The sequence below is a fragment of the Hanstruepera ponticola genome (genome assembly GCF_012931685.1).
GTDB lineage: Bacteria > Bacteroidota > Bacteroidia > Flavobacteriales > Flavobacteriaceae > Hanstruepera > Hanstruepera ponticola.
The window spans coordinates 57,672-115,342 of record NZ_JABANC010000004.1 but is presented as its reverse complement, the minus strand read 5'-3'; the positions used below and the strand labels follow the sequence as shown (position 1 = coordinate 115,342).

At 33.7% G+C, this 57,671-nt stretch carries 56 protein-coding genes (2 of these 56 cut by a window edge); 26 read left to right on the top strand and 30 right to left on the bottom strand.

Going from position 1 to position 57,671, the window contains the following annotated elements; all coding sequences use genetic code 11:
- The 7 genes from HGK31_RS10995 to uvrA all read right to left on the bottom strand — a co-directional run.
- Nucleotides 1-1,292, bottom strand: the 5' portion of a protein-coding gene (locus HGK31_RS10995) for a class I SAM-dependent methyltransferase (protein ID WP_191859910.1). Its footprint begins 310 nt before the window's first position; 1,292 of the gene's 1,602 nt are visible here — the first part of the coding sequence; the start codon lies at nucleotides 1,290-1,292; its stop codon lies beyond the left edge, outside the window.
- Between the two features lie 82 nt (nucleotides 1,293-1,374).
- A complete protein-coding gene (locus tag HGK31_RS10990) occupies nucleotides 1,375-3,786 on the bottom strand; it encodes an alpha-ketoacid dehydrogenase subunit alpha/beta (RefSeq protein ID WP_191859908.1) in 2,412 nt (803 codons plus the stop codon).
- A gap of 172 nt (nucleotides 3,787-3,958) precedes the next feature.
- Entirely contained in the window at nucleotides 3,959-6,796 is a 2,838-nt protein-coding gene (locus HGK31_RS10985; RefSeq protein WP_191859906.1) for a gluzincin family metallopeptidase, read from the bottom strand.
- The gene (locus HGK31_RS10980; protein WP_191859904.1) at nucleotides 6,793-8,064 is read right to left on the bottom strand and encodes an endonuclease/exonuclease/phosphatase family protein; all 1,272 of its coding nucleotides are present in this window, start codon (nucleotides 8,062-8,064) and stop codon (nucleotides 6,793-6,795) included. The genes HGK31_RS10985 and HGK31_RS10980 overlap by 4 nt, the downstream gene beginning before the upstream one ends.
- Nucleotides 8,065-8,091: 27 nt before the next feature.
- Nucleotides 8,092-8,781 carry an LOG family protein gene (locus tag HGK31_RS10975; RefSeq protein ID WP_104736030.1) on the bottom strand — a complete coding sequence of 230 codons (690 nt, stop codon included), beginning with the start codon at nucleotides 8,779-8,781 and terminating at the stop codon, nucleotides 8,092-8,094.
- 166 nt (nucleotides 8,782-8,947) lie between these two features.
- Entirely contained in the window at nucleotides 8,948-9,118 is a 171-nt protein-coding gene (locus HGK31_RS10970) for a lmo0937 family membrane protein (RefSeq protein ID WP_104736029.1), read from the bottom strand.
- 55 nt (nucleotides 9,119-9,173) lie between these two features.
- Nucleotides 9,174-12,005, bottom strand: a complete 2,832-nt coding sequence (uvrA, locus tag HGK31_RS10965) for an excinuclease ABC subunit UvrA (RefSeq protein WP_191859902.1) — start codon at nucleotides 12,003-12,005, stop codon at nucleotides 9,174-9,176.
- Nucleotides 12,006-12,106: 101 nt separating this feature from the next.
- Between uvrA and HGK31_RS10960 the strand changes: the two genes are divergently transcribed.
- Complete coding sequence (locus tag HGK31_RS10960; RefSeq protein ID WP_191859901.1) at nucleotides 12,107-12,634, top strand: hypothetical protein; 528 nt, start codon at nucleotides 12,107-12,109, stop codon at nucleotides 12,632-12,634.
- Nucleotides 12,635-12,642: 8 nt separating this feature from the next.
- Here HGK31_RS10960 and HGK31_RS10955 read toward each other — a convergent pair whose 3' ends face one another.
- From HGK31_RS10955 to HGK31_RS10935, 5 genes are read right to left on the bottom strand one after another with little or no spacing between them, the layout of a single operon-like run.
- A complete protein-coding gene (locus tag HGK31_RS10955; protein ID WP_191859899.1) occupies nucleotides 12,643-13,359 on the bottom strand; it encodes a hypothetical protein in 717 nt (238 codons plus the stop codon).
- 4 nt (nucleotides 13,360-13,363) lie between these two features.
- Nucleotides 13,364-14,254 (bottom strand): ATP-grasp domain-containing protein, encoded by an 891-nt coding sequence (locus HGK31_RS10950; RefSeq protein ID WP_191859897.1) that lies wholly within the window; start codon nucleotides 14,252-14,254, stop codon nucleotides 13,364-13,366.
- A complete protein-coding gene (locus HGK31_RS10945; protein WP_191859896.1) occupies nucleotides 14,251-14,919 on the bottom strand; it encodes a DNA alkylation repair protein in 669 nt (222 codons plus the stop codon). The genes HGK31_RS10950 and HGK31_RS10945 overlap by 4 nt, the downstream gene beginning before the upstream one ends.
- 1 nt (nucleotide 14,920) lies before the next feature.
- Nucleotides 14,921-16,627 carry a gamma-glutamyltransferase gene (gene ggt, locus HGK31_RS10940; RefSeq protein ID WP_191859894.1) on the bottom strand — a complete coding sequence of 569 codons (1,707 nt, stop codon included), beginning with the start codon at nucleotides 16,625-16,627 and terminating at the stop codon, nucleotides 14,921-14,923.
- Nucleotides 16,624-17,232, bottom strand: coding sequence for an acyl carrier protein phosphodiesterase (locus HGK31_RS10935; protein ID WP_191859892.1), 609 nt, complete (start codon nucleotides 17,230-17,232; stop codon nucleotides 16,624-16,626). The genes ggt and HGK31_RS10935 overlap by 4 nt, the downstream gene beginning before the upstream one ends.
- A 71-nt stretch (nucleotides 17,233-17,303) precedes the next feature.
- Here HGK31_RS10935 and glmM point away from each other — a divergent pair, with 71 nt between their 5' ends.
- Both glmM and HGK31_RS10925 read left to right on the top strand, forming a co-directional pair.
- Complete coding sequence (gene glmM / locus HGK31_RS10930; RefSeq protein ID WP_191859890.1) at nucleotides 17,304-18,692, top strand: phosphoglucosamine mutase; 1,389 nt, start codon at nucleotides 17,304-17,306, stop codon at nucleotides 18,690-18,692.
- A 26-nt stretch (nucleotides 18,693-18,718) separates the two neighbouring features.
- The gene (locus HGK31_RS10925; protein WP_191859888.1) at nucleotides 18,719-20,224 is read left to right on the top strand and encodes an aminotransferase class V-fold PLP-dependent enzyme; all 1,506 of its coding nucleotides are present in this window, start codon (nucleotides 18,719-18,721) and stop codon (nucleotides 20,222-20,224) included.
- 1 nt (nucleotide 20,225) lies between these two features.
- Here the strand turns inward: HGK31_RS10925 and HGK31_RS10920 are convergent, their stop codons facing one another.
- A complete protein-coding gene (locus tag HGK31_RS10920) occupies nucleotides 20,226-21,116 on the bottom strand; it encodes a lysophospholipid acyltransferase family protein (protein WP_191859886.1) in 891 nt (296 codons plus the stop codon).
- A gap of 62 nt (nucleotides 21,117-21,178) precedes the next feature.
- Between HGK31_RS10920 and HGK31_RS10915 the strand changes: the two genes are divergently transcribed.
- A complete protein-coding gene (locus tag HGK31_RS10915; RefSeq protein WP_191859885.1) occupies nucleotides 21,179-21,829 on the top strand; it encodes a rhomboid family intramembrane serine protease in 651 nt (216 codons plus the stop codon).
- A gap of 51 nt (nucleotides 21,830-21,880) precedes the next feature.
- On the opposite strand, the gene HGK31_RS10910 is transcribed toward HGK31_RS10915, so the two are convergent.
- Nucleotides 21,881-23,008 (bottom strand): TlpA disulfide reductase family protein, encoded by a 1,128-nt coding sequence (locus tag HGK31_RS10910; protein WP_191859883.1) that lies wholly within the window; start codon nucleotides 23,006-23,008, stop codon nucleotides 21,881-21,883.
- A 109-nt stretch (nucleotides 23,009-23,117) separates the two neighbouring features.
- Here HGK31_RS10910 and mnmE point away from each other — a divergent pair, with 109 nt between their 5' ends.
- The 12 genes from mnmE (at nucleotide 23,118) to HGK31_RS10850 (ending at nucleotide 34,158) form a co-directional block, all read left to right on the top strand.
- Nucleotides 23,118-24,509: a tRNA uridine-5-carboxymethylaminomethyl(34) synthesis GTPase MnmE gene (mnmE, locus tag HGK31_RS10905; RefSeq protein WP_191860101.1), complete on the top strand. Its 1,392-nt coding sequence runs from the start codon at nucleotides 23,118-23,120 to the stop codon at nucleotides 24,507-24,509.
- Nucleotides 24,510-25,070 carry a 2'-5' RNA ligase family protein gene (locus HGK31_RS10900; RefSeq protein ID WP_191859881.1) on the top strand — a complete coding sequence of 187 codons (561 nt, stop codon included), beginning with the start codon at nucleotides 24,510-24,512 and terminating at the stop codon, nucleotides 25,068-25,070.
- 340 nt (nucleotides 25,071-25,410) lie between these two features.
- On the top strand, nucleotides 25,411-25,596 hold the full coding sequence (locus tag HGK31_RS10895) for a hypothetical protein (RefSeq protein ID WP_191859879.1): 186 nt from the start codon (nucleotides 25,411-25,413) through the stop codon (nucleotides 25,594-25,596).
- A gap of 737 nt (nucleotides 25,597-26,333) precedes the next feature.
- Nucleotides 26,334-27,134: a type IV toxin-antitoxin system AbiEi family antitoxin domain-containing protein gene (locus HGK31_RS10890; protein ID WP_191859877.1), complete on the top strand. Its 801-nt coding sequence runs from the start codon at nucleotides 26,334-26,336 to the stop codon at nucleotides 27,132-27,134.
- 163 nt (nucleotides 27,135-27,297) lie between these two features.
- Nucleotides 27,298-27,852 carry a nucleotidyl transferase AbiEii/AbiGii toxin family protein gene (locus tag HGK31_RS10885; protein WP_191859875.1) on the top strand — a complete coding sequence of 185 codons (555 nt, stop codon included), beginning with the start codon at nucleotides 27,298-27,300 and terminating at the stop codon, nucleotides 27,850-27,852.
- A 5-nt stretch (nucleotides 27,853-27,857) separates the two neighbouring features.
- On the top strand, nucleotides 27,858-28,145 hold the full coding sequence (locus HGK31_RS14720; RefSeq protein WP_191859873.1) for a nucleotidyl transferase AbiEii/AbiGii toxin family protein: 288 nt from the start codon (nucleotides 27,858-27,860) through the stop codon (nucleotides 28,143-28,145).
- Between the two features lie 140 nt (nucleotides 28,146-28,285).
- Complete coding sequence (locus HGK31_RS10875) at nucleotides 28,286-29,419, top strand: hypothetical protein (protein ID WP_191859871.1); 1,134 nt, start codon at nucleotides 28,286-28,288, stop codon at nucleotides 29,417-29,419.
- Between the two features lie 1,388 nt (nucleotides 29,420-30,807).
- The gene (locus tag HGK31_RS10870) at nucleotides 30,808-31,449 is read left to right on the top strand and encodes a hypothetical protein (protein ID WP_191859869.1); all 642 of its coding nucleotides are present in this window, start codon (nucleotides 30,808-30,810) and stop codon (nucleotides 31,447-31,449) included.
- Between the two features lie 364 nt (nucleotides 31,450-31,813).
- Entirely contained in the window at nucleotides 31,814-32,152 is a 339-nt protein-coding gene (locus HGK31_RS10865; RefSeq protein ID WP_191859866.1) for a DUF4870 domain-containing protein, read from the top strand.
- A 146-nt stretch (nucleotides 32,153-32,298) separates the two neighbouring features.
- Nucleotides 32,299-32,769 (top strand): hypothetical protein, encoded by a 471-nt coding sequence (locus tag HGK31_RS10860; RefSeq protein WP_191859864.1) that lies wholly within the window; start codon nucleotides 32,299-32,301, stop codon nucleotides 32,767-32,769.
- A gap of 32 nt (nucleotides 32,770-32,801) precedes the next feature.
- Nucleotides 32,802-33,245 carry a hypothetical protein gene (locus HGK31_RS10855; protein ID WP_191859862.1) on the top strand — a complete coding sequence of 148 codons (444 nt, stop codon included), beginning with the start codon at nucleotides 32,802-32,804 and terminating at the stop codon, nucleotides 33,243-33,245.
- Nucleotides 33,229-34,158 (top strand): mechanosensitive ion channel family protein, encoded by a 930-nt coding sequence (locus tag HGK31_RS10850; protein ID WP_223115339.1) that lies wholly within the window; start codon nucleotides 33,229-33,231, stop codon nucleotides 34,156-34,158. The genes HGK31_RS10855 and HGK31_RS10850 overlap by 17 nt, the downstream gene beginning before the upstream one ends.
- Before the next feature lie 85 nt (nucleotides 34,159-34,243).
- On the opposite strand, the gene dnaN is transcribed toward HGK31_RS10850, so the two are convergent.
- The 4 genes from dnaN to HGK31_RS10830 all read right to left on the bottom strand — a co-directional run bounded on the left by dnaN (nucleotide 34,244) and on the right by HGK31_RS10830 (nucleotide 39,050).
- Nucleotides 34,244-35,362, bottom strand: coding sequence for a DNA polymerase III subunit beta (dnaN, locus tag HGK31_RS10845; protein WP_104736002.1), 1,119 nt, complete (start codon nucleotides 35,360-35,362; stop codon nucleotides 34,244-34,246).
- A gap of 87 nt (nucleotides 35,363-35,449) precedes the next feature.
- Nucleotides 35,450-37,840, bottom strand: coding sequence for a gliding motility-associated ABC transporter substrate-binding protein GldG (gene gldG, locus HGK31_RS10840; protein ID WP_191859860.1), 2,391 nt, complete (start codon nucleotides 37,838-37,840; stop codon nucleotides 35,450-35,452).
- A 71-nt stretch (nucleotides 37,841-37,911) separates the two neighbouring features.
- Nucleotides 37,912-38,208: a putative quinol monooxygenase gene (locus HGK31_RS10835; RefSeq protein WP_104736000.1), complete on the bottom strand. Its 297-nt coding sequence runs from the start codon at nucleotides 38,206-38,208 to the stop codon at nucleotides 37,912-37,914.
- 5 nt (nucleotides 38,209-38,213) lie between these two features.
- Nucleotides 38,214-39,050: an SAM hydrolase/SAM-dependent halogenase family protein gene (locus HGK31_RS10830; protein WP_104735999.1), complete on the bottom strand. Its 837-nt coding sequence runs from the start codon at nucleotides 39,048-39,050 to the stop codon at nucleotides 38,214-38,216.
- A 111-nt stretch (nucleotides 39,051-39,161) separates the two neighbouring features.
- Between HGK31_RS10830 and HGK31_RS10825 the strand changes: the two genes are divergently transcribed.
- The gene (locus tag HGK31_RS10825) at nucleotides 39,162-40,115 is read left to right on the top strand and encodes a PhoH family protein (RefSeq protein WP_104735998.1); all 954 of its coding nucleotides are present in this window, start codon (nucleotides 39,162-39,164) and stop codon (nucleotides 40,113-40,115) included.
- Entirely contained in the window at nucleotides 40,115-41,065 is a 951-nt protein-coding gene (locus HGK31_RS10820; RefSeq protein ID WP_191859858.1) for a phosphoribosylaminoimidazolesuccinocarboxamide synthase, read from the top strand. The genes HGK31_RS10825 and HGK31_RS10820 overlap by 1 nt, the downstream gene beginning before the upstream one ends.
- On the opposite strand, the gene HGK31_RS10815 is transcribed toward HGK31_RS10820, so the two are convergent.
- Both HGK31_RS10815 and HGK31_RS10810 read right to left on the bottom strand, forming a co-directional pair.
- Nucleotides 41,066-41,431, bottom strand: coding sequence for a TfoX/Sxy family protein (locus tag HGK31_RS10815; RefSeq protein ID WP_104735996.1), 366 nt, complete (start codon nucleotides 41,429-41,431; stop codon nucleotides 41,066-41,068).
- Between the two features lie 17 nt (nucleotides 41,432-41,448).
- Nucleotides 41,449-41,820, bottom strand: coding sequence for a DUF2200 domain-containing protein (locus tag HGK31_RS10810; protein WP_104735995.1), 372 nt, complete (start codon nucleotides 41,818-41,820; stop codon nucleotides 41,449-41,451).
- Nucleotides 41,821-42,309: 489 nt separating this feature from the next.
- On the opposite strand from HGK31_RS10810, the gene HGK31_RS10805 reads away from it, so the two are divergent.
- The 4 genes from HGK31_RS10805 to HGK31_RS10790 all read left to right on the top strand — a co-directional run bounded on the left by HGK31_RS10805 (nucleotide 42,310) and on the right by HGK31_RS10790 (nucleotide 45,433).
- Nucleotides 42,310-43,071, top strand: a complete 762-nt coding sequence (locus HGK31_RS10805; RefSeq protein WP_104735994.1) for an NYN domain-containing protein — start codon at nucleotides 42,310-42,312, stop codon at nucleotides 43,069-43,071.
- A gap of 1 nt (nucleotide 43,072) precedes the next feature.
- Nucleotides 43,073-43,516, top strand: a complete 444-nt coding sequence (locus HGK31_RS10800) for a DinB family protein (RefSeq protein WP_104736152.1) — start codon at nucleotides 43,073-43,075, stop codon at nucleotides 43,514-43,516.
- A gap of 24 nt (nucleotides 43,517-43,540) precedes the next feature.
- Nucleotides 43,541-44,722 carry a C45 family autoproteolytic acyltransferase/hydolase gene (locus HGK31_RS10795; protein WP_191859856.1) on the top strand — a complete coding sequence of 394 codons (1,182 nt, stop codon included), beginning with the start codon at nucleotides 43,541-43,543 and terminating at the stop codon, nucleotides 44,720-44,722.
- A 78-nt stretch (nucleotides 44,723-44,800) separates the two neighbouring features.
- Nucleotides 44,801-45,433 carry a MarC family NAAT transporter gene (locus HGK31_RS10790; RefSeq protein WP_191859854.1) on the top strand — a complete coding sequence of 211 codons (633 nt, stop codon included), beginning with the start codon at nucleotides 44,801-44,803 and terminating at the stop codon, nucleotides 45,431-45,433.
- On the opposite strand, the gene HGK31_RS10785 is transcribed toward HGK31_RS10790, so the two are convergent.
- From HGK31_RS10785 to HGK31_RS10745, 9 genes are all read right to left on the bottom strand, one after another.
- The gene (locus HGK31_RS10785) at nucleotides 45,408-46,631 is read right to left on the bottom strand and encodes a multidrug effflux MFS transporter (protein WP_191859852.1); all 1,224 of its coding nucleotides are present in this window, start codon (nucleotides 46,629-46,631) and stop codon (nucleotides 45,408-45,410) included. The two genes, HGK31_RS10790 and HGK31_RS10785, sit on opposite strands and share 26 nt — an antisense overlap.
- A 115-nt stretch (nucleotides 46,632-46,746) precedes the next feature.
- On the bottom strand, nucleotides 46,747-47,304 hold the full coding sequence (locus HGK31_RS10780) for a DUF1579 domain-containing protein (protein ID WP_191859850.1): 558 nt from the start codon (nucleotides 47,302-47,304) through the stop codon (nucleotides 46,747-46,749).
- 38 nt (nucleotides 47,305-47,342) lie between these two features.
- Nucleotides 47,343-48,884, bottom strand: a complete 1,542-nt coding sequence (locus tag HGK31_RS10775; RefSeq protein WP_191859848.1) for an acyl-CoA carboxylase subunit beta — start codon at nucleotides 48,882-48,884, stop codon at nucleotides 47,343-47,345.
- Between the two features lie 166 nt (nucleotides 48,885-49,050).
- Complete coding sequence (locus HGK31_RS10770; protein WP_317169731.1) at nucleotides 49,051-49,467, bottom strand: GIY-YIG nuclease family protein; 417 nt, start codon at nucleotides 49,465-49,467, stop codon at nucleotides 49,051-49,053.
- Between the two features lie 90 nt (nucleotides 49,468-49,557).
- On the bottom strand, nucleotides 49,558-51,024 hold the full coding sequence (gene accC, locus HGK31_RS10765; protein WP_191859845.1) for an acetyl-CoA carboxylase biotin carboxylase subunit: 1,467 nt from the start codon (nucleotides 51,022-51,024) through the stop codon (nucleotides 49,558-49,560).
- 196 nt (nucleotides 51,025-51,220) lie between these two features.
- On the bottom strand, nucleotides 51,221-51,703 hold the full coding sequence (locus HGK31_RS10760; protein ID WP_191859843.1) for an acetyl-CoA carboxylase biotin carboxyl carrier protein subunit: 483 nt from the start codon (nucleotides 51,701-51,703) through the stop codon (nucleotides 51,221-51,223).
- Nucleotides 51,704-51,738: 35 nt separating this feature from the next.
- Entirely contained in the window at nucleotides 51,739-52,410 is a 672-nt protein-coding gene (locus HGK31_RS10755) for a PrsW family intramembrane metalloprotease (RefSeq protein WP_104735987.1), read from the bottom strand.
- Between the two features lie 27 nt (nucleotides 52,411-52,437).
- Nucleotides 52,438-52,989 (bottom strand): NUDIX hydrolase, encoded by a 552-nt coding sequence (locus HGK31_RS10750; RefSeq protein ID WP_191859841.1) that lies wholly within the window; start codon nucleotides 52,987-52,989, stop codon nucleotides 52,438-52,440.
- A 31-nt stretch (nucleotides 52,990-53,020) separates the two neighbouring features.
- Nucleotides 53,021-54,109: a M42 family metallopeptidase gene (locus tag HGK31_RS10745; protein WP_104735985.1), complete on the bottom strand. Its 1,089-nt coding sequence runs from the start codon at nucleotides 54,107-54,109 to the stop codon at nucleotides 53,021-53,023.
- Between the two features lie 113 nt (nucleotides 54,110-54,222).
- Here HGK31_RS10745 and HGK31_RS10740 point away from each other — a divergent pair, with 113 nt between their 5' ends.
- The 4 genes from HGK31_RS10740 to HGK31_RS10725 all read left to right on the top strand — a co-directional run bounded on the left by HGK31_RS10740 (nucleotide 54,223) and on the right by HGK31_RS10725 (nucleotide 57,246).
- Nucleotides 54,223-54,900 (top strand): DUF4294 domain-containing protein, encoded by a 678-nt coding sequence (locus HGK31_RS10740; RefSeq protein ID WP_191859839.1) that lies wholly within the window; start codon nucleotides 54,223-54,225, stop codon nucleotides 54,898-54,900.
- On the top strand, nucleotides 54,900-55,526 hold the full coding sequence (gene trhA / locus HGK31_RS10735) for a PAQR family membrane homeostasis protein TrhA (protein ID WP_191859837.1): 627 nt from the start codon (nucleotides 54,900-54,902) through the stop codon (nucleotides 55,524-55,526). Before HGK31_RS10740 ends, trhA begins: the two co-directional genes overlap by 1 nt.
- 508 nt (nucleotides 55,527-56,034) lie before the next feature.
- Nucleotides 56,035-56,571 (top strand): Crp/Fnr family transcriptional regulator, encoded by a 537-nt coding sequence (locus tag HGK31_RS10730; RefSeq protein ID WP_223115338.1) that lies wholly within the window; start codon nucleotides 56,035-56,037, stop codon nucleotides 56,569-56,571.
- A gap of 114 nt (nucleotides 56,572-56,685) precedes the next feature.
- The gene (locus HGK31_RS10725; protein WP_191859830.1) at nucleotides 56,686-57,246 is read left to right on the top strand and encodes a YceI family protein; all 561 of its coding nucleotides are present in this window, start codon (nucleotides 56,686-56,688) and stop codon (nucleotides 57,244-57,246) included.
- Nucleotides 57,247-57,298: 52 nt separating this feature from the next.
- Here the strand turns inward: HGK31_RS10725 and HGK31_RS10720 are convergent, their stop codons facing one another.
- Nucleotides 57,299-57,671, bottom strand: the 3' portion of a protein-coding gene (locus tag HGK31_RS10720) for a GNAT family N-acetyltransferase (protein WP_191859828.1). 197 nt of this gene lie beyond the right edge of the window; 373 of the gene's 570 nt are visible here — the last part of the coding sequence; the start codon falls outside the window, past its right edge; the stop codon is at nucleotides 57,299-57,301.

The following is a 57,671-nucleotide window of genomic DNA, read 5'->3' as shown; positions in this document are numbered from 1 at the left end:
CGTGCTCCTTGATATACATAAGCTCCGGACGATGTACTGGTGCGATCAGTAATATGAGTTGGTTTTTCCCAAATACGATTATGATCTAAAAATGTTCTAACATTCAATAAATCCTGAAGTTCAATATTGTAATCTTCTTTGAGGTCTTTGGCTAATAAATCAGGTCTGCCAATGTCACCCCAAATGACTTTTGCCCAAATATCAGCTTTTATTAAGTTGGCTCTTGTAACTTTTAATGCCGCCTTATTAAAATCAGCGCCAACCAATAAAAGTGGGTGTTCGTCAAGATATTTTCCACGTAGTGTCTGATGTTCAATAACATCAAAAATATGCTGAATAAAGGCACCATTTCCACAACCCATATCTAAAATACCTTTAGGCTGTTCGTCGATAGGTTTATTAAACAATTCAATAATAACCTGATCAATAACCTTGAAATAGGTTGAGTGTGCACCACCACTTCCCCAAACATTCATTTCACGATGTACGTGCTTTTCGGTTTCAGCAGGATCATTTGTTTTTAATATTAGTGGATTGCCAAAAATAAGTTCGTCTAATTTTACAAACGTTGGTAAATAAGAAACAGTAACACCATAAGCTGAAGCACGTTTGGCAAAAAACAAACCTTCATCTGAAAATTGATAGGTGTTCTTCTTTTTGACAAACCAACCTAAATGTGCAAAGAAATCTAATATTTTTTTAAAGCTTTCAGGGTCTTTATGATATTCTTCAGCCGTAAATGAAGCCTCCATGAAATACTTGTGAAACAAACCATTAACACCTAATAAAACGATAATAGGACCTACTATACAGCCTTCAATATGTTTTAGTATTTGGTGTTCAACAGAATCATTTTGAGTGTTTTTTAATCCAAATTGACTTTCATATTTTTTGAATATTCGCTCTAAAACAATAAAAGCATCAGCTCCAATACGTTCTTCTGGAAATTTTACAGAGTAATTAATTAGTTTTACAACGTCTTCATAAAGCGATGCTAGTTCAAAAGCGCTTTTACTTGAATCATTTGTTTCGTAAGATATTGTATTGGTTTTGTTGTCTAAATGTTGGATTAACCAACCTTGAGAACATAATATTCGCAGTGCTACGTTTAAATAGCCTTCATTAGCCTTAAAATTTTGTGTAAGTTTTTCTAAAGAAACCAACTTATTATTAAGAAGAAAATCTAAAACACCTTTTTTGTATAAAGAGTAAGCTGTTGTTGCTGTTGCAATACCATCTAGATGTCTAAAAATAATACCACGGAGTTGTTCTTTATCTGTTTTGGAAAGCATGACTTGTCGGTTAGATTATAAATATAAAAAAACCTTTCAACATATTGCTGAAAGGTTTGTGGTATCTAACAAATTGACTAGTTTATCTCAATTTTGGAAAATCACTTGGGTTAGCTTCATGCATGACTTGATAAACAGCTTCAAAAATGTCTTCAACTGATGGTTTTGAGAAATAATCCCCATCAGTTCCATAAGCTGGTCTGTGCTGTTGTGCTGCAAGTGTTTGTGGTTTGCTGTCTAAATGTTCGTATGCGTTTTGAGTATTTAAAATTTCATTCAAAATAAATGCTGAAGCACCTCCAGGAACATCTTCGTCAATAACCATTAAACGATTAGTTTTTGAAACACTTTTTACAATATCATGATTTAAATCAAAAGGCAATAAAGATTGTACATCAATGATTTCAGCATCAATACCAACCTCTTGCAATTCTTTAGCTGCTTGTTCAATAATGCGCAGCGTTGAGCCGTAAGAAACCAAAGTAATATCCTGACCTTCTCTAATGGTTTCAACAATACCTAGAGGTGTTTTAAATTCACCTAAATTGGTTGGCATTTTTTCTTTTAATCGATAGCCGTTTAAACATTCAACAATAAGACCTGGTTCATCACTTTCTAGAAGGGTGTTGTAAAATCCAGCTGCTTTTGTCATATTTCTTGGGACTAACACGTGTATTCCTCTAACCAAATTTATAATGCCTCCCATTTGTGAACCAGAATGCCAAATACCTTCTAATCTATGACCACGAGTTCTTATAATTAATGGAGCTTTTTGACGACCTTTGGTTCTATATTGTAAGGTTGCCAAATCGTCACTCATAATTTGCAACGCATATAATATGTAATCTAAATATTGAATTTCAGCTATTGGTCTTAATCCACGCATAGCCATACCAATACCTTGACCAAGAATGGTTGCTTCACGAATGCCTACGTCAGAAACACGTAACTCACCATACTTCTCCTGCATACCTTCAAGTCCTTGATTGACATCACCAATATGACCAGCATCTTCCCCAAAAACTAATGTTTCAGGATATTTGCTAAATATGGCATCGAAATTATCACGAATTACCAATCTGGCATCAACCTCTTCGGCGTTGTTGTCGTAAGTTGGTTTAACTTCAGAAATATTTAAAGCTGAATTATTAGATTCAGAATATAAATGTGAACTGTATTTAGGTTGAATTGTCGCTGTGTAAGTGTTTATCCAATTTACCAAATTACTTTTGGCATTTGAGGTTTCACTAATTACATAACGTAAAGCCTTTCTTGCAGTTGAAAGAATTTCTTTTCTAATAGGTTCTTTAATTCCTGCTAAATCATTTGATAGCTTTTCAATAAAAACTTTATTTGAACTGGAATTTGCAACTTCTTTTAAGATAGAAACTAACTCGTTTTGTTCATTTTTTAATGGTTTTGTAAAAGCTGTCCAAGCTGCTTTTTTCCCATTACTAACTTGTTTTTTTATGTCTTTTTCAATGGCATTTAATTCGTCATCTGTGGCAATGCTATTAGCAATCATCCACTCACGTAATTTAGCATTGCAATCGTATTCTGCTTCCCAAGCCAATCTGTTTTCATCTTTATAACGTTCATGGGAACCAGACGTAGAATGCCCTTGTGGTTGCGTTAACTCACGTACATGAATTAATACTGGAACATGTTCCTCACGAGCAATTTGAGATGCTTTTTGATAGGTCTCAATTAAGGCAGCATAATCCCAGCCCTTAACGCGTAATATTTCATAACCCTTTTGGTTATCATCACGTTGAAATCCTTTTAATATTTCAGATATATTCTCTTTTGTAGTTTGATGTCTGGCATGAACAGATATACCATATTCATCATCCCAAACACTCATAACCATCGGAACTTGTAATACACCAGCCGCATTTATGGTTTCAAAAAACAAACCTTCACTAGTACTGGCATTACCAATAGTTCCCCATGCAACCTCGTTTCCATTTACAGAAAAGTTAGTAGTATCAATGCCCTTTACATGTCTGTATATTTTTGAAGCTTGAGCTAAACCTAATAGACGAGGCATTTGACCAGCTGTTGGTGAAATATCGGCACTTGAGTTTTTTTGAGCTGTTAAATCTTTCCAGTTACCGTTTTCATCTAAACTATGCGTAGCAAAGTGTCCACCCATTTGACGACCTGCTGACATGGGTTCTTCGCTTAAATCTGTATTGGCATATAATCCTGCAAAAAACTGTTCAATTGACAATTCGCCAATGGCCATCATAAACGTTTGGTCACGATAATAACCCGAACGAAAATCACCATTTTCAAAAGCTTTTGCCAAGGCTAATTGAGGCACTTCTTTTCCATCTCCAAAAATTCCAAACTTGGCTTTTCCCGTAAGAACTTCCCGTCTGCCCAAGAGACTACATTCTCTGGAGGTAACAGCAATTTTATAATCATTTAAAACTTCTGTTTTAAAATCTTCAAAAGACAGGTCTTTTTTTGTTTCAGGATTTGTTTGCATAGAGTTCATGGTATTTTTGCAAAGATAGCTAATAATGAGAAGATTTGCAATGCTGAAAACTGTTATAAAATTGAAAATAACTCAATAAAAAGCTGATAAAATTCAGATTTATTCAATAAAATTAAAAATTCGGCAATTTCATTAAGAATAATGTATTGATAGAAAATATTTTTTAATACCAACGTCTTGAGAATAGACCTAATAGGGTTTTAAAATCTAAAGTAACTATAAAACGAATTTTTTGATCATAATTTGGCTGCGCAATTTCCCAGCCTAAATTTGAATAAACGGGAAAGAAGATTTCAAAGTAATCTTCAACCAAAATAAACCGAAGACCAGAATCATAGACAAATTCGGCATTTGCTCCATGATTTTTAACAAATCCAACATCACCATATGCCATGATATACTTCCAAATAGTGGTACTACCGTTTAGGGTGGTTATCCACTGATTGGCAAAGCCAGGATTTAATTGTGATTTAAAACCACCTTCAGCTACAATCAACTGTTGGCTAAATAATCCAGCACTCTCCGAACGACCATAATAATTATAATCAAACAAATAATCTGTTGGTCTGTCTAGAGCAAAACTAAAATAATCAGAATCTTGATATGTTTTGTTATACAGAAAAGCTCCGGCAAACAATCTTAAATGATATCTTCTGTTTTTTGCAGTCAGTTTTCTATATTCATAGTTCAAAGCTACTTTTCCAAATTTCTTGGCTATTTGTAAGTCTGCGAACCAAGCAGAGAAATCTATTAAATCTTTATCTACGTGATTAAATCGCGCATTGAAGACACTATAATTTGGCTCTAGAGTTTCAGATGTTAAAACAGCATTTGGATCTTCGTCTCTATTAATATCAATATAGCGTAAGGATAAGTAGTTACGCATGTTAGACCTTAAGTTATCATTATCTCTGAATTGAAATTGAACACCAGGTGTGAATTTTGTTACAAATAAATCATCAGCATAGCTTTGGTAGCCAGCACCTATGCCATATCTAATTAAAAATAGGCTTTGAGAGTTGTCAATATATTGATTGTAATCTAAAGAAACTCCTCCTGTTAATGATTTTGATTTTAAACCATATTGAGGTGATATTTTATAATTAAAGGCCTTTTTTAATACAGTTTTATTATATGCTTTTACACCCAGTACAATACCGTCATAAATGTTATTGAATTCTACAATTGGCATGAGGAACAATTGATTGTATTTTGGGTCCTCAATATCCTTAATCAAACGTATTTGTAAAGGTCTATTAAATAGAGCATTTGTTAAATCTTTGGTGTTGTTTCTTAAGTTGAACTCAGGGACAATCTGATCCTGATTTAAAACTAGTTTAGTGTAACCATTATCAGGAATAACAACAACGATTGAATCTTTTATAGGATCAATCCAAATTTTAGATTTAACCTCATCATCAATCATAGAGAATAACGATATTGGCACAACAGCCTCATTTCGATTTTTAATGGTTACTTTGATTGAATCATTGGCTTTTACAACTTCTGAAATGGTGTAGTCAATAACTTTATCTGTTTGTAGATAATCTGTAAAAAACCAATCAATGTTTTTATCTGTTTTAGATTTTAAAAACACTTCAAAATCCTTGGTGTTAGTGGGTTTTAAGGTTCTAGATGTTAAGTATTCTTGTATAGAGTTTTCAACAGTGTTAGAATTAATATAATTTTCTAAATATTTCAATCCAACACCAGCTTTGTATTTGTTTGCAATATTTTCATTGAATTTTAGAAGGGAGTCTTTAGACATGGTTAATGGCTGATCAAGATTTCCTCTGGCCATATGCATATAAAGAAAACTATATTGAGCATTAAAATCTAATTGCGCTGCATGAAAAGATTTTAGTCCCCAAATACGTGAAAGCGTACCAGCAAGTTTCATTTCTGGGTAAAACTCATCAACATATTTCATGAGGTAATACGTTTGAATGCCATCAAGGATCCATTGATCTTCTCGTGGATTTATGAGTAGGATATTTTCTAAATAATTATGTAAAGCGGTCTTTAATATTTTTAATTCATATTGAAAATAATCAGGAAAAGGTCTTATGAAATCAGGCAGTAAATTCAACCCGTAAATAGGGCTTTTTTTATAATCAATATCAGTTACAAGTAATTTTTTGTGTGGATAAGAACCTAATGTTTTGGATAGAAAGGAGGCAATGTTATCTGTTATCAATGCCTTACTTAACGGATTTAATTCTTCATCATCAATATTGGAAACAACTGTGAAAAAGTCTGTTTCAATCTGTCTGAAATTGAATACTTTATTTATGAATAATTTTGAATTTACTCTATTTTCACCGGTAAAAACAAAGACTTGATTACCATCAATTTGGTTATAATCAAATTGATTTAATTCAGAAACTACATGATATTTTAAAGGACAGGTTAATTCAATACGAATATCAGATTTAGGAACAAACATATCATCTAAATCCTTATTACTAGTGTATTGCCACTCACCATTATAAACTGCCGGCGTTATATACCAATATCTTAAGTTGTAGTCACCATTAGAAGTCACACCATACCTTGTAAACTTATCATTAGGTACTTGAACAATATAATTTAATTGAATGGTATATGAATCACCTGGTTGTAATGTCTCGCTTAATTTAACTTTTAAAACATCAATCTGCTCTTTGACTCTTTCAAAATTTAAATCAGTTTCATTTTGTTTTACTGAAGTAATTACTGAATAGCCTCTATCTTCATTTTTAGCAAAATGAAATTCAGTTTTGAATTCTTCAGAAAATCGTTTGGCCAATGGCGTACTTTTGGTAGAATAACTATTACTCCAATCATTCAAATATATAGACTGTAAGGTGTCTTGAGTGGTGTTTTTATAGGTTATTGTTTGAGATATTTTTATCTGATTGTTTTCAGTATTGAGTTTTGCCTTTATATCAATAGTATTTTGACTATAGGAATAAAAACAAACAACTGTTAATAAGACATTTAAAAAATAACGTATTCTCAATTTATTTTGACAAACTTTAAAGGTTCAACATGAGTATTGAATGGCATAATGTAATAGATGCCACTTGATAGGCCTGCTATTGGTATCGTATATTCATACGAAGAATTTATAGCAACGGTTTTAACTGTATGACCTAATACATCATAAATTATAAGTCTTTTAGTGTGGTTTGATTGATTATTAAATTTGACCCTTATATTACTTTTGACAATGTTTGTGCCTACAATTTCAAAAAGTGAACCGTTATTATGTTCAGGAGTGCTCAATAACGTTTCTGTGGTCTCAATCTGTAGTGTAACGGGAAGATGGTCGCTAAAATTGTGCAAGGCATCTCTAATTTCAAAAGAAAAAGTAGCTCCATCGCATTCCGTATCGTTGATAGCGTTGTTATAACAATCAATATTACCGTTATTTCCATATGCTTGATAGGAATCTGATGCATAGTAAACATCTGTGTCATTGATCATGTTTTCTGAACACATAATAAAATCAAAACGATCATCAAATCCTCCAGTAGTGCCACCCATACCAGTTTGGGTTCTCGTTGATTGCGTAAAAACATCAATATAGTTTGTGTTATTGTGCCAACTCCCGATTTGATTGGCGGGATCAATAAAGACAATATTATTAGTATTATCAATAAGCCTTTGAAAAGCTGGTTCTGAACTTGTGTAAACATTAAAATCTCCAGCTAAAATTACATTGCTGTCTGCAGGGAAGTTTTCTAAATAAATGATGAGGTCTTCAACCATTTCTAACCGAAGTTCCTGATTATCTTCACCACTAGATGCTTTTAAGTGACAAACAATAAAGTCAATGAATATGGGTTCTGTGTCTTGATTAATAGTGTTCAATTTTAATCTGTAATGGTTGAAATCCCTAAAAATTGTAGTAACAATATTCTGACTTTCTAAAATAAATTTTGAACTATCATAATACAACAAATTCTGAAGATCATTTTGGTTACCAATCGTGTCATCTGATGAATTTAGAGTGAAATTTGCTTTTTCAAAATTTGGATTGATAGTATTTTGAATAAGATTCAGAATACTGTTGGCTCCTGACTCATTATTTAGTTCACAAACCATAAAAACATCAGGTTGATAGTCATCCAAAATAGTTTCTAAATATTGCAATCTATTTGGAACAGCATCCTCCAATGGAAAATTCAATAAATTATAAAACATAACATTGAAGGTTTCTTGTGCAAACAAGCCTGTTATGTTTAGTATGGCAATAAACCATATATATTGAATTTTTCTTTTCATGCTATTAATTCAGGGATTTTTACTGTATTAGAAATTAGGACTTAAGCCAGATTCTTTATAGAAGCTATCTAATATTGTAATGACTTCATCAGCAGTATCAACGAGATGTATTAAATCTAAATCTTTTGCACTAATATTTGTAAATCTGTCCAAAAGTGTTTCCTTCACCCAATCCATTAATCCAGTCCAGAAATCGGTACCTACAAGGATGATTGGAAATTTTTCAATTTTATTTGTTTGGATAAGTGTGATTGCTTCAAACAACTCATCTAAAGTTCCAAAACCACCTGGCATCACTACAAAACCTTGTGAATACTTTACGAACATAACTTTTCTAACAAAGAAATAGTCAAAATCTAAACTTTTATCTGAATCTATATACGGATTATCATGTTGCTCAAAAGGTAATTCAATATTTAATCCAACAGATGTGCCTCCAGCTATATGAGCACCTTTGTTTCCTGCTTCCATAATACCAGGTCCACCACCTGTAATAACTCCATAACCGTGTTCAACTATTTTGCTTGCGACTTCTTCAGCTAACTTATAATATTTGTGATCCGGTTTGGTTCTTGCTGATCCAAAAATAGAAACGCAAGGACCAATCCTGCTTAATTTTTCATAACCATTAACAAATTCGCCCATGATTTTAAAAATAGCCCATGAGTCATTTGTTTTTATTTCATTCCAACGTTTATGGTGTTGTTCTTTTTTCATTAATTTTCTGTTTAAAAATTAGAAAGTTCAATTTCAGGATTTTAGTCCGAAGTTTGCAAATTTATGAAGAAATAATTCCTTTTTACTATCTTAATTCTTAATTATTGTGCAAAAAATAAGGTAAACAAGCAGTTTACCTTATTTATTTTTCATTCTTAAATTTAAATCATTTCAAAGGGTTTCTACCAGAAATAATATTATAAAGGATTGCAATTACAGCAATCACCAACAAAATATGAATTAAATTTCCAGTAGCAATTCCAGGTACTATACCTAGAAAACCTAAAAGCCATATGACTATGCATATTACGGCAACTAACCAAAGTAAACTTCTCATAATTAGAATTGTTTAAGATTATAGTCTTAAATATACTAATTAAAAATCACTCTTTTCAGTTTAATTCCTTTTTAAGGAACTTTGCTGTATAGCTTTTAGTGTTTTTTACGAGTTCTTCAGGAGTTCCCTTGGCTACAATTTCGCCACCATTTTTACCACCTTCATAGCCAATATCAATAATGTAATCGACTGTTTTAATAACATCCAAATTGTGCTCAATAATTAAAACGGTATTGCCTTTATCTACTAATTTATTTAATACTATCATCAATACTCTTATATCTTCAAAATGCAATCCAGTTGTTGGTTCATCTAAAATATAGAAAGTATTACCTGTGTCACGCTTACTCAACTCTGTTGCCAATTTAATTCTTTGAGCTTCACCACCTGAAAGCGTTGTACTTTGTTGACCTAGTGTTATATACCCTAAACCAACATCTTTGATGGTTTTTAGTTTTTTGTGAATTTTTGGAATATGTTCAAAGAATTCAACTCCTTCATTAATAGTCATTTCTAAAACATCGCTGATGGATTTTCCTTTATAACGAATCTCAAGTGTTTCCCTATTGAACCGCTTACCTTGACAAGTTTCACATTCTACGTAAACATCTGGTAAAAAATTCATTTCAATAACTCGTAAACCACCACCTTGACAGGTTTCACAACGTCCGCTTTTAACGTTAAAGCTAAATCGACCTGGTTTGTAACCACGAATCATGGCTTCAGGAATTTTTGAATATAAACTACGTATTTCACTAAATACACCAGTATAAGTTGCTGGATTACTGCGAGGTGTTCTTCCAATTGGTGATTGGTTGATATCAATTACCTTATCAATATGTTCTAACCCTTTTATGCTTTTATAAGGCATTGGTTTTTTTACACCATTGAAATAATGGGCATTCATGATAGGGTAAAGTGTTTCATTGATTAATGTTGATTTTCCACTTCCTGAAACACCAGTAACACCAATCATTTTGCCAAGAGGAATATCAATTGAAACATTCTTTAAATTGTTACCTGTACAGCCTTTCAGTGATAAGGTTTTACCATTGCCTTTACGCCGTTTTTTGGGAACTTCAATTTCTTTAGTACCATTGAGGTAGTCAGCAGTGAGCGTGTTGTGGGTCTTTAGTTCTTCTGGCGTACCAATACTAATTATTTCACCACCATGTTTTCCTGCTTTTGGTCCAATATCAATTACATAATCTGCATGCTCAATCATATCCTTGTCATGTTCAACAACTATTACTGAATTGCCAACATCACGCAGAGATATGAGCGATTTTATAAGCTTTTCATTATCACGTTGGTGTAAGCCAATGCTAGGTTCATCCAAAATATAAAGTACTCCAACTAACTGTGAGCCAATTTGAGTAGCTAAACGAATACGCTGGGCTTCACCGCCAGACAAAGATTTTGAACTTCGGTTTAGGGATAGATAATTTAATCCAACATCTAGTAAAAATTGTAACCTACTACGTATTTCTTTATTGATCTCTTCAGAAATTTTTAATTGTGTATCTGAAAGATGGTTTGATAAATCATCAAACCAACCAGCCAAATCAACAATGTCTTTTTCAGCTAATTCTGAAATATTTGAACCATTGACTTTAAAGTATAGTGATTCTTTTCGAAGACGAGAACCTTCACATTCGGAACACTTTACTTTATCCATATAATCTTTTGCCCAACGTTTTAGTGAGGTTGATTCGGCAGACTTATATTGGTTTTCTATAAAATTAGCAACACCCTCAAAATCTATTTTGTAATCGCGTGTAACACCTAATGTTTTACTTTCAACAGAGAATTTTTCGTTACCACCATAAAGAATAACCTGTTTGGCTTCTTCGGGAATAGCTTTATATGGGTCGTTAAGTGAGAAATTATAGCGTTGTGCAATAGTTTCAAACTGCTTGAAAATCCAACTATTTTTTTTGGGTCCATGAGGAGCCAATGCACCTGCGTTGATGGATAGCTTGGTATCAGGAACAATTTTATTTTCGTTTATTTGATAGAGCGAACCAATGCCATTACATTTTGGACAAGCACCTTTAGGTGAGTTAAACGAAAAATTATTGGGTTCAGGATTGGGATAAGAAATACCCGTTGAGGGACACATTAAATTTCTACTGAAATATCTTGCTTCTTGGGTGTCTTGATCAATAACCATAAGTACATCGTCACCATGATACATGGCCGTATTTATGGTTTCCATTAGACGCTTATCATTATCTGCTACATCATCAATTTTTAATCGGTCAATGACTATTTCAATATCATGTGTTTTATAACGATCTAATTTCATGCCTTTTACTAGGTCACGGATTTCACCATCGGTTCTCACCTTAACAAAACCTTGTTTGGCTATTTGCTCAAACAATTCACGGTAATGTCCTTTTCTTGAACGTATTACAGGAGCTAGGATGTTGATGCGCTTTCCATCAAACGATTCTTTAATAAGATCTCTAATTTGCTCATCATTATAACTCACCATTTTCTCACCAGTATTGTAACTGTAGGCATCACTGGCTCTAGCAAATAAAAGCCTTAAAAAGTCATAAATTTCAGTGATAGTACCAACCGTAGAACGTGGTGATTTGCTCGTAGTCTTTTGCTCAATTGCAATTACAGGAGAAAGTCCATCAATTTTATCAACATCTGGACGCTCTAATCCACCTAAAAACTGTCTGGCATATGCCGAAAAGGTTTCTATATAACGGCGTTGTCCTTCAGCATAAATTGTGTCAAATGCCAATGACGATTTACCACTACCAGACAAACCAGTAATAACCACTAGTTTCTCTCGTGGTATGGTTACGTCAATGTTCTTTAAATTATGGACACGCGCACCTCTAACTTCAATATGTTCTTCAAAATGACCCATAGTATTGCAAAGTTGCAAAGGTACAATTTTAGATGTTAATTTTTAGTGACCTACTATTCATGATTTTTATTATTATTGTAGAAGAAATAAAATTAAAAAACATGAAATTACTCGGAATAAGCTCACGAATTAATCATCCCGAATATGGTAAGGGAGTTGTTACCAATGTAACTTCGAAACATTATTGGGTTACTTTTATAGATAACGGATTGGAAACTATTGATATTGATTCAGAATTTGAAGTTATTGAGGCTGCTGAAGATGATGTGGACACGGTTAGTTTTTTTGATGTAGAGAGTAGTCTGGTCGAGATTTTAAAGAAGTATAGTGACGTGTCTGAAGTTGTTCATATTGCAGATAAGTGGAAAGGCGGTAAATTGATTTTAGAGCCAGGCGATACGTCATTACAAAGTAAAGAAGTGCCAATTGATAGTTTTTTTCATAAAATAACTATGGTTCGCGATAGATTGCGAGTCATGGAGCAAAAAATAAATTCTAGTAAAAATTTAGATGAACAGGAAAAAATAGATTTACAACAATATATTACTAGAAGTTATGGTAGTTTGACCACGTTTAATGTGATGTTTAAATTAAAAGACCAACAATTTAAAGGGCAGAGCAGTAAGTGAGTTTCAGATTAATTGGTTCCTTTAACATTACCCATTTCAATACCTAAAAAAAGTAGTTCATGAAATGTTGGCAACTGCGCACCACTTTCAGTGGTTGTCCAATCTGTCCATGACGCTTCTAGTCCGCCAATTGGTAAAATATCAACCCACATTTTAAACTTTGTAGGTTTATGGTTTTTGTCTAAAATCCAAACATAGGAATCACCTGGTGTTGTGCCTCCAGATGTGTATGTTACCATTAAACCTTCTTCACCAGATTCTGTTTTTACAAGGCTTCTTTGAGTTCCTGGGTCCAAAACCTTGTAAGGAGCCACAAGCCAAAAGGAATCGTTATTAAAGTAATCAGTCGCTTCACTTATTAATTCTTTAGCTTGTTCGCCTTCAACCTTAAAATTATGTACATAAGCTTTAGATTCTGAAGGACTATTTAAGTTTAAATCTACTTTATATTCTTTCCAGTATACCACACACGTATTTTGGTCTTTCTGCCATTTATAATGATGACGATTTTTAAAGGTCCATTCTATATAATTCGTGTTTTTATAAGCTTCATAGTCAAGTGCTTTGAGCATAGATTGCGCAAGCGCTTCAGCTTGTTCGCCTTGTTTACCTTGAGGTAAATCTTCATTGTATTTAAAATAGACAAATCCAAAAAATAATAGACTAGGCAAGGTGAAAAATATCACTAATCCAGCAGTTATTTTAAGAACTCTCTTAAACGTCATTTTATTAGATTTTTGCCTTTAAACTTCTAGCTAAAACATCAGCAGCTTTGGGGTGATTTCTAAACCACAATTCAGGTTCAATAAGTTCTAATTCTGAAAGTGCTATTTGCCCTTGGTTATCTGTAAAGATATCAACTCTAGCGTAAATGGGCAATTCTGGACATGCTTTTACGGCATTTTGGGCAAATGCAATTTCTTCTTTCGAAGGCACGTAGCCATGAACGGTTCCACCAAAATCATCCTGAACCCTAAAATCACCGTCTTTTGCTTTTTTTAAAACAGCGTGTGTAAACTGTCCGTTAAAGACCATTAATGATAACTCACCTTCTGATACAATATTGTGCTGAAAGGGTTGTAGCATCATTGATTCTTGAGTGATTAATGCCTTGAATATAGACTCGTGTTCTGATAAGTTATTTTTATTGAGTTTATAGGTATGTCTTGCAGCACCAGAAATACAGGGTTTTAAAACCGTTTCTTCCCAATTGAGCTGTTCATGTAGTTGAACCAAAGTTATACTTGTTCCTGTTTCAATGAAATGGGTTTTGGCAATGCGAACACCAGCTTTTTCTAAATCTAATAAATAGTGTTTATCCAGATTCCAACGAATAATATTTTCAGAATTGAATAAGGTAGTTACTTCGGATACTTGAGTTAGCCATTTTGAAAACTCATTAAATCTATCAAAGTAATCCCAAGTTGTTCTAAATAAAACTGCTTTGGTTTCTGACCAATTAAAATTATCGTCATCCCAAGCTAATCGTAAGGTTTTTAAGCCTTGCTTATTTAATGCGTCTTGCACCAAGAAATCTTCATAAAACACATTGTGTTTGTATGCATCGTTTTTAGAATCTTTTAAATAGCGTTTGTCAGTAAGAATTACAATATCTATCATATTAATCGTCTAATAGCTTCGCGTTTACTTAAGGGTTTTAAAGTGTTGGAATTTACAAAATCTAATACTGCAGTTGGATTCACTTTCCCGTATTCTCTTAACGCCCAACCAATTGCTTTTTTTATGAAAAATTCATCAGATTCTTTGTGAATTAAACATTGTTTAAACAATAATGCCTCGTCAGTCTTTTCTTTATAGCCCAGTTGAAAGATGATACTGCTTCTTTGTAACCATAAATTTTTTGAATTTGAAAATTTTGAAATGACTGTAGGCATTTCTTCTTTGTAAAGCAACAAATATTTTCCCAATATTTGTTTGGCAATAAAATCGACTGAATCCCACCATGAATTGGTGGTGATTAGTTTTTCAATGAGTATGATGTCCTCTTTTTTATAGGATTTTCGTAGTTGCTTTTCAAATAACTCAATGGCTACCATATGCATTTCACGTTGCGGAATATCATATAAATCGAAAGCAAGTGTTCTAACTGTATCGCGAATTTCAAGTTTATGTTTTTCTATAATAGGTTTGGATAGCGAACGTCGTAAAGGTGCCTTTATACCATAAAATGGAAATTTATTTAGCATGTATGCAGACATTTGTGCTGCATAATCATGATTAGCTTGAGATTGAAATGTATGTTTTAATTCAGTTATAAAATCCATTTTAAAACCCTATAGCTGTATCATCTCCACGCCAGTCGGCACCACCTTCTAGTTTACCGTCATCAGTCACTAATATACCATCAACAATACCTATAACTGGTGAGCGTTCTTCGTTAATAGTGTATCCCTTTGCTTCTAATTGGCGAATTAATGCTTTGCTAAATTTATTAGGTTCCATACGAATATAATCTGGCAACCATTGATGGTGAAATCTTGGTGCACTAACAGCTTCTTGCATAGTCATTTCAAACTCTTCTACATTTAAAATAGTTTGTAGAACGGATGTTATAATAGTTGATCCACCAGGAGTTCCTAGAGTCATTAAGAGTTTTCCGTTCTTTTCAACAATTGTCGGTGTCATAGAACTTAACATACGCTTTTCTGGCTCAATACTATTGGCTTCTGCACCAGTTAAACCATACATATTGGGTGCACCAGCTTTGCTGCTAAAATCGTCCATTTCGTTATTTAGAAAAAAGCCAAGTTCTGAACAAAACAATTGGGAGCCAAACGTATTGTTTAATGTGGTTGTTACTGATATCGCGTTTCCAAATTGATCTACAATAGAGTAGTGTGTTGTTTCATCACTTTCAACAAATTCAATATTTCCATGAAACACTTCGCTAGAAGGTGTAGCTTTTTCAAACGAAAAATCACGCATACGATTATAAAGATACGTGTCACTCAACAAGGTATCTGTTGGAATCTGAACAAAATCAGGATCACCTAAAAAATAATTTCTATCGGCATAAGCACGTCTTTCAGCTTCTGAAAGTAGTTGAATGGTTTTAAGAGAATTATGACCAAATTCTTTTAATTCATAGGGTTCAATCATTTTCATGATTTGTGCTAAACAAATTCCGCCACTTGAAGGTGGAGACATGGAAATTATGTTGATATCTTTATATTTAAAGGTAATAGGTTCGCGCCATATGGCTTCATAATTAGCTAAATCTTCCAAAGTTATAATGCCACCTCTTTCAGATAAGTACTCAACCAATATTTTGGCTGTTTCACCTTTGTAAAACTCATCTTTACCATTTAAGGCAATCCGTTGCAATGTTTTTGCTAGTTGAATATTTTTTATAGTGTCACCAGCTTTTTTATTTTTTGAATATAGAATTTCTTTGCCATTAACAGCCCTAAATATGCTATCGTGTAAGTTAAATCTTTCCGCTTGTTTTTCAGTCACTTTATAGCCCTTATTAGCAAGTTCTATAACAGGCTCCAAAATTTCGCTTACTGATAATTTTCCAAATTTTTGTTGCGCTTCAAAAACTCCAGCCACAGTTCCAGGAACACCAACAGCTAGCTCACCAAGAATACTTTTTAATGGGATGACATTTTCTAAAGAATCTAAATACATATTTTTTGAAGCTGCCAATGGTGCTTTTTCGCGATAATCTAAAGCGCCAACATCACCATTGCTCATGCGGTATACCATAAAACCACCACCACCTAGATTCCCAGCAGATGGGTAACAAACAGCTAACGCCATTTCAGTTGCCATCATGGCATCGAACACATTGCCGCCTTTTTCAAGGATATAACTACCAATTTTTGAGGCTTCTTTTCTGGCTGAAACCACCATGGCTTTTTCAGTAATAAGGCCATATTCATGAGTTTGACTCTCTTGAGTTGACGTGTTTCGCTTATTGCAACTAAAAGCTATGCTAATAAAAAAAAATATTATAAGTAATTTTCTCATGGTTGGTTATTTAGCTTGATAGTTAATTCTATCCGTTTATTATTAGAAAACAAAATGAGTTCATCAAAAAACAACGTGAATTCATTCTCAAATTCAGAATAGTAAGTATTAAGTTCAGTGGTAGCCTTATTCATTTTTGATCTGTTTTGAGTTCGCCTGTTCATGCCGTCTAGAACGCGTTGGATGCCTTCAATTTTGGCGTAGTTTAATAACCAGTTATCTGCAATCATAAATGGCATCATTTTTTTTGTGCGTTCAGGTAAAATTTGAAAATTGTCTTCTAACGATTTGTAAAATTTTTCAACATATATGTCTAAAGGTGTTTCGGAATATTTATGCCAGTTTTTTGCTAAAAAATGGTCGTAAAGAATATCTACAATCACACCAGAATAATGACTATAGTTTTTGTGAAGGCGCTTGGTGCTTTGTCTTACAATAGGATGCGCATCAGTAAAGGTGTCTATTTCACGATGTAACAGGATTCCAATTTGTAAATCTTTAGGGTAGTTCTTGTACTTTTTTCCACGAATTCCATCAGCAATAAAATTACCAATTGTAATACTTTCATTGTTTCCTGAAAGATATATATGCGCTAGAAAATTCATTCTGTGAATTTACAAATTCGTAATATAGAAAACATACAGAAAACTTATATTTGTTCAAATTTTTAAAAAACATGACACTTATAAAATCTATATCAGGAATACGAGGCACTATTGGTGGAGCGGTAGGAGAGAACTTAACACCAATTGATGCCGTAAAATTTGCATCGGCTTATGGTGTTTGGTTAAAACAGCAACGAAACAAAGATACTCATAAAGTTGTTGTGGGACGTGATGCTCGAATTTCTGGTGAAATGATTCAGAACTTGGTTATGAACACCTTGGTTGGATTAGGTATTCATGTGGTTGATTTAGGGTTGTCCACAACTCCAACTGTAGAGGTTGCAGTTCCCATGGAACATGCCGATGGTGGTATAATACTAACGGCAAGCCATAACCCAAAACAATGGAATGCTTTAAAATTATTGAACAGTAAAGGTGAGTTTTTAAATGGTGCCGAAGGTGCGAAAATATTAGAAATAGCAGAATCTGATAATATGTCCTTTGCTGATGTTGATAGCTTGGGTAAGATTACTAAAAATCAAGCCTATATCGATATGCATATTGATGAGGTTTTAAATTTACCGCTTGTAAATAAAAAAGCCATAGAAGATGCAAAGTTTAAAGTGGTTGTTGATGGTGTAAATTCAACAGGTGGCATTGCAATTCCATTGCTATTAGAAAGATTAGGTGTTCATCCTGTAAAATTGTATTGTGAACCTAATGGTCAGTTTCCTCATAACCCAGAACCTTTAAAGGAACATTTAACTGATTTATCTGAAGCTGTTGTAAAAGAGCACGCTGATTTTGGAATTGTTGTCGATCCAGATGTTGACCGGTTAGCGTTTATGGATGAAAAAGGCGAAATGTTTGGTGAAGAATATACGTTGGTTGCCTGTGCTGACTATGTACTCTCAGAAACTCCAGGAAATACAGTCAGTAATATGAGTTCCACTAGAGCCTTACGTGATGTTACTGAAAAACATGGAGGTACCTATGAAGCCAGTGCAGTTGGTGAAGTTAATGTTGTTGAACTCATGAAACGAAACAATGCGATAATAGGAGGTGAAGGTAATGGAGGTATAATCTATCCTGAATTACATTATGGTCGTGATGCTTTAGTTGGTGTGGCTTTGTTTTTAAGTCTTTTGGCAGATAAAAAAATGTCTGTTAGTACGTTACGTGCTTCCTATCCTAATTATTATATGAGTAAGAAGAAAATTCAATTGACTCCATCTTTGGATGTTGATGGTATTCTTAAGACAATGGAGACAGAATATGCACATGAAAATTTAACTACTATTGATGGTGTGAAAATAGATTTTGCCGATAGCTGGGTGCATTTACGCAAAAGTAATACAGAACCAATAATCAGAATTTATACCGAAGCACCTTCACAAAATGAGGCAGATACTTTAGCAGATAAAATTATTTCAGAAATAGAAGCTGTCGCTAATATTTAGTACTTTTGCCTTATAATTTAATAGCCATGATTACTGCAATGTCAGATAGTAAAAAGTCAACAGATTTAGAATCCTATTTCAAAACGTTTAGAAATAACATTATTGGAATTGATCAAGAATTTGAATCGCCTTTTGGTAAGAAAAAAATACTTTATACTGATTGGACAGCTTCTGGTCGCTTATATAGACCCATTGAAGAGAAAATGTGCAATGAATTTGGTCCTTATGTCGCTAATACACATACTGAAACCACAGTTTCTGGAACAGCGATGACAAAAGCTTACCATGAAGCTAAAAACATTATTAAAAAGCATGTAAACTGCAATGATGATGATGTTCTGATTGTTTCAGGTAATGGAATGACAGGTGTTGTTAATAAATTTCAACGAATTTTAGGCTTAAAAATCCCCGAGAATTTGAGTAAACATACTCAAGTACCAGAAGAAATGTGTCCTATTGTGTTTATTACGCATATGGAGCATCACTCTAATCAAACAACATGGTTGGAAACAATAGCCAAAGTTGTGGTTATTCCTCCAGGAGAAGATGGTTTATTCAGTTTAGAGAATTTAGAAAAACTTTTAGTAGAACATAAAGATTGTACCATAAAAATTGCTTCAATTATTCATGGTTCCAACGTGACAGGCATTCAAAATCCTGTTCACGATGTAGCCGAACTTATGCATAATCACGGTGGCGTTTGTTTTGTAGATTATGCGTGTTCAGCACCTTATGTTGATATTGATATGCACCCTGAAAACGACGACCGAGCATTAGATGCTATTTTCTTTTCACCACATAAATTTTTAGGAGGACCTGGTTCATCAGGTGTTCTTATATTTAATAAAAAATTGTATAAGAACATGATTCCTGATTGTCCTGGAGGAGGAACAGTGAGTTGGACTAATCCTTGGGGAGAACATAAGTATATCGATAATATTGAGGATCGTGAAGATGGTGGAACACCAGGTTTTTTACAAACCATGCGAACTGCTTTAGCTATTAGGTTGAAAGAACAAATGGGTGTTGACAAAATGCTTAAACGAGAACATCAAATAATCGATTATGTGTTTAAGGCTTTAGGATTAATTGATAATATCAATATCCTTGCAGGTCAACATCAAAATAGGTTGGGTGTAATCTCCTTTTATATTGATGATTTACATTATAATCTGGGTGTGAAACTATTAAATGATAGATTTGGTATCCAAACGAGAGGTGGTTGTAGTTGTGCAGGTACTTATGGTCATTACTTACTGCATGTAGATTATGAAACGTCTCACGAATTGACTCAAGAAATTTCTCTTGGTGAATTAACACGTAAACCAGGTTGGATACGTATGTCTATTCACCCAACTACAACAGATGATGAAATAAAGTATGTTTGCGATAGCATTATTGAACTCGCTCAAAAGCATACAGAGTGGGCTTTAGATTATGACTATGATAAAAACTCAAATGAGTTTAATCATAAATCATTAAGCGGTAAATCTGAAGCTGATGTAATTATTAAAGATTGGTTTCAATTATAAATTATTGAAATTCTTTTGGTACAATATGTCGATGTTTCCATCTTTTATGTGTCCATAAATAAAATTCAGGCGCTTCGTTAATTTGTTCTTCTACGAGCTTCAAAAACATATCAGTTATTTGATAGTTAGGATATTCTTTAGGATTTAATGCAATAGTTTTGAAAGAGGTTTCATAATAGCCTCTTTTTAGACGTTTTACACCAAAGAATACCACAGCCATATCTAATTTTTTTGATAGCATTTCTGCTCCTGTGTGTACCGGAACTTTTATTCCCATAAATTCTTGCCAGTGAAAGGCTTTATGTGCTTTTGGTGATTGGTCTGATACAAAACCACAGATGGTTAAATCTCCATTAACTTTTGCCTTCATTAAAATTGGAATACTTTCCTTGGTAGTAATTAAATGACTATTGTATTTAGCTCTTATTCTTTTGACTAATTTATCAAAATACTTATTTTCTAATCTTTTATAAATAGCATAGCCTTTTGTTCCTATGTAAGTTTGTAAAATAAATATCCATTCCCAGCTACCATAATGGGCACACATTAAGGCGATACTTTTGTCTTGACTCTCTATATCTTTAAGTAATTGAACATTGGTAAATGTGAACCTTTTTTTCATTTCTTTTTCAGAAATAGTCATGGACTTAATTGACTCTAGAATCATGTCACACAAGTGATGATAAAACTTTTTTCTTATAGCATTAAGCTCATCATTAGATTTATTTGGGAACACTAACCTTAAATTCTCCTTTACCACCGATTTTCTATAACCTACAATATGGTAAAGTATCACAAACAATACATCAGAAAAAGCATAAAGCAATCTAAAAGGTAATATGGATATAAGCCATAAAAAAGGATAAATTAAGATGTAAATAAGAAATTGCATGAATTAATTATAGATTTGCAGGAACAAATATATATTATATTCTATTTATACGTTTACTATTTATGGGCAATTTAAGTTTAGTTACCATTATCATTATTGCAGCAAATGTGATAATCTCTTTTAAGGGATTTAATGATTATGGTTTTTTTGATAAGTATAAATTTAATGTTGGAGGAGTTAGACGCGGTGAGCAAATAAGATTGTTTAGTTCAGGATTCTTGCATGTGGATAATGCACATCTATTTTTTAATATGTTTACCTTATATTTTTTTGCAGATGTTGTTATTGCTTATTTAGGAAACATTAAGTTTTTAATTGTTTATTTAGGGAGTCTATTATTAGGTAATTTATTGTCTTTAGTGTTTCATAAAAACGAATACCATTACAGTGCAGTAGGAGCAAGCGGTGCTGTTACAGGTATTATTTATTCCGCTATTCTTTTACGGCCGGATATGAGTTTGTATATGTTTTTTATACCTATTCCAATTCCCGCATATATCTTTGGTATAGGTTATCTACTGTATTCCATTTATGGTATGAAAAGACAAATTGGTAATATAGGTCATGATGCACACTTTGGTGGTGCAATTGGTGGATATGTTATCACCTTAATTTTAGCCTCATGGTTATTTAAAGAAAATCTTTTAATGATTGGTTTACTAGCTTTGCCAATTATCTTACTATTTGTATTGAAAAAAACCGGCAAGCTATAAATAAAAAAGCCTTTCTAACTAGAAAGGCTTTTTTTAATTAGTCTTGTTCAATTAATCCAGAAGTTCTGAAATTTTTTGTTCCAATGCGCTACCTCGTAAATTTTTGGCTATGATTTTACCATTTTCATCAAGAATGAATGTAGCAGGTATTGAGTTGATATTATACAATTTTGCAACAGGGTCATTAAAATAATTTAAGTTAGAAACATGATGCCAATTCAAGCTATCTGAAGCAATGGCATTAACCCAAGCGTCTTTAGGATTATTTTGTCTTTTAGTTCCATCAAGAGATACGCCAATAATTTCCAGACCTTTGTCATGATATTTGTTATAAACTTTAACCACATTTGGATTTTCTCTTCTACAAGGTCCACACCAAGCTGCCCAAAAATCAATAATGGTTACTTTTCCTTTAATATCTTGTAGCGAAATAATTTCACCGTCTGGATTGGGAGCAGAAAAGTTAGGAGCAACACTTCCAATTTCTGTCGCTAGGGTTGCATCAATTACCCGCTTAATTTCTTTTGCAGCACGACTTTCTTTAACATCCTCTGTAAACGTGTTATATAGTTCATTAGCTTTACTAACAGTTACTACTTTTGCCATTAAAAAATCCTCAAGAATAATGGCACTTGTTACCGCGTCATTGTATTTGCTGATATTTTCAATACTTTTGTCATTGTTGATTTTAACCAAGCTATCAAAAGTTTTTCTAACGGCTTGCATGGTTTCCATATCACCTTTGCTTCTCGCTTCTTTAAAAGTTTCAGCTAATTGGGCATTTTGCTTTTTTAATGGTCTCGCAAAACTTTGAAATACATTGAATACTTCATTTTCCTTACCTCCAGTAACAATCGAAGCATCTATGGTATCTTTGTGAAAATCAATTTCAATCCTTTCGTTTTCTATAATTAATGGTAGTGAGCCAGGATGATTATCAATAAAAATATAATACAAATCGGGTGAATCTACCTTTCCTTTTAGCTGTAGTTTTCCATTTGTTATAATGGTGGAATCAACTGTATATGATCCTGAACGAGCTATTCGCGATAATTTAATCTCACGACCACTGAAGTATGAATCAATGTTACCATCTATTACAAATCCTTCAGGTTTGCTTTCTTTTTCACAGGATACAAAACCAATTACTAAAACTAAAATCAAAAGCTTTTTAATCATAATATCTTTTTTTAGATGTGCAAATATAATAGATAAAGCCAACATGTGATGTTAAGATTAACCTAATAAACAGGAGATTTTTATGCAATCTATTTACTACTTTTGTGGCATGATTCAGAATGATACTATTATTGCATTGGCAACGCCATCAGGAGCTGGAGCTATAGCTGTTATTCGCTTATCTGGTATTGATGCTGTAAAATTAGTATCCGAAAACTTTCAATCAGTTACGGATGGTAAGAAGTTATCTTCTCAAAAAACACATACTATTCATTTAGGGCACATTGTAGATGGTAAGAAAACCATGGATGAGGTGTTGGTATCTATTTTTAAAAACCCACACTCATATACAGGTGAAGATGTGATAGAGATTAGCTGTCATGGTTCGCCATATATCCAACAAGAAATAATTCAGTTGTTTTTGCGTAAAGGCTGTAGAATGGCCAATGCTGGTGAGTTTACTTTGCGTGCTTTTCTCAATGGTAAATTAGATTTAAGCCAGGCAGAAGCTGTTGCCGATTTGATTGCTAGTGATAACGAAGCCTCTCATCAAATAGCCATGCAGCAAATGCGTGGTGGTTTTTCTTCTGAAATTGCCAAACTACGTGAGGAACTTTTAAACTTTGCATCCTTGATTGAATTGGAATTAGATTTTGCAGAAGAAGATGTTGAATTTGCAGATAGAACGCAATTCAGTGATCTTATTGATAGAATCATATTTGTGTTGAAACGCTTGATAGATAGTTTCGCCGTTGGTAATGTGATTAAAAATGGGATTCCAGTGGCTATTGTTGGAGAGCCTAACGTAGGCAAATCGACACTTTTGAATGCTTTGTTGAATGAGGAGCGCGCTATAGTTTCAGAAATTGCGGGAACCACACGTGATACCATAGAGGATGAGATTTCTATTGGCGGTATTGGTTTTCGATTTATTGATACAGCAGGTATTCGTGAGACCCAAGATGTGGTTGAGACTATCGGAATAAAGAAGACCTTTGAGAAAATAGAACAATCTCAAGTCGTAATTTATCTGTTTGATGTATCTAATAGTATTGAGAAACTGGATCAAGTATCGGTTGAAATTTGGAAAATAAAAAATAAGTATCCGCAAAAACCTTTATTGATTATTGCCAATAAGATAGATAAGCTAGATGACAACCAATTGGCATCTTTACAAGAAACCATTCCAGAGGTAAAGCTACTATCAGCTAAAACAGGATTTGGTGTTGAGCAATTAACAAATTCATTATTGAACTTAATTAATACAGGTGCTTTAAGGAATAATGAAACCATTGTAACTAATACACGTCATTATGATGCGCTCCTAAAAGCTTTTGAAGAAATACAAAAGGTAAAACACGGTTTAGATTCTGGATTATCTGGTGATTTAATGGCTATTGATGTTCGTGAGGCTTTATATTATTTTGGGCTTATAACCGGTGAGGTTACCAATGACGACCTATTAGGTAATATTTTTGCTAACTTTTGTATCGGGAAATAAATGAAAAGATACTCAATAGTTATTCAACCAAGTAATTCAGTTATTGAAGAAGTAAAGCAAATGAAAGAATTGTTGGCTTCAAAAATTGGTTGGTATAACAGTAAAAATTCTTTAGCTCATATTACTATAAATGAATTTGAACTAGAAGAAATAGAATTAGAACATATAAACAGTAAGTTAACAAAGATTACTACTTATTTAAAATCTCAAGAAGTTCAGTTTACCAGTTTTGATGTTTTTTCAAATGGTGCTTTCTTTTTGAAACCTAACGTGGCTTCAAGACACTATTTAAAAGAAATTATGACTACGGTTCATCAAAAATTTTCATATCCTACAAATATTAAAAGTTACGAACCACATATGTCAATCGGTAGAAGGATTCAACCCGAAAATATTGAAGTCGCAAAAAGTTTATTCTCTAAAAATCCAAACATTAGCTTTATTTGTGATACAATTGCTTTACGCTGTTTCAACGAGGAACGTAAACAATTTCATGTCATCGCTACTTTTTCATTTTTAGGAGAAGAATCACAAGACGTAATTCAAGGACTTTTGTTTTGATTACTTGACGTTGAACTTCGTGAAAAATAATCCTAAAATTAAAGTAAGGCTTTCAGTATCGCAGCAGCAGCAATTCAATACGTTTTTTGAATCCGTATAGACTAATACATCAACTTATAGCCCGAAGAGTATATTGCAGCCATAAGGCGATTAGGTTTGATAGCATTTAGGCTAATCATGCTATTCACAGCATTTCGCATTATAGAAGATGATGATGTCAACCAATAAAAGAATGTGAGAATAATGATTTTCAAAATGCGCTAACTATTATTTCTATTTTAGTAAAACATAGTAGTAAGGTATTTAATGATTTACCCATTGAACAAAAGCTGTAAAATGTTTGAATTGTAAAGTACGCTTTTTAGAAAGCCTACCCAAGCAATTCAATAGGCAGGAGTATTTAGATTTAGCAACCAAACAAAACATTCCACATAAAACGGCAGAAGGCTACATCACCAAATTTGTAGAAGCAGGATTAATACATAGAGAAGCTCATAATAGGTATTCAAATCCTACAAAAGCATAAATAAGGAAATTAAGGAAATTGAGTATTTGTTAAAATTGCTTTAGTAAGTTCATATCGTTTTCGATGTCTTACCTTGTCGGCAGTATAATGGTAAGGCACCGTTAAAAATTTTTGAAGCCTTGGGAAAAATTTAGGTATTGGGTTATGGTTTTGCGAAGCAAAAATACCTCTCGACAAGGCGTCTTTTCTTTTGGTTCGTTTTCTTTGGACGAGCAAAGAAAATGAATAGAAAACTACAGGGTTATTAATTTAATGACACTAATACTAAAAAGAATTAACTTGCTAATTTACTCTGCATTACATTCAAAAAATCATAATTCATTAAGAATGTAAAATTGTTAATATCTTTTTCTTTTCCTTTACTTGGCTTTTCTTAAATTAGACAAATATCGACAAGTCTAATTTATTCCTATGACAAACTTCGGGGAGCATGTAAGGACATTACGAGAAAAACGTAAGTTCAGCGAAGCTAAATCTCGCAACTGATCGCAACGTCATTGCGAACATAGTGAAGCAATCTCAAAATAATGCTACGTCTACGGCTTTGACCATATATGGAATAAATGATATTAAAGAATTTTTACATAAAACAACAGACCCCATTTTTTAGGGTTTATTACAACGTAAAAGGTAATTTGATAGCTGCTTTTTTTGATAATGATGTTGGTTTTTAGTAATTTTACCATTCATGTAACAAAAAGACCTAATTTTTGGGTCTTATCGCTACACAAAAAGAAATGGCAGACAGTGTATACATATCCAAAAATTTAGATGCTAATCAACTTCAGTTCATGAAGTTGCTGGAAGCTCATGAGCTATTGTATTTCAACATGCAAGCTATTGAAGAACAGCTCAACCAAAAGTTTGAAAACCTAAACGAAATTCTCGAAAATTTAGTAGATAAGGAATTACTGGTTCGCATAGAAAGAGGCGTCTATGCCTTGAGTAATTATACCAATATAAACGTACTGGCAACCTTTATTGCTAAAAATAGTGCCATTGCCTATTGGTCGGCATTGCATTACCATGGGCTTACAGAACGTTTCCCTAATACAGTGTTTGTAAAAACCACCCAACGGAAAAGAAGTACAGAAATACTGGGCACATCTATAAAATTCGTAACGGTTAAAGAATATAAAAATAAGGGTACAATACAGGAAGGTTATGGTGATAATAGTTTTGCAATAACCGATATAGAAATGACATTGATAGATTGTTTTGACCAAACCCGCTATGCAGGCGATTTTGCAGACTTGATAAAGGCATTTGCTACAGCAAATCTTACCAACAACAAGCTAATTGAATATACCAAAGCCTACAATAATATAGCAGTCATAAAACGATTGGGTTTTTTGGCAGAGGTATTTCACGGTAATAGGCTCAATAGCTTTATCAATTATGCCAAAACACAGGTAAACAAAAAATACAGTTTAATAGATGCAGGTGGTTTACAACAAGGAGAGTTTGTAAGCGATTGGAAATTGCGGATGAACGTTGATTATAATGACCTGTTGCAAATGGCTCAAAATGACTATTGAACTCAATTAACCTTTTTTATTGAAACGAAAATGAGATATTTTGCGTTTAGTTGAAGGTTTTTTTTGAGTTGCATAGCAGCGTTACGGAAAGAAAAAAAAGCGAAAAGTAGGCGTGAAAGAGCCAATTTTTAGCCAATTAGAAAAGTTTAAATGAGTTCATCAAATGATTCTTCAAAAAGAAATAACAGACAAAGCCCAGGAATGGAAAGTGCCTCCAGATACAGTAGATAAAGACTATGCATTGGGACATTTTTTATCGGTATTTGTAAAATACCATAAAGACACCTTGATATTTAAAGGAGGGACGTGTTTGCGCAAGTGTTACATTGAAAACTACCGCTTTTCCGAAGATTTAGATTTTACAGCAGTAAATAAGAATTTTGTGTTGGAACAAAAAACACTGGAAGCGGTGGCTAAAGAAGTAACAAAACAAACAGGTATTCAATTCTTTATAGAACCTGTAAGGCCAGTACTTTTTAAAGACCAACCTAAAGGCTTTCAAGTAAAAATAAAATATTGGGGAGCCAACCATTCCAGGAACCAACCACCACCACCACACAACCGTTGGAACACCAAAATAAAACTGGAAGTCAGTACCGATGAGCTAATGCTGTTGGATACCGAAATGAGAAACATAATGCATCCGTATTCTGATGAATTAACAGGCGAAAAACAATGTAGTTGCTATAGTATTAACGAAATAGTCAGCAAAAATTAAGAGCATTGGTTCAGCGTTCATATACAGCGCCAAGAGATTTTTATGATCTCTACCATCTAACACAAGAGTTTACCAAAGCAGATTGGGAAAACATCAAGCCTATATTTCTAAAGAAAATGGAACATAAAAATCTGGAGTACAAAACACCGGAAGATTTAATAGACGATTCTAAATTGGCCAATGCAGAACGGGCTTGGAAAAATAGTGTAGAGCATCAAATAAAAAAAGACCATCAACCAGAGGCAGATGAAATAATTAAAACTGTAGCAGAACGTATTAAAACTTATTTGTAATTGATTTAAAAATTTTTAAAAATGAGTATTGTAAGTGTTATAATGAAAAAGTTGTTTCTCATAGTATTATGGGAAACACTTATTGAAAGGTTTGGTAATAGTCCAATTGAATATGATGGAATGACATTAAAGTTATAACTATGTCCGAAAAGATTAAAATACTATCACGAGAAGAATTATATAATTTGGTTTGGTCTAAACCATTAACAACTTTAGCCAAAGAATATGCTTATTCAGATAATGGCTTGCGTAAAATCTGTATTAAGCATAATATCCCATTACCCAATTCTGGTTATTGGTCAAAAATAAAATTCAATAAAAAAGTAAAAAAGGAGAAACTACCTAAAGCAGATGAATCTCATGAAATTGAATTATACATTCGTAAAGAAGGTCAAGAATTCATTAATCATCCAAATTCTGAAAGAGCAAAAATCAAACAAGAAATTGAAAATAGTGAATTGCCTTTAGTAGTTCAAGATAGGTTGTCAAAACCTGATGAGTTGATTGTTAAGGCAAGGGAAGATTTGAAAGAAAAACAACCATCAACTTGGGGTACTTCTGAAGGTTTATTATCTACATCATCAGGAATTATTAATCTACAAGTTTCAAAGTCTAATCTATCGAGAGCATTACGTTTTATGGATGCTTTTATTAAGCTAATCAAAAAAAGAGGCCATAGTATTAAAGTGACTGATGGAACAATTGTAGTTATCAATGGAGAAAACTTAAAAATTAGAATAAGAGAATTTGTAAAAAGAGAAGAAATCAATGATAACGGTTGGAAACGTTCAGGTTATAGACCAACAGGGGAGTTGTCTTTTCGATTAGAAGATACATATCCTGAAAAAATATGGAGAGATGGAAAAAACTCTCAAATTGAAACGAAGTTATCAACTATACTTGCCACCCTTGAATTAAAAGCTAAAGAGAACAAAGAAAGAAGAATAGAAAGAGAAATTCAGCATAAACTGTGGGAAAAGCAACGCCAAAAGGAAGAAGAATATAAAAAGTTAAAAGAAAACGAATTTAAAGGCTTCGAAAAACTCTTTGGCAAGGCTACTAGATGGCACAAGGCACAATATTTAAGGAATTATATCAGAGAGTTTCAAGAATTTAATGAGAAAAATAATACGTTAGATGAAGAAAAGCTTCAATGGATAGAATGGGCAAAGGAAAAAGCAGATTGGTACGACCCATTCATTGAAAGAGAAGTAAAACTATTAGAAGATATAGATCGAGACACGTTAAAATCAAAAAAGAATTACTGGTATTAATTAATATAAATAGCAGGTAATAAGGTGTTCGTCAGTTGTTCCATTTTGTTCCATAAAGCATATCTGCAAGTTACTTTGAAGTATCTTTGTCACCCGAGCGTGTCATCTCGATCGCAGTCGAGAGACGAGGGGTCTCATTACAAGAAGTAAATCAATAATAAAAAGGCTTGCATATACCATACATAGCACTACTGCGGTGGCACATCCTTGTTAGTACTATGTATTTGCTTTACTTCACACACTACACAACTTCCTCACCCGCAGCTACTCTTGCACCCTAAAACCCAATAATGTTTGCTCTTGTGGCGCATATAAAAATAATTAGGGTACAACCGCTGCTTAGTAATTTGGCTCGCCTGCTGTTCGCTTCGGGCTAATTAGGGGTGTCACTGTTTTTGAAGGCATCCATTTTGCATATAAAATAACCGCTTCAAGTAAATTGAAGTTTTCAAATACTTTTAGAACCGCTTTAATAACTGATTAAATAACCTTTAAACCCAAAAGCGGATTATTCTATATTGCAAACGCACAGCAAGAGTAATGCATTCAATCAGCTATTTCAACCATCACACAACCCATTTTTAAATTGGCAATTGCTCGTTAGTAAAAACTAAAATCCTCAATTTTCTTTATATACTTTCAACCCTTAAACTTGAATTTAATTAATTGAAAAACTCACAATTGCTAAATTTTAAAAACGGTAGCCATCCTTCAATAGCTTCATTCAATTGTTACACTTGCTTTCCCACGCTACACCCAAGCTATAGCCAACGGCATCAAAAACCTGCGCCACCCTTGCGTTTACAACGTAGGCGTGGTAGCCTTATCAGGCTATTTTCCCACACCACCCTTGCTCAACTCGCTGTCGGCTCGCTATTATGTCTATCGCCATACGCTACGCGATTACCTGCTAAAGAAAGTTATATACTAAATCAAATAGTTATTCTATACATTATTTATAGGGTGAATACAAGTCAAGTTTTTTATTGAAAAACTTTGTTATATATTTAAATTGATCACCTGAAAATATTTTATGATTTTAAGAAAAACTAACTCTATTATAGATGAGAATGGATATTTAAATAATACTCAAGATGATAATTTTTTAATTTCATTAATGCTCTAATTGAAAACAGTTTTGTTTTGCCTAATCAAACACCAGTTGAAATACATCCTTATAAAAAAGACCTTCCTTTAGAAAATTTTGATAATTATATCATAGGAACATTTCCCCAATTAGCTATTTAAATGACAATACACTATTAAATAATGTAGGCCTAAACACATTATATTATCCAAATGGAAGATTATTATTTGAACCAGAAATTCCATTTTATCATGGCAATTCAAGAGAGTTTAGTCTTTGGCAATATATTCTGGATGAAAACTTGTTTAATCATGTATTTGAAGAACTCGATAGATTAGCTGCAAAAGATTTTTTAAAAAACTATCTACAGGAAAATAAAATAAATTATTCAGACATTATTGATTCAACTAAAAGAATAGAATATTCACCAAGCGATTCCTGTTTAGAAAATATTGTTATAAACGACGATTTATTGAAGAAAATCTTTGTAAATAATAATGTTAATAGGCTTTTGTTTAATACTGCAAGTACATTTAGTTTAGAAGGTATAAAAGTACATCAGAATAATGTTGAAAATGGTATTATAGGAAGGATAAGTGCAAATAAAACAGCCAATTCATTTGACCTGTTTTTTAGAGCCTTACAGGATAGGAATTGTATGATTGAATTTAGTATCGAGAATGATAATTGGGTTGAAGTTAATGTCAATAATATTGCGGCATTATCAAATATCTTCAAAGCTAAAATAATCTTTAAAGCTAAAATAGTTATACCTGCAAATAATGGCTTATTTAATAATGAAAAAGAAATCACAAAAGAGATTTATGTTGTCACCCCTTTTAGTCCAGCTGCTAGGGGGAGGGTTAATTCTAATCCAGTTATTCTTAATTGGCGTCAACAAAATAATAATCAAGACAGAAGTGTATTACTCAAATTGTTGTAATACCAACAACCTACGCAGGAGATACTATAGAGTATTTATGGCGTTTATACTGCTGATAGTAGCGAAGTATCAGACAGTACTTATTTAGGCTCTGGGATAGCCAATTAATTGCTTAGTGCTTTTATTTGAAAACCGCTCAAATCGAGCGGTTTTTTATACAATATTCGTAAGTGAATTTATTAATGATTGCTCTTGTTTTACTCTTTTTATGAATTTTTTGTATCCTATTTGTTGCCCAAACACGAGGAACCCTTTAATTTAAATAAAAGTTAAATATTGTATCGGAAATTAAATTCCATTTTTTCTGTAACGAATTGTAGATTCTAGCGTCATATAAGTACATCAATCTTTTAAATTTATTATCATGAGGCAAGACAATCAACTTTTAGTTTTGACACACTTAAGTCAATTATTGACTTTTATAACTGGCTTTGGAGGTCTTATTGTACCGTTAATCATTTGGGCCACTCAAAAAAACAATGTATATGCCATGGATGAGCAAGGAAAGCGAATTATTAATTTTCAATTAAGCTTAATAGTATATGCCATTATATGTATTCCAGCTATTTTACTTTTAGGTCTTGGAATATTTGGTTTAATAATAATTGGCTTAATTTCCCTAGCATTTCCAATTATAAATGCCATTAAAGCAAGTAATGGTGAAACGCCACGATACCCATTATCTCTTAATTTTATTAGTTAGTTAGATTAAATCGAGATAATTAAAACGCTCACCGCATGGTGAGCGTTTTTTATTTGAGTTAATAAAAATTTTATCTAAGCACTCATCCTAAATCTTCAAAATTTAATTTAGAGTATTAAAATTTATAATTAAAAGATTGTAATGCTATGACTTCATTTTTAAAAACTTCTAAAACTAAACTTCGGCAGTTACAAATACAAAGTTATCAGACAGAAATGGGTTTACTTCGATTATCAGAAAACATTCAATATTCTCTTTTACGTGAATATTTTGTTGCAAAAGCATTGGAACGCTTTAAATTTAGAATAGAATTAACAAATTTCTTTTTAGAATCTGATATACCTATAGAAATTTCAGATTCAGATTCCGTAATGTTTGAAATGCAATGGTTACAGTTCCCTATTCTTCATGAGATACAAAATAAGGAGGCTCTGATGGCAGCTGTAAAAGAGAGTGACAAAAGAACGATTAGAGATTATCAAATATTAATTGATGAATTGGAATTTTATCCAGAATTAAGAAAGCTACTGCAAAAGCATGTTATTAAAATTCAGTCTAGCTATAACAGTTATAATAGCTCAATATATTTGAATAGAATTCGACAAGCAAGCGCTTAATTATCAAAAACATACCAATTTTATTAAGTATAATGGATAAAAACGATTTATATAGAAAAGAACTCTTAAATTTATTAGCATTGTGTAAACAAATTGAGGATGCTCTAGCCAAATTAAAAGGTGATTTTCTTACACATAAAGAAGAAAAATTGGTTTCTGCAATAAATTCGGTAAATAGTCGAGATATTAATTTATTTAAGAAATCGGTAAGTGATAACAATTATAATTTAGGAAACACCAAAGATAGTGTTGCTGAAGAAATTTTAAAAAACATAATTGAATCATCACGTGAGAATATAGAATCTGTTGTTAAAGGTCAAGGCGTTTTGGCATCCTTAAATAGACTTTTGAATTATAAAATTGCCAATTTAGAAAATGTCAAACAAATGAAAATAGCACCAAGCATACCATATATTGAACAAGCTTTATCTTCTAATAAAACACTAAAAAAACAAATTTTTGATAGTATCACTTAATAATGTCCAACAGAGCGATGAAAGTATTATCACGCTTAAAGAATCACTCGTAACTTATTGGAACGAGTTTATACAGAGTGTTCCTAATATTATCCTTGCCATTGTAATTGTGGTAATCGGTTTTCTGTTATCGCAGTTTATATCAAGATTGTTTAAAAAAGCTATTTCCATAAGAGCCAGTGATCCATTAATGATTAATTTTTTAACCAAAGCAGTGAAGTTTTGTGTGGTGCTTTTGGTTATAATGTTTGCCTTAAAAATTGCTGGTCTTGGTGGTGTAGCAGCAGGTGTATTAACAGCTGCTGGAGCATCTGCTGTGGTTATTGGTTTTGCCTTTAGGGATATTGGTGAGAATTTTATTTCAGGTATTATTCTTTCATTTAATAGGCCTTTTGATGTTAATGATACGGTTAAGGTAGATGATATTTTCGGAAAGGTGAAAGCTCTAGAATTTCGGTATACGAAATTAAAAACTTTTGACGGTCGCGATGTTTACATTCCAAATAGTGATATTATTAAAAAAGCCGTTTATAATTATACCGAAGATGGCTTCTTTAGATTGGATTTTATAGTGGGAATTGATTATGAAGACGATATTGAATTAGCCAAAACCGTCATTGTTGAAACGGTAAGAAACTCCGAAGGTGTCATTGAAGATGAAGAGCACGAATGTTTCGTTGCAGTCGATTCGCTAGGAGTAAGTACTGTTAATTTAAAGGTGTTATTTTGGACACTTACTAAAGAATACCGAAAACGAGCTTTGGATGTGCGAAGTGATGTCATAAGAAACGTCAAAAACGTAATAATTGAAAATGGCTTAAATATGCCTGCCGATATTACGGAAATAAAACTTTATGGTTCGCAAACAAGCATACCAGTAACGGTAAATCATGAACCGAAAAAGGAAAGTTGATTTTTGTTATTTCAGTAAATTAAAACGCCCTCAATCGTGGGCGTTTTCTCATTTTGATATAATATCTCTTTAAGTGATATTATAATTAATTATTCAGCATTACTGGCATAACGAGCATAGTTACTTGCTCACCTTCGTCTAGGCCATCAACTGGTGTTAAAATACCTGCACGGTTTGGCAAGCTCATTTCAAGCTGTACATCATCTGATGTTAAGTTGTTCAACATTTCAGTTAAAAAACGCGAATTAAAACCAATTTGCATATCATCACCTTGATAATCACAAGTTAATCGTTCTTCAGCTTTATTACTGTAATCAATATCTTCAGCAGAAATGTTTAATTCAGCTCCTGCAATTTTTAAACGAATCTGATGCGTGGTCTTATTAGAGAATATACTCACACGTCTTACAGAATTCAAAAATTGTGTGCGATCTATTGTTAGCTTATTAGGGTTTTCTTTTGGAATAACTGCTTCATAATTAGGGTATTTCCCATCAATTAAACGGCAAATTAATTCAACGTTTTCAAAAGAAAATTTAGCATTAGAATCATTGTATTCAATAGTTACATTTTCATCACTTGCTGATAAAATCCCTTTTAAAAGATTCAAAGGTTTTTTAGGCATAATGAATTCTGTTACTTCACTGGCACTAACATCTTCACGCGAATATTTAACTAATTTGTGAGCATCAGTAGCCACAAAGGTTAATCCTTCAGTCGAAAACTGGAAGAATACGCCACTCATTACAGGACGTAAATCATCATTTCCTGCAGCAAAAATAGTTTTGTTTATTGCTGTTGCTAAAATATCACCATTTAAAGTTGTAGAGCTAGCGTTTTCTAAACTAACAGCTTTAGGAAACTCATTACCATCAGCATATGCCAAAGCATACTTACCATGGTTAGAACTTATTTCAATAGTATTATTGTCTTCAACCACAAAAGTTAGGGGTTGTTCTGGAAAAGTTTTTAAAGTATCTAATAATAATCGAGCAGGAACAGCAATGCTACCTGAATTATCACTTTCTACTTCTAGTTTAGCTGACATAGTGGTTTCTAAATCACTTGCCGATATGATGAGTTCAGTATTATTTAATTCAAAAAGAAAATTATCTAAAATTGGTAGGGTGTTTGAGTTATTTATAACACCACCAAGAACTTGCAATTGTTTTAATAAATAGGTACTTGATACTATAAATTTCATCTAAATAATATACGTTTAACGTTCAATAGTTTAATAACTACAAATATATCCTAAAGCTGTTAATATAAGAAACAAACTTATCAACATTTAGTGCGCATATTTTTTCTTCCTGAAATAATTGAATAACCATCCGAATATAGCCAAAAACACTAATGGTAATGCTATGTTTAGGGTTTGCCATTTACTTTTTTCAGCTGCTATTTTTTGATCGTCCAAAAAAGCTACTGTGACTTCTTTGGAACGAATGTTTATAAGTCCGTCATCATCCAATAAATAATTTACGGCATTCAACAAAAGTTCTTTGTTACCATAAGTTTGCCCATTCCATCTATCAAACCCTAGTTCTTGTGGGCCATTTCTGCCAATTTCATTCTTTATAATATCACCATCTGCAATGACTATCATTTTTGTAAGCATACTGCTTGGTTTGTCATTTGAAATCTCAAAAGGTTTCACTCGGTTGTTATAAACCGAAGTAAATTCGCCCTCCAATAAAACAGCTAAATTCTGGTTTCCTTTTGAATAGAGTTCAGGGTTTGGTTCTTGAGTAGTCATTTCTAGACTAATTTCTCGAGGAGTACCATCTATTTTAGAAAGGATTGAACTTTGTAATAAGATGGTTTTATCAACAGATGTTGGATTTTTTAAGGTGTCTATTTGATTAGCAAAATCAAACTTAATTAAGTTGAGATTGTTAATTATTGGATGTTTCAGTGTGGGATTTACCAAAGGTGAATAAAACCATGGGAATTGCTGAAACTGTGATTGACTGCCCTCACCAGTGGCTAAAGTTATTTGGGCTGAATATAAATCGTTTATTAAAACAGGGTTAATACGAATGCCATACTTGAAAAAGAAATCGGTTAAATTCAAATCTCGAGAAGTGGCTATGGCTTTCCCAGAAGCATTATAAAGACTGTCCTGTTCCATGGCAACGGCATCAATAAGCCATAGACTTTTTCCACCATTCATGGTGTATTGATCTAATGCATACTTTTCTTTTTCACTAAATGCTTCAGTAGGTTTTGCCGAAATAATTAAATCATAAGCTTTGAGCTCATTTAAGGTTTTTTGAGGGCTTTCAGCAACGCTATCAAGGGTAAATGGCGCAATAAAATAATAGTCTTTTAGGGTTTTTACAAAATCAAATAGATAAGGGTCCTGAAGTTGATTATTGCCTTTTAAAATAGCAATTTTACGTCGTTTAGGGTTTACGAGCTTGCTAAACCCATCTGCAAAAGCATACTCCAGATGTTGAATGGAGCTGATAGCTATTTCTTGAATTGTTGCACCAATTTTATTTTTTACTAGAGGTATTTTAACGGTTGTATTATTATAACTTGCCAATGCCCAAGGAAAAACAACCTCTTGACTACTTTTTCCAGCCTCCTGAACGGTCACTTGCATAGGTGTTAAGCCTCGGTTGGTTAACTGCTGAATATTACGCTCTCTGGAATTATCGTCTTCTAATGGATTAATGAAATTGTAAATGATTTGGTTGTTTTCAGAAACAAACTCATCTAATAGTTGTTTAGTTTCCATTTGGAGTCTTCTAAACTCCGAAGGTAAATTGGTTCCGTCTAAAAATACATCAATAACAATAGGTGATTCAACCGTTGTAATAGTTTGCTTAGCAGCATCACTTAAGGTATAGCGTTTATCTGAAGTTAAATCAAATCGTTTGTAAATAGATTGTGTGAAAATGTTTAGAACCAATAACCCCAAAAACAAGATAACGATGCTTGTAAGTCTTTTTTTATCAAATTTTTTGGTAGAAATATTGAGGTTTGTCAACAATATAAAAAACAGGGTGATACTCACAAAATATAAAATATCTCGAGTATCAATGACACCACGACTCATACTTTTATAATGGGTACTCATACCTAGTTGTTCTAGAAAACTACTCGATAGAATATCAGCTATACCTTCAAAACCAATGTAGAATAAGAAGCACAGAAAAACAGCTGTAATAAAGGCGACAATCTGATTGTCTGTAATACTGGATGAAAACACACCAATAGCAGTATATGCGGCGATTAAAAAAAGCAATCCGAAGTAAGAGCCCAATGTGCTACCAAAATCAATATTTCCAATAGGGTTTCCTAATTCATAAACAGTATAAACATAAAGAAGCGTCGGTAATATGGCGACAATGATTAGCAAAATGGTTCCAAAATATTTACCAAAAACTATTTTTAGATCGCTGATAGGTTTGGTTAAAAGCAATTCTAAAGTGCCTTGTTTCTTTTCATCAGCAAAACTTCGCATGGTAACAGCAGGAATAAGAAAAATAAGAATCCATGGAGCTAATAGAAAAAAGCTAGACATATCAGCAAAACCGTTATCAAGAATATTAAATTCTCCAGAAAAAAGCCAAAGAAAAAGCCCATTTAAAGTTAGAAATATGGCAATAACCAAATAGCCTATTGGTGAGGCAAAAAAACTATTGATTTCTTTTCTTAAAATGGCAAGCATATATAATTCTAATTTAAAATGCTATGAGATTTCTAAACAAGTTAGAAATGACATAGACTATTATTATGTTATCATGTAAGTGAAACTAATTTATCAACACTCCATGCTTCGGGTTTGGCATTAAACAGTGGTTTCGTTTTAGACCAAACATTTTTAAATAATTCGGAATGTCTGTAACTTTCCAAATCGGCTTCAGAATTCCAATAACTATACGTAAAAAACACGTTTGTATTGTTTTTGTCTCTATATAATTCCAGAAATTGGCAACCTTCAAACTGACGTATTTTAGTTTTGTTCATTTCAAAGTTTTTCAAAAACTCATCAATATGTTTTGGCTCAAAACTCATTTTAACAATGCGTACAAACATGTGTGTCAAATTTTTTCAAAGTTAACAGTTACCGTATCCATCAAATTCAATCCCATTAACGTTGAGGCACTTCCTACGGTAGCCATGTTACTTTTGTAAACTGCAATTTCAAGATAATTGGAGGCATTAAAAACCACAAGTCCTCGACCTTCATCATTTCTTTTTTCGTGAGGAATAGTAAAATCTACTATATCACTATATTTTTCATGAATCCTTTTAAACTTATTATTCCTTGCCGAAATAATAAATGAGCGTCCCTTTTGAATAGTCTCAAAAAATGGCTTTTTAATATTTGTAATAACGTTTCCGTAATTATCAATGTAAATAATACTTCCTATTATCTGGGTCTGATCGTCATTAACAAAAGGAATGATGTTTTTTATAGGCTTAATATGGTCAATAACTTTTCCAATGACTTCCAATGTTCCACCACGAGCAATGTGGCAAGCCACTTTCACAAAAACATCCAGTACCGGAAAACTGGTTTGAATTTTATCATGAATGTTTATTTGAACGATTTTTTCAGGAGCTATTTCGGCACAAATCATACTCATAATACCATTGTTGGCGCAAATAAAATAGTGGCCATCCAGTAAAACAGCTATGTGTTTGTTTTCAACATTAATTTCAGAATCAATACCAATAATATGAATCGTTCCTTTAGGAAAACTGACATAAGCATTTTGAATGATGTAAGCAGCCTCTGGAATACTGAAAGGAGAAACTGAATGAGAGATATCAACAATTTTTACATCAGGTAATTCATTATAAATAGCTCCTTTTGTCGCACCAGCAAAGTGATCTTTCTCTCCAAAGTCAGTCGTCAAAGTGATTATTGCCATATAGGAATTGTTGATATTTTTTTAACCTAACACATATTAAAAATGTGTAGTTTTGTTTAAACACAAATCTAATAAAACTTAATAGATATTTTTAATTAAATCAACTAGCTTTTGAACGAAATCATAATCGAACTTGAAGAGGTATCACCAAAAGATTTTTTTGGTGCTCAAAACGCCCACATTACACTCCTTAAAAAATACTTTCCAAAACTAAAAATTGTAGCCAGAGGCAATAAAATAAAGGCCTATGGAGACGAAGACCTACTAGAGGAATTTGATCGCAGATTTAATATGCTCATGGAGCATTTTATGAAATACAACAAACTAGATGAAAATACAATTGAACGTGTTTTAACCAGTCAAAGTAAAGATGATTATACAACTAGTGAGGCTAGTGGTGAGGTTATAGTCCATGGTGTTAGCGGAAGATTGATAAAAGCGCAAACTGCCAACCAACGCAAATTGGTTGAGAGCATGCGTAAAAACGACATGGTTTTTGCTATAGGACCTGCTGGAACGGGAAAAACCTACACAGGTGTGGCATTGGCTGTTCAGGCTTTGAAAAACAAGGAAGTTAAGCGTATTATCTTAACACGTCCGGCCGTTGAAGCAGGTGAAAATTTAGGATTTTTACCAGGTGATTTAAAAGAGAAGTTAGACCCTTACATGCAACCATTGTATGATGCTTTACGCGATATGATTGCCCCTGAAAAGTTGGCTCATTACATAGAAAATGGAACTATTCAAATTGCACCATTGGCATTTATGCGTGGCCGTACTTTAGACAACGCATTCGTGATTTTAGATGAAGGTCAAAATACTACTCATGCGCAAATGAAGATGTTTTTAACACGTATGGGTAAAAATGCCAAATTTTTATTAACGGGTGATCCTGGGCAGATTGATTTACCAAGACGTACCATTTCTGGACTAAAAGAAGCTTTATTGATATTAAAGAATGTAGAAGGCGTAGGAATGATATTTTTGGATGATAAAGATGTTATTCGTCATAAATTAGTTAAGAAAGTTATTGAAGCCTACAAAAGCATTGAGAATAGAGAGTAATGAATAATACCATAACAGATACCAATTTCAATTTTCCAGGTCAAAAAAGTGTTTACAAAGGAAAAGTCAGAGAAGTTTACAACATAAATGATGAGGAACTAATCATGATTGCTACCGATAGGTTAAGTGCTTTTGATGTGGTGATGCCTAAAGGTATTCCATTCAAAGGACAAATACTAAATCAAATTGCAACAAAAATGATGAAGGCTACCGAAGATTTGGTGCCAAATTGGCTAACAGCAACACCAGACCCGAATGTAGCTGTAGGTCATTTATGCGAACCTTTTAAGGTGGAAATGGTCATTCGTGGGTATATGTCTGGTCATGCTGCTCGTGAATATAAAGCTGGAAAGCGTACTTTGTGTGGTGTTGAAATGCCTGAAGGTATGAAGGAGAACGATAAGTTTCCAGAGCCTATCATTACACCTGCTACCAAGGCAGAAATGGGTGACCATGATGAGGATATTTCAAGAGAAGACATTTTAAAAAGAGGAATTGTATCTGAAGCAGATTATCTGGTGCTTGAAGATTATACGCGAAAACTCTTTCAACGAGGAACAGAAATAGCGGCTTCACGCGGTTTAATTTTAGTTGATACCAAATACGAATTCGGAAAAACCAAAGACGGTAAAATTGTATTAATTGATGAAATTCACACACCAGACTCATCGCGTTATTTTTATGCTGATGGCTATCAGGACCGTCAAGATAGTGGAGAGACTCAAAAACAATTGTCTAAAGAGTTTGTACGCCAATGGTTAATATCCAATGGTTTTCAAGGGTTGGAAGGACAACAGGTTCCTGAAATGTCTGATGAATATATTAATTCCGTTAGTGAACGTTATATTGAATTATACGAAAATATTACGGGAGAAACTTTTATTAAGGCAGATGTGTCCAATATTCAAAAACGGATTGAGCACAACGTTCAGTTGTATTTAAAAGCCTAATTACTTCTTTTTAGACTTACTAGCTTTAGCTAGCGGATTAAAAGCCAAACACAAATCTAAATAATACGATAAATCTGTTTCGGTATCAAAGCCTTCAGGCGTCACAAAAACATAACCACGCATAGGCCTTCCTGTAAAGTCCATAGGTAGGCAATGCTTTTTTTCCAATTCTTTGGTGTAGGCATCTTCACCAATTCTAGCCATAAGTAAATTGTCACCATACTTTTTGTCTAAATGAATACCACAAAGCATTTTGTTATCTACCTTAAAGCATAGTCCACCCATCATTTTAAGTTCAGAAAAATGTTGATGCTTTTCTTTAAGTTGGTTTCTAATTCTATCAGCTAGATAGTCGTCATAAGCCATGATGTGAATCTTGTTGGTTAAGCCGTGCGTTTAATTTTTTCCATTTTCCGGCCCTTTGCCAATTCATCAATCAGCTTTTCCATTTGCCTACATTGTTTGTACAATTCAAATTCATCTTCTATTTCCTCAATGCGATAACCACAAACAACGCCTTTAATCATGTGGGCATTAGGATGCATGTTTGCTTCTTCAAAAAATGTTCTATAAGTAGCTTTCTCATCAATTAGAGCTTGTATTTTGCTGTCATCAAAACCAGTTAACCATTCGATGACTTCGTTGAGTTCTGCTTTCGTTCTGCCATTTTTTTCCAATCTATTCAAGTAAAGTGGATAAATAGATCCAAAAATCATATTAGCAACTTGTTCATTTTTTTTAGCTGTTACTTTCATTTTTTATTGTAATTAATTGATGCTAAAGTTTTTGAGTTTTGTAGCAACTAATTTAGTAAATAAAAGCTGAATAAAAAACCTGAGAGACATTGAGTAAGGTATAAGTCAAAACAATTCAAGCTAGGGAATCTGTCATGTTGAACTATCCACATTTTTACAGTAAAGGACGCCAAAAGCTACTTGAAATCTTTTTTGGGTTAACTATAGGTCAATCTTTCTTAGTTCAGATGTTATCGAAAAAATACCAATAAAAAAAGGTAAGCACGTGTGCTTACCTTTTGCCCCAAATCTACCATAAACTTAACCTACTTATGTTATGGTACTGCCAATATAGAACACCACAAAGTTATTATCCATAAAAAGTTGTTAAAAAGCAATAATACTCTTTAAAGAGTAAATGCTGTTCATACAAAACATTCCGTGCAAAGTATTAGTGGTTTAATTACAGTTCACTAACTTTACCAAAACCAACAAAATTAAAATACCCTTATGGATATTAAATTGGCCGTACTTATTGACGGCGACAACATCCCATCGGCCTACGTAAAAGAAATGATGGAAGAAATTGCCAAATATGGCAACCCAACAATCAAACGTATTTATGGCGACTGGACCAAACCACATCTTTCCAAATGGAAAAACATGCTATTAGAAAATGCCATAACACCTATTCAGCAATATGGCTATACCCAAGGTAAAAATGCCACTGACTCTGCTATGATTATTGATGCTATGGATATTCTCTATAGTGAGAAAGTTAACGGCTTTTGTCTTGTTTCGTCCGATTCTGATTTCACACGTCTGGCAACCCGATTGCGTGAAGCTGGTATGCAAGTGTATGGCATAGGTGAGAAAAAAACACCCGAACCATTTATTGTAGCCTGTGATAAGTTTATTTATATTGAAATATTAAAACAACAAGCTACTGATAGTGATTCTGGAACCAAAGATGCAACTACGGCTTCTAAACCTAATTATGATAAAGTAACACCAAAAGTTATTCAGCTTATTTCACATACCATTCAAGATTTAGCTGATGATGATGGCTGGGCCTTTCTGGGTGATGTAGGTAGCTTGCTTCAAAAAAAGCAACCCAATTTTGATTCGCGTAATTATGGCTTTCAAAAACTCACACCACTTATTGAATCTATAAAGGATTTTGAGATAGACAAACGCGAGAGTGGTAATGGCCGTTTTAAATTGGTATATGTTCGCAAAAAACAACGTAAAACCCGTAGAAACAGAAAGTAATATGTTAAGCCATACACTCATTAAGCTTTTTCAAAGAGATCTTACCAAGTTACAAGAGGAAATAGCAATGTATGAAGATGACAGTCAGCTCTGGACTATTAGAAGTGGCATTTCAAATTCCGCAGGAAATTTAGCCTTACATCTAGTAGGCAATCTGAATCATTTTATTGGTGCCGAATTAGGCGCTACTGGTTATGTACGACAGCGAGATTTGGAGTTTTCAAGTAAAAACATTCCGCGAGATACGCTTGTCAATCAAATAGAAAATACTAAAACCATGATTGAAAGTACGCTCCAAAACCTTTCTGAAGAAGATTTACAAAAAGAATACAAGCGTCGCCCTTTTGAGGATTATATGACAACCGAGTTTTTTTTAATACATTTAAGTATGCATTTAGCGTATCATTTAGGGCAAATAAATTACCATCGTCGTTTAATAAACTAGTAATCTAACATAAAACGAAAAACCATGTTTAAAAGAATCGTAATCTCACTAATTGCCATATGTACATTGAATATGGTGGCTCAAGAACAACCTACTAGTCGCGTTTTAAAAGAAATGACCCTCACAGGAACAGGCTACGAATTAGGCTTACAACATGGTAAAATGCTTAAGACTGAAATTGGTGAGATTGTTACCAAATGGAAAGCCAATACCACAAAATATTTTAAAAAGGATGCTGAATTAACATTGGACGACTTTTATAAGCAAGCCAATTATGAAGCTGCCATAAAAAAATGGACTCCCGATTTATACGAAGAGGTGAGAGGTATTGCAGAAGGTTCTGGTCAAGCCTTTAGAGATATTTTAGTTCTAAATCTTCTAGATGAATTTTGGGTATATATTGACGAGTTATACAATCACCATTGTAGTGATGTTGGAGTTCCATCTATTAATGGTAGTACTAGCTATATTGCCCAAAATATGGATATTGAAAACTATACTGATGGTTATCAAACCTTAATACGGTTGGAACGAACCGCAAGCAGACCAGAACAATTAATATTAACGCATCCAGGTTTAATTGCTCTTAATGGTATGAATGAAACTGGGGTAGGTGTAGTCGTTAATACTATCATGCAACTGAATGCGTCGTCTTCTGGTTTACCAGTGGCTTTTGTGGTTAGGCGCATTATCAATTCAACGGATAAAGATGATTTAATCAATTTTATACAAACGGTTAATCATGCTTCCGGACAAAACTATATTATAGGAATTCAAGGCGATGTGTATGACTTTGAAGCATCGGCAAATCAAGTCGTTCGTTTCAACCCCAAAAATACCAATGGTACGGTTTATCATACCAATCATCCTATAGTAAATACCGATGTAAAAGAGTGGTACACTGACTATAAGCCAACTGAAGAAAATAAAAGCAAACTACTACAGAGTTCCAATAGCTATTTGCGATTGACAGCTCTAGAAAAACGCATGGTAGGAAATCCGCTAATTGATGACAACATTATTATGGAAGCCTTACGTTCCAAAGACAACCCAGATAACCCGGTTTGTAATACTAATAATCAGGATGGAAGTGGCTTTACCTTTGCATCGGTAATTATGACCTTAACGGGCGATCTCAATTTTCAAATTACGGCAGGACCACCAGATGAATCCGAATACAAATCGGTAACATTCAGTAGTAAATAATTGACCATTTGCTCACCATAGTTTAAGTATTTGGTAACCTTTGTTTTAGCAAAAAGAACGGAATTTGCATCAAAAACTATGGACTTATTTTTAATTAGTTTTGGTGCTTTATTTTCCATCATGAACCCTTTGGGAACTGTTCCGGTATTTGTAGGATTAACTCAAGAAAACACAAAGAAAGAACGAGCCGTCACCGCGTTTTGGACAGCAATTGATGTGTTTGTTATATTACTCTTATCCTTTTTCGCTGGTAAGTACATTTTATCCTTTTTTGGAATAAGCTTGAATGCTCTTAAAATTGCCGGAGGTTTAATTATAGCCTCATCAGGTTTTGCGCTTTTAACAGGTAAGTTTAAAGAGCACAAAGGAATGAAACGTGAAAAAGTACAAAAAGATATTCAAACACGTGATGCTATTTCTCTAACACCTTTGGCTATACCTATGTTAGCTGGACCCGGAACTATTTCATTATTAATTACTTATAATCAAGAGTATCAAACAGCTTATCAAATAGGCACCATTTTAGGCGCTATGGTTTTAGTAACGGCAACCATTTATCTGATTCTAAAATCGGCACATGCTATTGTTAAGTTTTTAGGAGCTTCTGGCATCAACGCGTTATCACGTATTATTGGGTTTATAGTAATAGCCATTGGTGTCGAATACATTATTGGCTCTGTAATCGCTATTTTGTCGCAGGCGATTTTATAGAACTGTTTTTTACTGTAAAGAATAATAGAACAGATAAACACCCACATACTGAAAAACCAATAAACAACGGTAGTACACTATCTGTTACGAAGCTACCTATAAAATTTGCAATAGGAACAGCCATGATGGTTGAAATAAAACCGTTTAAGGCAGCACCTATACCTGCAATATGGCCTAGTGGTTCCATAGCTAAAGAACGTAGATTACCAAATAGAAAGCCTATAGCAGTAAATTGAAGCCCAAAAAACATGACCAATACCGATAAATCAGGGTTTATACCTGATGAAAATAGAATGACATATAAAATAGAAATTACGCAATAGGCGATAGCTGCAATAATGGCAATACGTTTCATACCAAATCGTAATACCAATGTGCTGTTTATAAATGTTGAAAAGCCAATAGCAATTGCTAGACTAGCAAAAATATAGGGAAACAAATCTGCTAGATCATATTGATGTTCAAATATTTGTTGGGAGGTACTTAAATACACCATAAACGAACCTGTAATTAATCCAGATATAAACGTGTAGGCTACTGCGTCTTTTTGTTTAAAAAAGGTAATGGTTCCAGCTATAAGTTGTTTGTTTGATATGTTGTTTCGTGATTGTACTGGAAGCGTTTCAGGTTGTCGCTTCCAAAACCAAAGCATCACTAAAACACCAAATATCAAATTAAAATAAAAAATAGATTGCCAGTCATAGAAAGTAATTAAAAACTGTCCGAAGGTTGGAGCAACAACAGGTACCAGAATAAAAATCATCACGACAAAGGACATCACCTTTGCCATGTAATCGCCACTGTAGGTATCCCGAACCATAGCAATACTTATAGTACGAGGAGCAGACAGCCCGACACCTTGAAGGATGCGTCCTAAAATCATTATTTCAAAACTTTTGGTTGTCACACAGATAACACTAGCAACAACAAACAGCATAAAACCAGTGTAAATTATGGGTTTACGCCCAAAACTATCAGACAAAGGACCAAAAATAAGCTGACCAAACCCTAATCCCAAAAAAATCATGGTGACCAATAGCTGATTTTTGGAGACATCTACAACGCCTAACGTGTTTCCTATATCTGGTAAAGCAGGTAATAAGGCATCTATGGATAAGGCAACTATGGCCATCAATGAAGCCATTAAGGCAATAAACTCAATATTAACGGAACCGTTGGGAGATGATGTTTTTAGCATGGCACAAAGGTACTCCCTTCAATTGTAATCTCACCAAGTAAAATATTAAAGGATTCTTAAAAATAAAAACGCCCTAATTCGTGATTAAGGCGTTTAATAGTTGAAAATTAGAGTATTATTTTTTTCTGGTATAATTAATTTCCATGTTTTTAATATCCTTGCCGTCAACTACCATAAACATTTCAAATTTATGAGAGTCTTCAGAAAGTTTGGTAAGTACTTCCTTAACTTGCATATCCTTACCACTAGCAGGATCCAACATAGAGCCACGCAAAGTCAATGTATCTTTATCTAGCTGCCCTTTCAAAAGCATAATGCTGCTTCCAAAATTATCTATCCATGTGGCAATGAATTCTTTTTTGGCATTATCATAACCAGTGATACTCTCACCCATAAATGGCATGCCCATCATGTTTCCTGAATGTTGTGAACGTTGATATAAACCGCCCATTATCATATCATTTTTAGTAGTAGCTGTTGATATGTTTGGTGGTTGTGACGGATCCATCCACATAGTTACAGTGGCATCCCAATCACCATTCATCGAGGCTAACCATTTGTGGTTTTCTCCTGGCGTCATGTTTTCTTGCCAGGCTTTCATTTCTTCTGGGGTTTGTGAAAAAGCTGTAAAGCTTAACAATAAGCCCAAGCTTAAAAGGATTAGTTTTTTCATGTTGTTTATAGATTAATTAGATTTTTAAAGATACTAAATTACAGTGGAATATTACCATGCTTGCGTTTGGGTCTGTTTACCTCTTTATCTTCCAACATTGCAAAGGCTTTTATCAGCTTACGACGTGTATCTTTGGGTAAAATGACTTCATCAATAAAACCACGTTCTGTTGCGCTGTAAGGATTAGCAAACTTTTCAGCATATTCGGCTTCCTTTTCTTTCCACTTTGCTTCTGGGTCATCAGCTTCTTTAATTTCTTTTCTAAAGATGATTTCCGCAGCACCTTTGGCACCCATCACGGCAATTTCAGCACTTGGCCAGGCAAAGTTCATATCAGAACCAATGTGTTTTGAGTTCATCACATCATAAGCACCACCATACGCTTTTCGGGTGATAACCGTTATTCTTGGTACAGTGGCTTCACTAAAGGCATACAATAATTTAGCACCATGAACAATTATACCATTCCATTCTTGGTCGGTTCCAGGTAAGAATCCAGGAACATCTTCTAAAGTTAACAACGGAATATTGAAAGCGTCACAAAAGCGCACAAAACGCGCTGCTTTTTTAGAACTGTTTACATCTAATACACCAGCTAAAAACATGGGTTGATTGGCAACAATACCAATGGATTTTCCGCCTAGTCTAGCAAAACCGACAATAATATTTTCGGCATGGTCTTTATGAATCTCGTAAAATGAATCTTCGTCGATAATACCAGAAATAACCTCGTGCATATCGTAAGGCTTGTTGGCATTATCAGGAACAATGTCAGATAATTCCTCTCGTAATTCATCACCTAATTCAAACGGTAAAGCTTTTGGCTTTTCTTGGTTATTTTGTGGTAAATAGCTCAATAGTTTTTTAATGTCTTCTAAACATTCTACATCATTTGATGCCGTTTTATGCGCAACACCAGATTTGGTAGCATGGGTAGAAGCACCACCAAGTTCCTCGCTAGTAACTTCTTCATTAGTCACCGTTTTTACAACATTTGGTCCAGTTACAAACATATAACTGGTATTTTCAACCATAAGGGTAAAATCGGTCATGGCAGGAGAATATACAGCACCACCAGCACAAGGTCCCATAATGGCAGATAACTGCGGAATAACACCTGAAGCTTGTACGTTTCTGTAAAAAATATCAGCATAACCACCAAGAGAGCGCACACCTTCTTGAATACGTGCGCCACCAGAATCATTCAACCCAATTAATGGTGCTCCAACTTTTACAGCAAGGTCCATAATCTTGCAAATCTTTTCGGCGTGAGTTTCTGAAAGCGAACCACCAAAAACCGTAAAATCTTGTGCGAAGATATATACTAAACGGCCATCAATAGTACCATAACCCGTTACAACACCATCGCCATAAAACTGTTGTTTGTCCATGCCAAAGTCCTTCGTGCGGTGCGTGACTAAAGCACCAATTTCTTCAAACGAGCCTTCATCTAGCACATATTGTATACGTTCGCGAGCGGTAAGTTTTTTATTTGCATGTTGTTTTTCTATACGTTTTTCGCCTCCACCTAAATAGGCTTGGGCTAGTTTTTCGTTTAAGTCTTTTATTTTGTCTTGCATAGCATGTATGTTTTTATTTTGTCATCCTGCGCTACGACGCAGGATCCACTACGTTGATTTTTCTAGGATTCCGCATCAAGTGCGGAATGACAAGTAATTGTTCTAATTTTATTTCGTTGTACCTGTATCATTTTCTTTGTCATCCTGAACTTGATTCAGGATCCACTTAATATATCCAATCTTCTGCTAAATCATTCCAGTTTTTATTTTCAGCTTCAATTAGGTCAATCTTCCATTGTCTATTCCAATTTTTTAATTGCTTTTCTCTTTTTATTGCATCATTTACATATTGAAATTGTTCAAAGTACACTAATTTGTCTAATCCATAATTTTTAGTAAAACCTTCAATAAGTTTTGCTTTGTGCTCAAATACTCTTCGTTCTAAATCATTTGTCATACCAATGTAAAGTGTTCCGTTCTTTTTATTTGTTAATATGTAAACATAAAATTGGTAATAATTTCCTTTCATTTTGAAATATTTAAATGAATTATTTATGGATTCCGTGTCGTAGCACGGAATGACAAAAGTTGGCGTGTTTTTTGAAAATGTTTCACTATTAGTTATTTTATATGTATTCCGCATTATCAAATCAAGTTTGGTACAGGCTCTGTGCGGAATGACAGTATTGTTGTTTTTTTGTCATCCTGCGCTCCGACGCAGGATCCACTGTGTTTATTTTGTGGATTCCGCATCAAGTGCGGAATGACAAGTTCGTAATACGTTTTGGTCTTCCAGATACTGTTTTACAGCAATAAGTGCAGCAATGTTAGCTTCGGCTTCTTGTTTGGCTTTAATGGCTTCAGGAGAGTAATGTTTTTTAACAAAATGTGTGTCAAAATTTCCTGAACGGAAGGCGTCATGCTCACAAACAAACGTACCAAATGGGAGCGTGGTTTGAATACCTTCAATTTGATAATTTTCTATCGCTTTTATCATCAATTGAATGGCTTCATCACGTGTGTTTCCGTAGGTGATTAATTTTGAAAGCATGGGATCGTAATAAATTGGGATATCCATACCTTCTTCAAAACCGTTATCCACACGAATGTTTTCACCAATAGGCAATTGATACACATCTAAATGACCAACACTTGGTAAGAAATCGTTTAGCGGATCTTCGGCATAAACACGTAACTCCAAAGCGTGACCGTGAATGCTTAAATCGTCTTGTTTAATGGCCAATACTTCACCACGAGCCACACGAATCTGCAACTCAACCAAATCGGTTTTTGTGATTAATTCGGTAACAGGATGTTCTACTTGCAAACGCGTATTCATTTCCAAGAAATAGAAGTTGTGGTTTTCATCTAATAAAAACTCAACCGTTCCTGCACCAATATAATCGCAGGCTTTTGCCACTTTGACTGCAGCTTCACCCATTTTAGCACGTAACTCTGGCGTTAATACAGACGAAGGCGCTTCTTCAACTACTTTTTGATGACGACGTTGAATACTACATTCGCGCTCAAATAAATGAATCACGTTGCCATGCGTATCTGCCATCACTTGAATTTCAATATGACGTGGCGATGCTACGTATTTCTCAATAAATACGGAACCATCACCAAAAGCATTAACGGCTTCACTAATAGCACGATTCATTTGCGATTCAAAATCGGCTTCTTTTTCAACAATACGCATGCCTTTTCCACCACCACCAGCAGAGGCTTTTATTAAGATAGGAAACCCAATGCCTTTGGCAATGTCTTTGGCTTCGGCAATATCTGTAATGGCTTCATCGGTTCCGGGAACCATTGGAATATCATAAGCTTTTACAGCATCTTTTGCTGCAAGCTTACTTCCCATAATTTTTATGGCTTTGCTTTTTGGTCCTATAAACGTAATGTTGTTGGCTTCGCATAATTCGGCAAAGTCAGCGTTTTCAGATAGAAATCCATAACCAGGATGAATGGCATCTACGTTCAGGTCTTTAGCAACTTGTATAATTTTATCACCTAATAGGTACGATTGATTAGAAGGTGCTTCTCCAATTAAAACAGCTTCATCGGCATATTTTACATGGGGTGCATTTCGGTCTATAGTAGAGTAAACGGCAACCGTTTTAATACCCATTTTTTTGGCAGTTCGCATCACACGAATGGCAATTTCGCCTCGGTTTGCTACTAGTATTTTTTTCATATTTTCTTTAGAATAAAGAACAAAGACTGCTTTGCTGTAAGAACAAAGATTTCTTGGTTTTGTGTTTTATAAATTTTTTGTGTCACCCTATTAGAGATTTACTTTGTCATTTTTTTTAAGGCTCTGAATAAAAGAATAAAGATTCAATTGTAAAAATGTCTTGGTTCTTGACTCTTTCAGTCTTTTGTCTTAACAATTACTCAAATTCAATTAACAGTTGGTTTTTATCAACAGCATCGCCTTTTGCTACAGATATGGTTTTTATAACACCATCACGAGGTGATGTTAGTACGTTTTCCATTTTCATAGCTTCAAGGATTAAGAGCGTGTCGTCTTCTTTTACTTCTTGTCCTACATGTATGTTGATGTCTAAAATCAATCCAGGCATAGGCGCTTTAATGTCATTTACATGTTTTGTAGCACCAATTTCAAAGCCCATGTCTTTAATAAGCTGATCTAAAAAATCACTTATTTCAACATTGTAAACTGTATTATTGACTTTAACTTCATAGGTTTTATTGTTGAAGTTTGCATTCAATATTTCTGCTTTGTATGAGCTGTTATTTTCTAAAACATGATAGGTGTTTTTTGAAGTAGCTACGGCATCTAACTTATGAATGGTTTCTTCGGAAATTTCAAAATGATCTGTATTGTTTACAGATGCTTTATAGTTTGTCATGAAATTATTTTTTTGAGATGTAAAGATAATAATTATTAAGCTTTGAAATGGGAGTTGTTTTGATGGCTTTTTATGGCATTTCTTGATAGCACTATGCCAAAGGCTAGCGAAACAAAGGCGCCAATCCAAACACCTGGTATAAAATCTATAAACAAGAAGAAATCATAAGCACCATGGAAAATAATGGCAAGAAGTAAGCCTATTAAATTCAATTGCATCCTATTTTTGGAAAATTTGGCCTTTCCCATATAATAACCCATTAGTATGGCAAATGTAGCGTGGGCTGGAACTGCAGTTACTGCTCTTAATAAAGCGACTTCATAACCACCAGCCATAACATAAAAAATGTTTTCAGTGGCAGCAAATCCCATAGAAACCATTACGGCATAAATAATACCATCATAGGGTTCATTAAAAGCTTCACGTGTTTGCGCATAGTAACGTACAATAATGTACTTGCTGAATTCTTCGGTAAAGCCAACAATGAAGAAGGCCTTTATAAATTGTTCAACAATATTATTTTCTTCTGGAATGATAATATAATCGAAGAGGATGTATAATAAGGTTGTGATAAAAATACTCACAAAGGCACCAAATAAAAAGCAAAAAAATAGTAAGAGTTTAGGCTCTTTATCATATTTGTCCTTCAAGTAAACATATAAAATAATGATGATGACTGGCGCTATTGAAAGTAAAGCTAAATCCATAAATGGAAATTAATTAAAAAAGTAATGTTATAATAATTGTTTTTGAATGGAATCTAAAACCGATAGATAATAGGACCGATTACTTGCTACAAAATGATTAGTATTCTCACTATCCTCAAATAATGACTTAAATGTAGTAATTGAAACAAGTTTTAGCGCTTCAACTTCACCAGGTTGAGGCGTTAGTGATGCGATAGGATCGTTTAATAAAGCGATGAATGTATAGTGAAATTCATTATCTATGATACCATTATCATATGTTTGAAAACATGGGAAAACACCTATTCTCTTCAAATCAGACTCATTAATAGTTAATCCTATTTCTTCTTTGGTTTCTCTTATTGCTGCTTCTTCAATAGTTTCACCAGCATCTACATGTCCAGCGACAGAAACATCCCAAAGCAAGGGGCAAATAGCTTTCGTAGCGGCACGTTGAGCCAATAATATACCACCATGTTTGGTGTAAAACCATACGTGTGCAGTATTATGATAGTAACCCTGCTTGTGAATAGCTGATTTTAAAGCAGATTGTCCTGTTGGCTTTCCAAGTGCGTCAACAATGTCAATTAATTCATCCATAAATTAAAAAGCCTCTTGTAGAGGCTTTATGTTATTTGAAATACGAAAACGTTTCACCATCTTTAATCTTCAACAAGGTTTCATAAATCAAGCGGATAACGTTTTCCACATCATCTTTATGAACCATCTCAACCGTTGTATGCATATAGCGTAATGGCAACGATATTAAAGCCGAAGCAACACCACCATTACTATAAGCAAAGGCATCGGTATCTGTTCCTGTGGCACGTGATAGAGCCGATCTTTGGAAAGGTATCTTCTTGTCTTCAGCCGTATCAGTTATCAGATCACGTAGTTTTTGCTGAACAGCAGGCGCATAGGCGACAACAGGTCCTAAACCAATTTCTAAATGCCCTTCTTTTTTACGCTCAATCATGGGTGTTGTAGTATCATGCGTCACATCAGTTACAATAGCCACATTGGGTTTGATGGTTTGTGTAATCATTTCGGCACCACGTAATCCAATTTCTTCTTGAACAGAATTGGTGACATAAAGACCGAACGGTAGTTTCTTTTTATTTTCATGTAATAAACGAGCCACTTCAGCAATCATAAAGCCACCCATACGATTATCTAAAGCACGACAGACAAACTTATCTTTGTTCAAAATATGAAATTCATCAGGGTAGGTAATCACACAACCAACGTGCACACCCATTTTTTCAACTTCAGCCTTATCTTTTGCACCAATATCTATCGTAATATTATCTGGTTTTGGTGCCTCTTCTTTTGCTTTGTTTCTGGTGTGAATAGCTGGCCATCCAAAAACACCTTTCACGATGCCTTTTTTGGTGTGGATGTTTACAATTTTACTCGGCGCAATTTGATGGTCACTACCGCCATTTCGTATTACATATATCAAACCATTATCAGCAATATAGTTGACGTACCATGAAATTTCATCGGCATGGCCTTCAATAACTACCTTATATTTTGCTTTCGGATTAATAACGCCAACGGCCGTTCCGTAGGTATCGGTTATAAATTCATCAACATAAGGTTTTAAATAGTCCATCCATAGTTTTTGCCCATCCCACTCATATCCAGTAGGTGATGCATTATTTAAATATTTCTCTAAAAAGTCCATAGACTTTTTATTCAATACACTCTTTTTTGCCATGTTTAAATATTTTGCACTAAAATAATAATATTAATACGATTTTAAGGTTTTAGAGGTTGTAAATTATTAATTTTGATGTTCATCTTGGAACGATTTTAGATAGCTAGTTTTTAATGAAATATTTCTTTTACTTCTTATACTTAATACCAGGTTTACTGTTTGCTCAAGTGGATACAGTTGAACAGGATTCCACGGATGTAATGTATATAATTATTGAAGGCGATTCCATTCCGCGTACAGCCATAAACCTCAATGAAATTACCTTATTACACAAGCTGAAGTTTGATAGCAACGAAGACCGAAGAAGATATTTGATTTTAAGACGAAAAACCATTAAGGTTTACCCATATGCCAAACTAGCCGCCGAACGTTTGGAGGCACTTAATGAGCGCATTGAATCCATGGAGCGCAAGAGTGACAAAAAGAAATACACCAAAATCATTCAGAAATATATTGAGGAAGAGTTTTCGGAAGAACTGAAAAAGTTAACCCGTACCGAAGGACAAATTCTTGTAAAGCTTATTCACAGGCAAACAGGAAAAACCACATTCGATTTAATAAAAGATTTGCGAAGTGGCTGGCGTGCGTTTTGGTTTAACAATACAGCGCGCTTGTTTGATATTTCCTTAAAGGAAGAGTTTGATCCTTTAAATAACAAAGAAGACTACTTAATTGAAGATATATTACAACGAAATTTTCAGAGCGGGCGATTGGAAGAACAACAATCGGCTTTAAATTTTGACTTTTTAGAACTGACTGAAAAGTGGATGAATGAAAAGAACAAACCCTAATGCGAAAGCAAACGCAACTTGAAGAGAACCTGAATGCTTGGAGCCATGGCATAGGTGCGCTTCTGGGTATTCTTGCATTAGTATTGTTAGTGGTTTATAACACTAATATAACCGATTGGAGCTTATTTAGTGTGATAGTTTATGGTATTTCCATTGTGCTGCTCTTTACAGCCTCTACATTATATCACGCCATTAAACGTGAAAAGCACAAGCACTATTTTAGAATTTTAGACCACATAAGTATCTACTTATTAATTGCGGGAACCTATACGCCAGTTACACTCATTGCTCTTGAAAACAGCCATGGATGGCCAATGTTTTGGGTTGTTTGGGGTATCGCAGCTTTTGGGCTTATCTTAAAAATTTTCTTTACAGGGAAATTTGAGTTCTTATCGGTATTGCTCTATTTAGCTATGGGCTGGCTGGTGGTTTTTGATTTCACTTACTTATCAGAATCTATTGGTCCCAATGGTGTCTTGTTGTTATTTGCTGGTGGCTTGTTTTATACTTTAGGAATTGTTTTTTACGCCATTGAGCGCATTCCCTATAACCACGTCATTTGGCACCTATTTGTTTTAGGTGGTGCTATTAGCCATTTCTTTATGGTGTTTCTATATATCATTTAATCGAAAAGAATTCCTCGACGTTTGCGTCGTGGTTTGCGATAAAACTGTCATTCCTGCTTGTCATATTGAGCTTGTCGAAATGACGGCAGGAATCTAAATAACAGAATGTCGTTTTATGACTTCCAGTTCAAAAATAAAATGAGTGGAATGCCTTTAAGACTTACTTGCAATATACTTTGTTTAAAGAAATTCTGTATTATCCTCTTCCAACAGGCAATAAATAATACTATCTAGAAATTGTCCCTCAAAAAGATAATTCTCTCTAAAATAGGCTTCCTTTTTGGGTAGCGAATTTAACCCATTTACAAAAGTTTCAAAACGAGTATATAAGAACTAGTAACTATTTGGAATCTTATTTAAAACATCAAAATTAGAATTAGTGAATTTACTTAAATAGCGTCAGAAAAACTTTGATTTTTAATCATGTTATTTTACTATTTTTGAAATAATATAAAATAAGCTCACTACTATTCAATCATTACTAAACTATATCAGACAATATATTGATTTGACTTCAGAGGAGATCAATACCTTATCCAATTATGTTGCTGAAAGGAAATATTTAAAAGGACAATATATTTTGCAGCAAGGAGACGTTTGCAAGCATAGTAGCTTCATTCTACAGGGTTGTACTAAAATGTTCTATGTTGATGATACAGGTCAGGAGCACATCATAATGTTGGGCGTTGAAGATTGGTGGGTTTCGGATATTGGTAGTTTTATTGAACAAAAGCCAGCCCAATTCAATATACAATGTTTAGAAAATACAGTTCTGGCACAGTTTCATGTGGATACTATTGATGAAGTCTTTCAAAAAATACCAGCGTTGGAACGCTTTTTTAGAAAATTACTGGAGCGCGGTTTGGCGGCTTCCCAAAAGCGTATTATTAGAAATTTCAGTATGACTGCCAAAGAACGTTATTTATATTTCAAAAATACCTACCCAAACATTGAGCAACGTATTCCGCAATACTTATTGGCATCTTATTTAGGCATAACCAAAGAGTTTTTGAGTAAAATTAAAAGCCAATTGGCTTCCCAATAGACTGTTTTATAACTTAGTTAAACTAGTTTAATATTTTTTAATAAACCAGTTCATTTTTTTTAGGCTACTCTTGTTGCACCTTTGTAAGGTAAAATCATATACAATAAAAATAAAATGAAAAAATCAACTTTAATTATTGTTGCATTTGCAACTTTTACAGCAACTATGAATGCTCAAAAAAAAGATATTAAGAAATCAGAAAGTGAAGTAACCTGGAAAGGTTATAAAGTTACTGGCTCTCATGAGGGTACCATAGCCATTAAATCAGGTAATTTGGTATTTGATGGTGAAACTCTTACAGGAGGAAATTTCGTCATGGATATGACAACTATCGGATCAACTGATTTATCTGGGGAGTATAAAGGTAAATTGGATGGACACTTAAAATCCGATGATTTTTTTGGTGTAGAAAAATACCCGACAGCAAGTTTGATTTTTACAGATGTTCAAGCAAGTGGGAAAAACGCTTACCAAATTACAGGCGATTTAACAATTAAAGAAACAACGCATCCAGTAACATTTATACTTTCGGTTTATGGAAGTAAAGCTACAGCAAACTTAAAAATTGATCGTAGCAAGTATGATGTTAGATACGGATCTAGTAGCTTTTTTGACAATTTACAGGACAAAGTAATCTATGATGAATTTGATATCATAGCTGACTTGCAATTCTAATTAATAGCAAATACTTGTTATTGAAAAGCCACCTGAAAGGGTGGTTTTTTAGTTATTTAATATCCTCTTCCAACAGGCAATAAATAATACTATCTAGAAATTGTCCCTCAAATAGATAATTCTCTCTAAAATAAGCTTCCTTTTTAAAACCAAAATGCACCAATAACTTCTCCGAATTAACATTATTAGGATTGATATTGGCTTCAATACTATGCAGATGTAAGGTTTTAAATCCAAATGGAATCAGGGTTGAAAAGGTTTCCTTCATATAACCGTTTCCCCAATAATCAGGATGCAGACTATACCCAATCTCACCGCGGCAATTGACTTTGTCCAATCGCCAATAACCAAAATAACCAATAAATCTATTTGTAGACTTGTCAATAATAGCCCAGTTAAGGCCAGTCTGCTCAATAAATGAGGTC

Excerpts from the sequence above, each read along its gene's own strand:
- trhA (WP_191859837.1), top strand. The coding sequence starts at position 54,900 with ATGCGAAAGCAAACGCAACTTGAAGAGAACCTGAATGCTTGGAGCCAT.
- dnaN (WP_104736002.1), bottom strand. The coding sequence starts at position 35,362 with ATGAAATTTATAGTATCAAGTACCTATTTATTAAAACAATTGCAAGTT.
- gldG (WP_191859860.1), bottom strand. The coding sequence starts at position 37,840 with ATGCTTGCCATTTTAAGAAAAGAAATCAATAGTTTTTTTGCCTCACCA.
- HGK31_RS10945 (WP_191859896.1), bottom strand. The coding sequence starts at position 14,919 with ATGGATTTTATAACTGAATTAAAACATACATTTCAATCTCAAGCTAAT.
- HGK31_RS10770 (WP_317169731.1), bottom strand. The coding sequence starts at position 49,467 with ATGCGGAATACATATAAAATAACTAATAGTGAAACATTTTCAAAAAAC.
- ggt (WP_191859894.1), bottom strand. The coding sequence starts at position 16,627 with ATGAGAAAATTACTTATAATATTTTTTTTTATTAGCATAGCTTTTAGT.
- HGK31_RS10925 (WP_191859888.1), top strand. The coding sequence starts at position 18,719 with ATGATTACTGCAATGTCAGATAGTAAAAAGTCAACAGATTTAGAATCC.
- HGK31_RS10815 (WP_104735996.1), bottom strand. The coding sequence starts at position 41,431 with ATGGCTTATGACGACTATCTAGCTGATAGAATTAGAAACCAACTTAAA.
- HGK31_RS10830 (WP_104735999.1), bottom strand. The coding sequence starts at position 39,050 with ATGGCAATAATCACTTTGACGACTGACTTTGGAGAGAAAGATCACTTT.
- HGK31_RS10900 (WP_191859881.1), top strand. The coding sequence starts at position 24,510 with ATGAAAAGATACTCAATAGTTATTCAACCAAGTAATTCAGTTATTGAA.
- HGK31_RS10820 (WP_191859858.1), top strand. The coding sequence starts at position 40,115 with ATGAATAATACCATAACAGATACCAATTTCAATTTTCCAGGTCAAAAA.
- HGK31_RS10745 (WP_104735985.1), bottom strand. The coding sequence starts at position 54,109 with ATGGCAAAAAAGAGTGTATTGAATAAAAAGTCTATGGACTTTTTAGAG.
- HGK31_RS10740 (WP_191859839.1), top strand. The coding sequence starts at position 54,223 with ATGAAATATTTCTTTTACTTCTTATACTTAATACCAGGTTTACTGTTT.
- HGK31_RS10810 (WP_104735995.1), bottom strand. The coding sequence starts at position 41,820 with ATGAAAGTAACAGCTAAAAAAAATGAACAAGTTGCTAATATGATTTTT.
- HGK31_RS10855 (WP_191859862.1), top strand. The coding sequence starts at position 32,802 with ATGGATAAAAACGATTTATATAGAAAAGAACTCTTAAATTTATTAGCA.
- HGK31_RS10780 (WP_191859850.1), bottom strand. The coding sequence starts at position 47,304 with ATGAAAAAACTAATCCTTTTAAGCTTGGGCTTATTGTTAAGCTTTACA.
- HGK31_RS10970 (WP_104736029.1), bottom strand. The coding sequence starts at position 9,118 with ATGAGAAGTTTACTTTGGTTAGTTGCCGTAATATGCATAGTCATATGG.
- HGK31_RS10750 (WP_191859841.1), bottom strand. The coding sequence starts at position 52,989 with ATGGATGAATTAATTGACATTGTTGACGCACTTGGAAAGCCAACAGGA.
- HGK31_RS10790 (WP_191859854.1), top strand. The coding sequence starts at position 44,801 with ATGGACTTATTTTTAATTAGTTTTGGTGCTTTATTTTCCATCATGAAC.
- HGK31_RS10950 (WP_191859897.1), bottom strand. The coding sequence starts at position 14,254 with ATGATAGATATTGTAATTCTTACTGACAAACGCTATTTAAAAGATTCT.
- accC (WP_191859845.1), bottom strand. The coding sequence starts at position 51,024 with ATGAAAAAAATACTAGTAGCAAACCGAGGCGAAATTGCCATTCGTGTG.
- HGK31_RS10860 (WP_191859864.1), top strand. The coding sequence starts at position 32,299 with ATGACTTCATTTTTAAAAACTTCTAAAACTAAACTTCGGCAGTTACAA.
- HGK31_RS10795 (WP_191859856.1), top strand. The coding sequence starts at position 43,541 with ATGTTTAAAAGAATCGTAATCTCACTAATTGCCATATGTACATTGAAT.
- HGK31_RS10725 (WP_191859830.1), top strand. The coding sequence starts at position 56,686 with ATGAAAAAATCAACTTTAATTATTGTTGCATTTGCAACTTTTACAGCA.
- HGK31_RS10960 (WP_191859901.1), top strand. The coding sequence starts at position 12,107 with ATGAAATTACTCGGAATAAGCTCACGAATTAATCATCCCGAATATGGT.
- HGK31_RS10875 (WP_191859871.1), top strand. The coding sequence starts at position 28,286 with ATGTCCGAAAAGATTAAAATACTATCACGAGAAGAATTATATAATTTG.
- HGK31_RS10975 (WP_104736030.1), bottom strand. The coding sequence starts at position 8,781 with ATGAAAAAAGAACAACACCATAAACGTTGGAATGAAATAAAAACAAAT.
- HGK31_RS10955 (WP_191859899.1), bottom strand. The coding sequence starts at position 13,359 with ATGACGTTTAAGAGAGTTCTTAAAATAACTGCTGGATTAGTGATATTT.
- uvrA (WP_191859902.1), bottom strand. The coding sequence starts at position 12,005 with ATGGGTCATTTTGAAGAACATATTGAAGTTAGAGGTGCGCGTGTCCAT.
- HGK31_RS10800 (WP_104736152.1), top strand. The coding sequence starts at position 43,073 with ATGTTAAGCCATACACTCATTAAGCTTTTTCAAAGAGATCTTACCAAG.
- HGK31_RS10990 (WP_191859908.1), bottom strand. The coding sequence starts at position 3,786 with ATGCAAACAAATCCTGAAACAAAAAAAGACCTGTCTTTTGAAGATTTT.
- glmM (WP_191859890.1), top strand. The coding sequence starts at position 17,304 with ATGACACTTATAAAATCTATATCAGGAATACGAGGCACTATTGGTGGA.
- mnmE (WP_191860101.1), top strand. The coding sequence starts at position 23,118 with ATGATTCAGAATGATACTATTATTGCATTGGCAACGCCATCAGGAGCT.
- HGK31_RS10865 (WP_191859866.1), top strand. The coding sequence starts at position 31,814 with ATGAGGCAAGACAATCAACTTTTAGTTTTGACACACTTAAGTCAATTA.
- HGK31_RS10760 (WP_191859843.1), bottom strand. The coding sequence starts at position 51,703 with ATGACAAACTATAAAGCATCTGTAAACAATACAGATCATTTTGAAATT.
- HGK31_RS10785 (WP_191859852.1), bottom strand. The coding sequence starts at position 46,631 with ATGCTAAAAACATCATCTCCCAACGGTTCCGTTAATATTGAGTTTATT.
- HGK31_RS10805 (WP_104735994.1), top strand. The coding sequence starts at position 42,310 with ATGGATATTAAATTGGCCGTACTTATTGACGGCGACAACATCCCATCG.
- HGK31_RS10755 (WP_104735987.1), bottom strand. The coding sequence starts at position 52,410 with ATGGATTTAGCTTTACTTTCAATAGCGCCAGTCATCATCATTATTTTA.
- HGK31_RS10980 (WP_191859904.1), bottom strand. The coding sequence starts at position 8,064 with ATGAAAAGAAAAATTCAATATATATGGTTTATTGCCATACTAAACATA.
- HGK31_RS10915 (WP_191859885.1), top strand. The coding sequence starts at position 21,179 with ATGGGCAATTTAAGTTTAGTTACCATTATCATTATTGCAGCAAATGTG.
- HGK31_RS10910 (WP_191859883.1), bottom strand. The coding sequence starts at position 23,008 with ATGATTAAAAAGCTTTTGATTTTAGTTTTAGTAATTGGTTTTGTATCC.
- HGK31_RS10775 (WP_191859848.1), bottom strand. The coding sequence starts at position 48,884 with ATGCAAGACAAAATAAAAGACTTAAACGAAAAACTAGCCCAAGCCTAT.
- HGK31_RS10835 (WP_104736000.1), bottom strand. The coding sequence starts at position 38,208 with ATGTTTGTACGCATTGTTAAAATGAGTTTTGAGCCAAAACATATTGAT.
- HGK31_RS10890 (WP_191859877.1), top strand. The coding sequence starts at position 26,334 with ATGGCAGACAGTGTATACATATCCAAAAATTTAGATGCTAATCAACTT.
- HGK31_RS10920 (WP_191859886.1), bottom strand. The coding sequence starts at position 21,116 with ATGCAATTTCTTATTTACATCTTAATTTATCCTTTTTTATGGCTTATA.
- HGK31_RS10885 (WP_191859875.1), top strand. The coding sequence starts at position 27,298 with ATGATTCTTCAAAAAGAAATAACAGACAAAGCCCAGGAATGGAAAGTG.
- HGK31_RS10935 (WP_191859892.1), bottom strand. The coding sequence starts at position 17,232 with ATGAATTTTCTAGCGCATATATATCTTTCAGGAAACAATGAAAGTATT.